Source organism: Noviherbaspirillum malthae, assembly GCF_015352985.1.
GTDB lineage: Bacteria > Pseudomonadota > Gammaproteobacteria > Burkholderiales > Burkholderiaceae_D > Noviherbaspirillum > Noviherbaspirillum malthae.
On sequence record NZ_JACYXF010000001.1, the window covers coordinates 338943 to 392045 of the forward strand.

At 62.1% G+C, this 53103-nt stretch carries 61 protein-coding genes and 1 tRNA gene (2 of these 62 running past the window's edge); 27 read left to right on the top strand and 35 right to left on the bottom strand.

Going from position 1 to position 53103, the window contains the following annotated elements; genetic code table 11:
- Positions 1 to 451, top strand: partial view of a protein kinase domain-containing protein gene (locus IGW03_RS01640; RefSeq protein WP_194720753.1) — the 3' end only. Its footprint begins 851 nt before the window's first position; 451 of the gene's 1302 nt are visible here — the last part of the coding sequence; the start codon falls outside the window, past its left edge; the stop codon is at positions 449 to 451.
- Between the two features lie 23 nt (positions 452 to 474).
- On the opposite strand, the gene IGW03_RS01645 is transcribed toward IGW03_RS01640, so the two are convergent.
- From IGW03_RS01645 to bcsR, 7 genes are read right to left on the bottom strand one after another with little or no spacing between them, the layout of a single operon-like run.
- The gene (locus tag IGW03_RS01645) at positions 475 to 873 is read right to left on the bottom strand and encodes a hypothetical protein (protein WP_194720754.1); all 399 of its coding nucleotides are present in this window, start codon (positions 871 to 873) and stop codon (positions 475 to 477) included.
- Between the two features lie 2 nt (positions 874 to 875).
- Complete coding sequence (locus IGW03_RS01650) at positions 876 to 4982, bottom strand: cellulose synthase subunit BcsC-related outer membrane protein (RefSeq protein WP_194720755.1); 4107 nt, start codon at positions 4980 to 4982, stop codon at positions 876 to 878.
- A complete protein-coding gene (gene bcsZ, locus IGW03_RS01655) occupies positions 4967 to 6139 on the bottom strand; it encodes a cellulose synthase complex periplasmic endoglucanase BcsZ (RefSeq protein ID WP_194720756.1) in 1173 nt (390 codons plus the stop codon). Before bcsZ ends, IGW03_RS01650 begins: the two co-directional genes overlap by 16 nt.
- The gene (bcsB, locus tag IGW03_RS01660) at positions 6136 to 8526 is read right to left on the bottom strand and encodes a cellulose biosynthesis cyclic di-GMP-binding regulatory protein BcsB (RefSeq protein WP_194720757.1); all 2391 of its coding nucleotides are present in this window, start codon (positions 8524 to 8526) and stop codon (positions 6136 to 6138) included. Before bcsB (IGW03_RS01660) ends, bcsZ begins: the two co-directional genes overlap by 4 nt.
- Positions 8523 to 11207 (bottom strand): UDP-forming cellulose synthase catalytic subunit, encoded by a 2685-nt coding sequence (gene bcsA / locus IGW03_RS01665; protein ID WP_194720758.1) that lies wholly within the window; start codon positions 11205 to 11207, stop codon positions 8523 to 8525. The genes bcsB (IGW03_RS01660) and bcsA overlap by 4 nt, the downstream gene beginning before the upstream one ends.
- Entirely contained in the window at positions 11207 to 11971 is a 765-nt protein-coding gene (gene bcsQ, locus IGW03_RS01670; RefSeq protein WP_194720759.1) for a cellulose biosynthesis protein BcsQ, read from the bottom strand. Before bcsQ ends, bcsA begins: the two co-directional genes overlap by 1 nt.
- 2 nt (positions 11972 to 11973) lie before the next feature.
- Entirely contained in the window at positions 11974 to 12201 is a 228-nt protein-coding gene (gene bcsR / locus IGW03_RS01675; RefSeq protein ID WP_194720760.1) for a BcsR/BcsP family cellulose biosynthesis protein, read from the bottom strand.
- 217 nt (positions 12202 to 12418) lie between these two features.
- Here bcsR and bcsE point away from each other — a divergent pair, with 217 nt between their 5' ends.
- The 3 genes from bcsE to bcsG are packed head-to-tail and all read left to right on the top strand — an operon-like array spanning position 12419 to position 15941.
- On the top strand, positions 12419 to 14113 hold the full coding sequence (bcsE, locus tag IGW03_RS01680) for a cellulose biosynthesis protein BcsE (protein WP_228534895.1): 1695 nt from the start codon (positions 12419 to 12421) through the stop codon (positions 14111 to 14113).
- A complete protein-coding gene (locus tag IGW03_RS01685) occupies positions 14110 to 14289 on the top strand; it encodes a hypothetical protein (RefSeq protein ID WP_194720762.1) in 180 nt (59 codons plus the stop codon). The genes bcsE and IGW03_RS01685 overlap by 4 nt, the downstream gene beginning before the upstream one ends.
- The gene (gene bcsG / locus IGW03_RS01690; protein WP_194720763.1) at positions 14286 to 15941 is read left to right on the top strand and encodes a cellulose biosynthesis protein BcsG; all 1656 of its coding nucleotides are present in this window, start codon (positions 14286 to 14288) and stop codon (positions 15939 to 15941) included. The genes IGW03_RS01685 and bcsG overlap by 4 nt, the downstream gene beginning before the upstream one ends.
- Positions 15942 to 15964: 23 nt before the next feature.
- On the opposite strand, the gene galU is transcribed toward bcsG, so the two are convergent.
- Entirely contained in the window at positions 15965 to 16828 is an 864-nt protein-coding gene (gene galU, locus IGW03_RS01695) for a UTP--glucose-1-phosphate uridylyltransferase GalU (RefSeq protein WP_194720764.1), read from the bottom strand.
- Positions 16829 to 16996: 168 nt separating this feature from the next.
- Between galU and IGW03_RS01700 the strand changes: the two genes are divergently transcribed.
- Positions 16997 to 17434, top strand: a complete 438-nt coding sequence (locus IGW03_RS01700; protein ID WP_194720765.1) for a surface-adhesin E family protein — start codon at positions 16997 to 16999, stop codon at positions 17432 to 17434.
- Positions 17435 to 17507: 73 nt separating this feature from the next.
- Positions 17508 to 19805 (top strand): cellulose biosynthesis cyclic di-GMP-binding regulatory protein BcsB, encoded by a 2298-nt coding sequence (gene bcsB / locus IGW03_RS01705; protein ID WP_194720766.1) that lies wholly within the window; start codon positions 17508 to 17510, stop codon positions 19803 to 19805.
- 190 nt (positions 19806 to 19995) lie between these two features.
- On the opposite strand, the gene IGW03_RS01710 is transcribed toward bcsB (IGW03_RS01705), so the two are convergent.
- From IGW03_RS01710 to IGW03_RS01735, 6 genes are all read right to left on the bottom strand, one after another.
- Positions 19996 to 21315: a TolC family outer membrane protein gene (locus IGW03_RS01710; RefSeq protein WP_194720767.1), complete on the bottom strand. Its 1320-nt coding sequence runs from the start codon at positions 21313 to 21315 to the stop codon at positions 19996 to 19998.
- Between the two features lie 194 nt (positions 21316 to 21509).
- Complete coding sequence (locus tag IGW03_RS01715; RefSeq protein ID WP_194720768.1) at positions 21510 to 21833, bottom strand: rhodanese-like domain-containing protein; 324 nt, start codon at positions 21831 to 21833, stop codon at positions 21510 to 21512.
- 37 nt (positions 21834 to 21870) lie between these two features.
- A complete protein-coding gene (locus IGW03_RS01720) occupies positions 21871 to 22521 on the bottom strand; it encodes a protein-L-isoaspartate O-methyltransferase family protein (protein WP_194720769.1) in 651 nt (216 codons plus the stop codon).
- Between the two features lie 49 nt (positions 22522 to 22570).
- On the bottom strand, positions 22571 to 25792 hold the full coding sequence (locus IGW03_RS01725; RefSeq protein ID WP_194720770.1) for an efflux RND transporter permease subunit: 3222 nt from the start codon (positions 25790 to 25792) through the stop codon (positions 22571 to 22573).
- A gap of 67 nt (positions 25793 to 25859) precedes the next feature.
- The gene (locus IGW03_RS01730) at positions 25860 to 27068 is read right to left on the bottom strand and encodes an efflux RND transporter periplasmic adaptor subunit (protein ID WP_228534897.1); all 1209 of its coding nucleotides are present in this window, start codon (positions 27066 to 27068) and stop codon (positions 25860 to 25862) included.
- A 10-nt stretch (positions 27069 to 27078) separates the two neighbouring features.
- A complete protein-coding gene (locus tag IGW03_RS01735) occupies positions 27079 to 27735 on the bottom strand; it encodes a TetR/AcrR family transcriptional regulator (RefSeq protein ID WP_194720771.1) in 657 nt (218 codons plus the stop codon).
- Positions 27736 to 28075: 340 nt separating this feature from the next.
- Between IGW03_RS01735 and IGW03_RS01740 the strand changes: the two genes are divergently transcribed.
- From IGW03_RS01740 to IGW03_RS01760, 5 genes are all read left to right on the top strand, one after another.
- Positions 28076 to 28345, top strand: a complete 270-nt coding sequence (locus tag IGW03_RS01740) for a YkgJ family cysteine cluster protein (protein ID WP_228534974.1) — start codon at positions 28076 to 28078, stop codon at positions 28343 to 28345.
- A 10-nt stretch (positions 28346 to 28355) separates the two neighbouring features.
- Entirely contained in the window at positions 28356 to 28907 is a 552-nt protein-coding gene (locus tag IGW03_RS01745) for a DUF1439 domain-containing protein (RefSeq protein WP_194720773.1), read from the top strand.
- Between the two features lie 95 nt (positions 28908 to 29002).
- A complete protein-coding gene (locus IGW03_RS01750) occupies positions 29003 to 29836 on the top strand; it encodes an undecaprenyl-diphosphate phosphatase (RefSeq protein WP_194720774.1) in 834 nt (277 codons plus the stop codon).
- Positions 29837 to 29911: 75 nt separating this feature from the next.
- Positions 29912 to 31735 (top strand): DNA helicase RecQ, encoded by a 1824-nt coding sequence (gene recQ, locus IGW03_RS01755; RefSeq protein ID WP_194720775.1) that lies wholly within the window; start codon positions 29912 to 29914, stop codon positions 31733 to 31735.
- Between the two features lie 105 nt (positions 31736 to 31840).
- The gene (locus tag IGW03_RS01760) at positions 31841 to 32386 is read left to right on the top strand and encodes a gluconokinase (protein ID WP_228534899.1); all 546 of its coding nucleotides are present in this window, start codon (positions 31841 to 31843) and stop codon (positions 32384 to 32386) included.
- A 106-nt stretch (positions 32387 to 32492) separates the two neighbouring features.
- On the opposite strand, the gene trmB is transcribed toward IGW03_RS01760, so the two are convergent.
- The 18 genes from trmB to IGW03_RS01850 form a co-directional block, all read right to left on the bottom strand.
- Complete coding sequence (trmB, locus tag IGW03_RS01765; RefSeq protein WP_228534976.1) at positions 32493 to 33173, bottom strand: tRNA (guanosine(46)-N7)-methyltransferase TrmB; 681 nt, start codon at positions 33171 to 33173, stop codon at positions 32493 to 32495.
- Between the two features lie 148 nt (positions 33174 to 33321).
- Positions 33322 to 33395 (bottom strand) — tRNA-Gly (locus IGW03_RS01770).
- An 88-nt stretch (positions 33396 to 33483) separates the two neighbouring features.
- Entirely contained in the window at positions 33484 to 34512 is a 1029-nt protein-coding gene (locus IGW03_RS01775) for a tyrosine-type recombinase/integrase (protein ID WP_194720777.1), read from the bottom strand.
- Positions 34493 to 34711 (bottom strand): DUF4224 domain-containing protein, encoded by a 219-nt coding sequence (locus IGW03_RS01780; RefSeq protein WP_194720778.1) that lies wholly within the window; start codon positions 34709 to 34711, stop codon positions 34493 to 34495. The genes IGW03_RS01775 and IGW03_RS01780 overlap by 20 nt, the downstream gene beginning before the upstream one ends.
- Before the next feature lie 18 nt (positions 34712 to 34729).
- Positions 34730 to 35155: a hypothetical protein gene (locus IGW03_RS01785; RefSeq protein WP_194720779.1), complete on the bottom strand. Its 426-nt coding sequence runs from the start codon at positions 35153 to 35155 to the stop codon at positions 34730 to 34732.
- 2 nt (positions 35156 to 35157) lie between these two features.
- Positions 35158 to 35580 carry a hypothetical protein gene (locus IGW03_RS01790; RefSeq protein ID WP_194720780.1) on the bottom strand — a complete coding sequence of 141 codons (423 nt, stop codon included), beginning with the start codon at positions 35578 to 35580 and terminating at the stop codon, positions 35158 to 35160.
- Positions 35577 to 36215 (bottom strand): hypothetical protein, encoded by a 639-nt coding sequence (locus IGW03_RS01795; protein ID WP_194720781.1) that lies wholly within the window; start codon positions 36213 to 36215, stop codon positions 35577 to 35579. Before IGW03_RS01795 ends, IGW03_RS01790 begins: the two co-directional genes overlap by 4 nt.
- A 1-nt stretch (position 36216) precedes the next feature.
- Positions 36217 to 36465, bottom strand: a complete 249-nt coding sequence (locus tag IGW03_RS01800; protein WP_194720782.1) for a hypothetical protein — start codon at positions 36463 to 36465, stop codon at positions 36217 to 36219.
- Entirely contained in the window at positions 36446 to 37111 is a 666-nt protein-coding gene (locus IGW03_RS01805) for an HNH endonuclease signature motif containing protein (protein ID WP_194720783.1), read from the bottom strand. Before IGW03_RS01805 ends, IGW03_RS01800 begins: the two co-directional genes overlap by 20 nt.
- Positions 37104 to 37652 (bottom strand): DUF551 domain-containing protein, encoded by a 549-nt coding sequence (locus IGW03_RS01810; RefSeq protein WP_194720784.1) that lies wholly within the window; start codon positions 37650 to 37652, stop codon positions 37104 to 37106. Before IGW03_RS01810 ends, IGW03_RS01805 begins: the two co-directional genes overlap by 8 nt.
- Positions 37652 to 38440 carry a hypothetical protein gene (locus IGW03_RS01815; protein WP_194720785.1) on the bottom strand — a complete coding sequence of 263 codons (789 nt, stop codon included), beginning with the start codon at positions 38438 to 38440 and terminating at the stop codon, positions 37652 to 37654. Before IGW03_RS01815 ends, IGW03_RS01810 begins: the two co-directional genes overlap by 1 nt.
- Before the next feature lie 77 nt (positions 38441 to 38517).
- Complete coding sequence (locus IGW03_RS01820; RefSeq protein ID WP_194720786.1) at positions 38518 to 39027, bottom strand: hypothetical protein; 510 nt, start codon at positions 39025 to 39027, stop codon at positions 38518 to 38520.
- A gap of 16 nt (positions 39028 to 39043) precedes the next feature.
- Positions 39044 to 39514: an HNH endonuclease signature motif containing protein gene (locus IGW03_RS01825; RefSeq protein ID WP_194720787.1), complete on the bottom strand. Its 471-nt coding sequence runs from the start codon at positions 39512 to 39514 to the stop codon at positions 39044 to 39046.
- Between the two features lie 22 nt (positions 39515 to 39536).
- Positions 39537 to 41279, bottom strand: coding sequence for a YqaJ viral recombinase family protein (locus IGW03_RS01830; RefSeq protein ID WP_194720788.1), 1743 nt, complete (start codon positions 41277 to 41279; stop codon positions 39537 to 39539).
- Positions 41276 to 42208, bottom strand: a complete 933-nt coding sequence (locus tag IGW03_RS01835; RefSeq protein WP_228534901.1) for a hypothetical protein — start codon at positions 42206 to 42208, stop codon at positions 41276 to 41278. Before IGW03_RS01835 ends, IGW03_RS01830 begins: the two co-directional genes overlap by 4 nt.
- A gap of 162 nt (positions 42209 to 42370) precedes the next feature.
- Entirely contained in the window at positions 42371 to 42676 is a 306-nt protein-coding gene (locus IGW03_RS01840; protein WP_194720790.1) for a hypothetical protein, read from the bottom strand.
- Positions 42677 to 42770: 94 nt separating this feature from the next.
- The gene (locus IGW03_RS01845) at positions 42771 to 43124 is read right to left on the bottom strand and encodes a hypothetical protein (RefSeq protein ID WP_194720791.1); all 354 of its coding nucleotides are present in this window, start codon (positions 43122 to 43124) and stop codon (positions 42771 to 42773) included.
- Positions 43121 to 43315 (bottom strand): hypothetical protein, encoded by a 195-nt coding sequence (locus tag IGW03_RS01850; protein WP_194720792.1) that lies wholly within the window; start codon positions 43313 to 43315, stop codon positions 43121 to 43123. Before IGW03_RS01850 ends, IGW03_RS01845 begins: the two co-directional genes overlap by 4 nt.
- A 327-nt stretch (positions 43316 to 43642) precedes the next feature.
- Here IGW03_RS01850 and IGW03_RS01855 point away from each other — a divergent pair, with 327 nt between their 5' ends.
- On the top strand, positions 43643 to 43957 hold the full coding sequence (locus IGW03_RS01855) for a hypothetical protein (protein ID WP_194720793.1): 315 nt from the start codon (positions 43643 to 43645) through the stop codon (positions 43955 to 43957).
- A gap of 203 nt (positions 43958 to 44160) precedes the next feature.
- On the opposite strand, the gene IGW03_RS01860 is transcribed toward IGW03_RS01855, so the two are convergent.
- Together IGW03_RS01860 and IGW03_RS01865 are read right to left on the bottom strand one after the other, a co-directional pair.
- A complete protein-coding gene (locus IGW03_RS01860; RefSeq protein ID WP_194720794.1) occupies positions 44161 to 44544 on the bottom strand; it encodes a hypothetical protein in 384 nt (127 codons plus the stop codon).
- 4 nt (positions 44545 to 44548) lie between these two features.
- Positions 44549 to 45328, bottom strand: coding sequence for an XRE family transcriptional regulator (locus IGW03_RS01865; RefSeq protein ID WP_194720795.1), 780 nt, complete (start codon positions 45326 to 45328; stop codon positions 44549 to 44551).
- A gap of 117 nt (positions 45329 to 45445) precedes the next feature.
- On the opposite strand from IGW03_RS01865, the gene IGW03_RS01870 reads away from it, so the two are divergent.
- Positions 45446 to 45733, top strand: a complete 288-nt coding sequence (locus tag IGW03_RS01870) for a helix-turn-helix domain-containing protein (protein WP_194720796.1) — start codon at positions 45446 to 45448, stop codon at positions 45731 to 45733.
- A 63-nt stretch (positions 45734 to 45796) separates the two neighbouring features.
- On the opposite strand, the gene IGW03_RS01875 is transcribed toward IGW03_RS01870, so the two are convergent.
- Positions 45797 to 46021, bottom strand: a complete 225-nt coding sequence (locus IGW03_RS01875; protein WP_194720797.1) for a hypothetical protein — start codon at positions 46019 to 46021, stop codon at positions 45797 to 45799.
- A 146-nt stretch (positions 46022 to 46167) separates the two neighbouring features.
- On the opposite strand from IGW03_RS01875, the gene IGW03_RS01880 reads away from it, so the two are divergent.
- From IGW03_RS01880 to IGW03_RS01945, 14 genes are all read left to right on the top strand, one after another.
- Entirely contained in the window at positions 46168 to 46611 is a 444-nt protein-coding gene (locus tag IGW03_RS01880; protein ID WP_194720798.1) for a phage regulatory CII family protein, read from the top strand.
- Complete coding sequence (locus IGW03_RS01885; protein ID WP_194720799.1) at positions 46608 to 46808, top strand: hypothetical protein; 201 nt, start codon at positions 46608 to 46610, stop codon at positions 46806 to 46808. The genes IGW03_RS01880 and IGW03_RS01885 overlap by 4 nt, the downstream gene beginning before the upstream one ends.
- A 40-nt stretch (positions 46809 to 46848) precedes the next feature.
- Positions 46849 to 47358, top strand: coding sequence for a DUF1367 family protein (locus IGW03_RS01890; protein WP_228534903.1), 510 nt, complete (start codon positions 46849 to 46851; stop codon positions 47356 to 47358).
- Entirely contained in the window at positions 47355 to 47642 is a 288-nt protein-coding gene (locus tag IGW03_RS01895) for a Ref family recombination enhancement nuclease (protein WP_194720801.1), read from the top strand. The genes IGW03_RS01890 and IGW03_RS01895 overlap by 4 nt, the downstream gene beginning before the upstream one ends.
- Positions 47642 to 48064, top strand: coding sequence for a GIY-YIG nuclease family protein (locus IGW03_RS01900; protein ID WP_194720802.1), 423 nt, complete (start codon positions 47642 to 47644; stop codon positions 48062 to 48064). Before IGW03_RS01895 ends, IGW03_RS01900 begins: the two co-directional genes overlap by 1 nt.
- Complete coding sequence (locus IGW03_RS01905; protein ID WP_194720803.1) at positions 48057 to 49004, top strand: hypothetical protein; 948 nt, start codon at positions 48057 to 48059, stop codon at positions 49002 to 49004. The genes IGW03_RS01900 and IGW03_RS01905 overlap by 8 nt, the downstream gene beginning before the upstream one ends.
- Positions 49004 to 49783, top strand: a complete 780-nt coding sequence (locus IGW03_RS01910) for a hypothetical protein (RefSeq protein ID WP_194720804.1) — start codon at positions 49004 to 49006, stop codon at positions 49781 to 49783. The genes IGW03_RS01905 and IGW03_RS01910 overlap by 1 nt, the downstream gene beginning before the upstream one ends.
- Complete coding sequence (locus tag IGW03_RS01915; RefSeq protein ID WP_194720805.1) at positions 49780 to 50238, top strand: RusA family crossover junction endodeoxyribonuclease; 459 nt, start codon at positions 49780 to 49782, stop codon at positions 50236 to 50238. The genes IGW03_RS01910 and IGW03_RS01915 overlap by 4 nt, the downstream gene beginning before the upstream one ends.
- Positions 50238 to 50696: a hypothetical protein gene (locus IGW03_RS01920; RefSeq protein ID WP_194720806.1), complete on the top strand. Its 459-nt coding sequence runs from the start codon at positions 50238 to 50240 to the stop codon at positions 50694 to 50696. The genes IGW03_RS01915 and IGW03_RS01920 overlap by 1 nt, the downstream gene beginning before the upstream one ends.
- Positions 50693 to 50890: a hypothetical protein gene (locus IGW03_RS01925; protein ID WP_194720807.1), complete on the top strand. Its 198-nt coding sequence runs from the start codon at positions 50693 to 50695 to the stop codon at positions 50888 to 50890. The genes IGW03_RS01920 and IGW03_RS01925 overlap by 4 nt, the downstream gene beginning before the upstream one ends.
- Positions 50887 to 51513 carry a hypothetical protein gene (locus IGW03_RS01930; RefSeq protein ID WP_194720808.1) on the top strand — a complete coding sequence of 209 codons (627 nt, stop codon included), beginning with the start codon at positions 50887 to 50889 and terminating at the stop codon, positions 51511 to 51513. The genes IGW03_RS01925 and IGW03_RS01930 overlap by 4 nt, the downstream gene beginning before the upstream one ends.
- A 507-nt stretch (positions 51514 to 52020) precedes the next feature.
- Positions 52021 to 52359, top strand: coding sequence for an HNH endonuclease signature motif containing protein (locus tag IGW03_RS01935; protein WP_194720809.1), 339 nt, complete (start codon positions 52021 to 52023; stop codon positions 52357 to 52359).
- Positions 52356 to 52601, top strand: coding sequence for a hypothetical protein (locus tag IGW03_RS01940; RefSeq protein ID WP_194720810.1), 246 nt, complete (start codon positions 52356 to 52358; stop codon positions 52599 to 52601). Before IGW03_RS01935 ends, IGW03_RS01940 begins: the two co-directional genes overlap by 4 nt.
- A gap of 224 nt (positions 52602 to 52825) precedes the next feature.
- Positions 52826 to 53103, top strand: partial view of a hypothetical protein gene (locus IGW03_RS01945; RefSeq protein ID WP_194720811.1) — the 5' portion only. It continues 40 nt past the right edge of the window; 278 of the gene's 318 nt are visible here — the first part of the coding sequence; its start codon is at positions 52826 to 52828; the stop codon falls past the right edge of the window.

Below are 53103 nucleotides of genomic sequence, written 5' to 3' on the forward strand. Positions count from 1 at the left end.
GATCGAGGCGCTAAGCAGCATGCACGCGGCGGGAGTCAAGCATCGCGACTTCAAGCCGGCAAACCTGCTGATGTCAAAACGCGGGCATGTCGTCGTCTCGGACTTCGGCTTGGCAACCAGCGAGGAAAAAGTTCGTGTCCCCGTCGGCACGCGTGAAATCTGGCCTCCCGAAGCCTATGACCACCAGCGGCGGGGGAACGCCAACAACGTTGATTTTGACAAATATGCGCTGGGCTTCACGTTGCAGTTATTTGCACAATGCCTGCAGGAGCCGGCTGTATCGCCGCTGGCCGATATTGCGCAAGCGCTGATGGCAGACGATCCTTCCAATCGTCCCGATCTGAGTCGGATTCTTGAGCGTGAGTACTTCAATGAAACAACGTATCCGGAAGGCCAACTGATCGAGATGATCGACGGTGAGCGCAGGCGCGAACGCGGAGAGGAAACCTGACGAATGCCATCGGCCGGGACCGATCACTGGCCTGGCTTCCTCCATATCGGCGCGACAGGCAATTGCTCCATGCTGGAATCTTGTTTCGCCAGCGTGGCCGGGGCATCGGATTCAGACTTCTCCTGCGCTAGGGAAGTATCGACCGCCGCGGTATCCAAAAATGGCTTCTCGTCCCGCTGCGCACGCAGCATGTCGAGATTGCGCCGGATGCGCGCATCGTGCGGCGCGAGCAGGTTCGCGCGCTCCAGCAGGATCAGCGCGGAACGAACATCGCCGTCGCGGACTTTTTGCAAGGCGAATTCGTTGAGCACCACCGGATTGAAATGGTCGTAGCGCATCGCCGGCGCGGCGGTGTCGGCTGCGTGGACCGCATTCGAAGCGCAGGCGAAGAGGAGGCCGAGTGAAAGCAGGAAGGAACGCATGATCAGTATTGCGAAGTCGGGCTGATGGGTTCGGGCAGGAAGGACACCGGCTTGGCGGAGCTGCCGTCGAGCGCATAGCGCAAGTAAAAGACGAAACGGTTGGGCGAATAGTCGGGCGAGCGGTCGAGCTCGATGCGGCCGCCGAGGAACATGCGCGGATCGGCCTGGTATTCCCACGACAGCGCCAGCGAGCGGCCGACGCCTCGTCCGCGTCCGCCGGTATAGAAGGGCGTCACGCCGTTGGCCCCGGCAAGGCTTTCGGCCTGCGACTGCAGCAGTGAATCGGTCGGGAAATACGGCGCATCCTTGGTATTGGAGCGCGATGCCGAAATCGAGCCGCGGATCGCATACGAGAAGCGCGAGTAACGCTGCCCGAAGGTCACCGGGAAGGACAGCGACTTGTACATGCCGGGGCTGTAGTAGCCGCCGTGGCCCAGCGTGTATTCGCCGGCGTTTTCCGACATGCGCCAATACATCCCGGTAATGCCGAACTGCAGCAGGCGGTCGTCTTCATTGATGACGCGCCACTGGCCGCCGGCCATCAGCTGCATCCGGTTGTTGTCCTTGACGTTCCTGCCGGTCAGCCGGTGCAGGCCGAGCGAGGACCAGCCGCCGAAGCGTCCGCCCTCATCGAGGCTCAGGCCGAAGCGCACGCCGGTGGCCAGCACGCCGCCCCAGGTCTGTTTGGTGTACGGGTCGCGGGTGCCGGCGTACGACAGCACGCTGCCGGTCAGCGGGCGGCGCGAGACATCGACCGAGAGACCGAACGGACCCAGGTCGCCCTTGGTCAGGATGCCGCCGACGACGTTCTGCACCGGAAAGCCGAGCGGCGTGGTGCCGATGTCGTAGCGGGTGCCGTTTCTTTCCAGTGCCGCATTCAGGGCCACGCCGCTGGCGCGCTGGGCGCGGATGCCGGTGCCGCAGTCGGATGCGCCGGGCTGGCAGAACAGGGCGGCGCCGAAGGTTTCGGCCGAGCCGGTATCGGACAGGTCGAGGCCGCCGGCATTGAGCCGGACGAGGTCGGCGCGATAGGTCCAGCGTCCGCCGGGCCCGGTGGCCTGCTTCAGCTCCAGCGGGATCTCGGTGGCGTCGTATTGCGAGGTGCCGGCCGAGCCGCTGCGGGTGCGCTTGTCGACGGCGCCCGACAGCCAGGTGGTTTTCTGGTCGAGCAGTTCGGCCATGCGGCGGTAGCCGCTTGCGGCGGCGGCTTCGGTGCCGAGCGACTCGGCCGGCGCCGGCACGATGTCCAGCGCGGGCGGCGTCGAGCCGTCGGGCATCGGCGTCTGCCGCAGGCTCGACAGCACCGGCGCGCCGGCGGCTTCGCGCTGCGACATTTCGCTGGCATAGGAGCGGCGCAGGTAATCGAGCGCATCGTCGATCCTGCCTTCGCGCTGCGAGAGTTCGGAGGCATAGGAGAGCGAGCGCGGATTGTCGGGTGTGCTGCTCAACGCCGACTCGACCAGCATGCGCGCGCGTTCCCAGTCCTTCAGTTCGATCAGGATGCCGACCAGATCGGCCACCTGATCAGGCGTCGCACCTTCCAGGCTGGCCAATTGCAGGTCGGTGCGCTGCCTTGCTTCCGCTGTATGAGTTGGCTGGCGGGTTTCCACCAGCATTTCGATCAGGGCGATCTCGGCATCGCGGTTGTCCGGACGCAGCCGCAGCAGTTCCCGGTAATTGCGCTCGGCCGCATCGGACCGGCCCGCATTGCGCAGGAACCGCGCCTCGGTCGACAGCAGGCGCTCGCTTGCGGGCTGCTCAGTGCGCAGCGGCGCCAGCAGGGCGAGGGCCTCGTCCAGCCGGTTGCCGCGCCGCAGGTCTTCCGCGCGGCGCAGCGCCAGCGTGGTGCGGATGTCGGTCATCGCAGCCGTCTGCTCGGGAGTCAATGCCTTGCCGGCGAGGCGGTCGAGCAGGGGCGGCACTGCATCGTCGGCGCCGGCGCTGGCAGTGAGGCGCGCATGCCGCAGGCTCCAGTCGACGGAGGGCGCTTCCATGGCCGCCAGGCTGCCCAGCGCAGCCTTGGCGCCGAGCATGTCGCCGGCGTCGATGCGGGCATCGGCCAGGTCGAGCAGCAGCTCGCTGTCGTCGCCGACTGCGCGGGCGGCATCGTCGATGAGCGTACGCGCGGCGACGCCGCGGCCGTTCTTCGCCAGTTCCAGCGACCGCTGGATCGCCACGCGCACCCACAGCCGGCGCTGCAGGCTAGTCATGTTTTCATTGCGGTTCTGGGCGGCGATCCGTTCCAGCGTGCTCAGCGCCACCACGTCCCTTTCCTGGTTGGACAGGAACAGCGCATACGCATAGTGGGCGGCGGCATCCTGAGGCTGGCGCTGCACGAGTTCGGTGAACAGCGCATTGCCCTTGTCCGCTTCGCCGCGGGCCGCATACATGCGCGCCATGTCGAAGCGCAGCCAGGGGTCGGCGCGGTCGAATTCGGCAGCACGCTCCAGCATCGCCAGCGCTTCGTCGCTCCTGCCTGCGTCCAGCAGGGACTGCGCCTTTTCCTTGAACAGCGTGGCGCGGACCGCGGCAACGGTCTCGGCGAACTCCTTCTTCTGCGCGCCGCTCAGCCTCGACAGCAGCATTTCCGCATCCTGCTCGCGGCCGGTACGCAGGTAGAGCGTAACCAGACCTTGAAGCGCATTCGCGTTCGCCGGTTCCAGCACCAGCGCTTCGCGGAAGGCTTTTTCGGAATCGGCCGCGCGCCCCTGCGCCGCATAGGTGCGGCCGAGGCCGACGATGGCGGCGGGCTCGCGCGTGTCGAGCGTGCGCGCTTCCCTGTACTTGAATTCCGCCAGGCCGAATTCCTCGGCATCGGCGGCATCCGAGGCTTCCCGCATCAGTCCCCAGTAGCGCGCCACGCGCACCATGGTCTTCCAGCGGTCGCTGCCGGGATCCTGCCGCTGCGCTTCCAGGAAATACGCCTGGGCCTCGGCATGGTGGCCCTGGCGCATGCGGATCGTGCCCAGCGCGCCGAGCACGTTCGGGTCCCTGGGCCGTCCGGCGATGGACTGGCTCAGCTTGTCCTCGGCCGGCTCCAGCCTGCCGCTTTCCAGCATCGCCAGGCCGTCGAGGCCGGCACGGTAATAGGGGTCTGCCATCAGGCGGCGCTGTTCTTCGATGGCCATCTTGAGCTTGTCGAGATGTTCCTTGACGGCCGAGTCTTCCACCTTTTCCCGCGCCAGGTACTGTTCGATCAGCCCGACGCTTGCGGGCACCGGTCCGAGGCGCAGCATGGCGCGGCGCCAGGCCGCGCGCGCCTGCTTTTCATACTGCGGCAGCTCGGCGAGTTCGCGGATGGTTTTCAATGCCGCCGGATCGGCCGGCCTGCGCACCGTGATGTGTTCGGCCAGCGCCAGCCGGTAACGGTAGTTTTCCGGGTATTCGCCCACCAGCCGGGTCAGGCCGATCAGCGCGCGCTCCCAGCCGCCGGTGGTGTCGCCGATGATCAGCCAGTACTCCAGCGTCAGGTCGCCGGTGGGCGGCCCTCCCGGGTAGAGCTGGCGCAGGATCTTGAGCGCCTCTTCCGGGCGCCCGGTCTTGGCCAGCATGCGCGCCTGGCGCAGGCGGTCCTTGTCGCCTTCCTCGAGGCGCATCAGGTTTTCCAGGCGCAGCAGCTCGAGATGATCGGGATGGGTCCGGCGCAGCTGTTCCAGATACTGCCTGGCCTTGTCCTTCTGGCCGACGCGCAGGTAGATGTAGGCCAGGCGCGCCAGTCCGACCGGATGGTCGGGCGCGCTGCGCAGCAGCTTGTTCAGCGTTTCGATGGCCAGGTCGTCGCGGTTGCGCGATTCCCACAGCCGAGCCTGGCTGAGCAGGGCGGCATGGGCGGGATCTTCCATCGGGGTGGATGCCGACGTGCGGATCAGCTGCGCCACCGGTGCGGAGGGAGGCAGTCTTGCGATCGTATCCTCGATGCGCAGCGCCAGCGGCGCGCGGCGCGGCGCCGGTGCACGCTGGCGCCGCGGCTGCGTGGTCAGGGTATGGGACAGCTTGAGCGCGAGGCGCGGCTCCGTGGGGGCGGACGAGTCGACATCCGCCGCCAGCGCGCCTTTTGCGCAGGCGCCCAGGCCGATGCCGATGGCCAGGGAAATCAGTTTGCGCTGCATGTCCAGCGTGCGGTCAGGGAGCCGTCGCGGCTGAAGCGATAGCGGCCGTCCATGGCACCGAGGCCGAACAGGGTCAGCACCTGTTCGTAGTAGTTGTCCTTGCGCTCCAGCGGCGCCTTGGCATCGACCCGCAGGCGCTGCTGCCTGGCTGCATCCGGCAGGCGCGAGGCGGCGAGGAAGGGCAGCATCGCGGCGGAGAAGCCGGCGGGGCCGGCGCCGCTGACGATGCCGTCGCGGGTATTGACCTCCAGCGGCGGCGTGCCCGTCTTGACCACATGCTGCGCGGCGGGCGCCAGCGCCTTGAGCAGCACCGGCCGCACCGGATCGTCCTCGGCCATTACGCCGGCCCAGAGATAGACGCGGATGGCGTTGTAGCTGCCGACCGCCTTGGTGTCGGCATCGGGCAGGAAGCCGCCGTTGGCCCTGACCAGAACCCAGTCGGGCGCGAAGCCGCGCGGCGACGAGCGCACGATGGTGTCGACGGACGTGGTGACCAGCTGCTTCCATTCGGGCTTCGGATAGAGCCCGGCCAGCCTGCGCATCACCGGAATCGGCACGTAGCTGGGATTGAGACGGTACACGCCGGGCTGCGGCTGGAAGCCGCGCGGTCCCGGCAGCAGCGTGCGGCCGAGGCCGGCGATGTCTGCGGTTTCCTCGCGCACGATGCGGTCGGCCAGCAGCTGCGCCAGCGCGGTGTATTTCTGCACCTTCCACAGGCGGCCGGCTTCGGCCAGCGCATAGGCGATCCACAGGTCGGAATCCGATGCGGCATTGTCGTCCATCACGCCCCAGCTGCCGTCGGGCTTCTTGCCCCATTGCCAGGCGGGCAGGCGCGCGGTGAGATCGCCGCCGGCGAGGTTGTCCTCGGTCCAGCGCAGGATGCGCGCGAAGCCCTCGCGGTCATTGGCCACCAGCGCGAAGAACAGGCCGTAGGACTGTCCCTCCGAGGTGGTCTGGCTTTCCGCGGTAGAGGTGTCGACCACGCGCCCGCCCTCATTGACGTAGCGGCTCTTGAATGCGGTCCATTCCGGCCAGTTGTCGCAGCTTGCCGGTGCCGAAGCTGCCGCCATGGCCACCGGTGCCGCCAGCGAACCGGCAGCCAGGGCCAGGGCTAGCCCAGCGCGGCGCAGTGCTTTCAGGGCATGTCGCTTCATCATTCCTCACCTTTCGGGCGGCGGGTGGTCAGCAGCTTGAGCAGTTTCCAGAATCCGAATACGGAGGCCACCAGAGCCGCCAGCATCAGCGCCATCATCAGGATCGGCCGCTGGGTGATCGGATACCAGATGACGGTCCAGAACGGCAGGGTGCCGATGGTATAGGTGTCGCCGGCCAGCACGCTTTCGGCCTTGTCGCCGCGCACGAAGGTCGCGCTGCCGTGCATGGATCTGGCGATGCCGTCGTTTTCGAGCACGTCCAGCACGCGCGTCAGGTCCCGCGATTCCACGGCGGTCACGGCCACCACGCTGCGGCCGGATGACAGCGGCGACTCGAAACCGAGCAGCGCGGCCAGCGGTCCGTCGCCCTGGATATGCTCCTGGGTGGCGACATCGGGGTTGGGCCTGGTGCCGAAGCCGAGCCAGTCATAGAGGAAGTTGACCGAACGCTCAGGCTGGCTGATGCGGCGGTTCGGACCGGAAATGATGGCAGGCAGTTTTTCGCCCCACTTGGCGAGCAGGCCCTGGCCGGGCGCGGTGCCGATCAGCAGCAGGTCCTTGTCCTTGAGCGCGCCTTCGTCCTTCGGGCCGGTTACGGTAAGGCGGGTCGCCGGATAGCCTGTGGACTCGCCCATGCGGCCCAGCAGCGTGAGCATGACCTCGATATCCTGGGCGCCGGCGTTTTCCGGCATTACGACCGCGGTCTGCGCGAGGTCGGCGTACTTGGTGAACGGGAAGCCGGCCGTCGAGAAGTAACCGAGGTTGGGCATCTCCGCATAATGCGGGAAGCCCGAGAAATCGATCGTCGAATCGGAGTCGACCATGGCTCGCACGTTCTCGACCTGGGTATCGCGGCAGGCGCCTTCCTTGTGATAGGTGAAGGAGAACGCATACTGCAGCTGGTTGCGGCTGCCCAGCTTGAACGGCGGAATCAGCATGTCCTTCTGCTCGCCCAGCATGCCGCCGTCGAGCAGCGGCAGCGGCACGCGGATGAAGCCGTCGTTCTGGCCGGCCGAGCGCAGGTTGACCGCCTGCACCAGTTCTTCATTGATGCCCATGCTCATGCGCGATTCGCTGGCGCGGATCGGCGGGGTGTAGCGGTACTTCAGGTCGACCGGAATGCCGCGGCTCTTCCAGGTGAACAGGTCGGGCGGCATGCGCAGGTCGATGCGGATGGGATCGGGCACATGGCCGAACACCTGCAGCTGCTGCTGGTATTCGATCAGCTCGCCGAATTTCATGGGCCGGTCGAGGCGGACCCAGTTGGGCGCGTCGTAGGCCTTGCGCGGCGCTTCCTCGCGCGACTGCTTGACTGCGACATGGGTGCCGGACACTGCGGCATTGCCGAGCACCAGCGAGGTGGCGGCCGTCTTGAGATCGTTGCCGTCGCGGCCGCTGATGAGCAGCAGCTTGGAAAAGCCGTCGCCGGGATTGGTGATCACGCTGATGCCGGGGGCGGTGAAGGGTTCCAGCCTGCTCAGGAAGCCCGGGCGCTCGGTGTTGGTGGCGAAGACGACCGCATGTCCCTTGGGCGCCGTGTCGAGATGGGCAGGAAAGCGCGCGCCGCGCCACCTGGCCAGCTTGCCGAACCAGGACGAGGTGATGCCGGCCGCGCGCAGCGTCTCGTAAGACGGCTTCGCGGCGAAGACATAGGACAGGCGCAGGCGCGCATTGTCGCGGCCGTCGAAGAAAGGTTCGGGCAGGGTCGCCAGGTCGCTCTTGAGCACCACCGGGCGCACCGTCAGCTGCAGTTCGCTGCTGCCGCTGACATCGGCCCACAGGCTGGTATGCAGCGGGTCTTCGCACTCGTTGGCGTAATGGCCGACGAAGACCAGGGTCAGGTTGTTGCTGGAAGTGATGAAGCGGGGATCGAGCTCGACATCCTGCACCAGCGGCTTGCCCGCGTCTTCCTTGGTGATCGGCAGGGTCTTGATCACTTCGTCGTTGAGCACCACCTTCAGGTGCGACTGGCTGGCGATCAGGGCCGGCGAATAGCTGTAGCGCAGGCGCAGCGTCGCCTTGGTCACCAGCTCGTCGGCGCGCAGGCCGAAATTGATCACGGCCCGGCCTTCGGTGGTGCGCAGCTTGAATACATTGGTGTTGGTCAGCTTGCCCAGCGTCACCTTGCGCACATCGACCGGCAGGCTGGCGGGATCGATCACCGGCAGCGGCGCGTCGGCCGGTGCCGCCGCAGGCACGCCGTCGTCGGCAGGCTTTGCAGGGGCCGCGCCGACGTTGCCGACGGAAGGCAGCAGCGCGGTCGCCAGCGAGAACGCGATCATCTTGCGGGCAAAAGGCACCCGGGACATGAGAGGCTCGCCGTTTTCGCCGCGCGGGCGGGATGGTGGATGGCCGTGCGGCTGCGCCATCGGACAGGAAGTGTTCTTCATGGATGTGTGCTGTTCTTGACGGGGCGCGGCGGACGCGGCAGCAGGCTTGCGATCCAGTTCAGCGCGGAAGTCGTTTTTCGTGCCAGGGGCATCGTGGAAGGAAGTGCATGCTCGGCCACCCGGCGGTAGCCTTCGACGCCGGTCGTCAGCACCTTGCGCAGGCCCAGCAGGGGCTTGTCGCGGTGGCGGCCTTCGGCCCAGGAGACCCAGGCGTCGGCGCGGGCGAAGGTGCATTGCACCAGTGTCATCTGCTGTTCGGTGGTGGTCAGCTCCCAGCGCAGCCGCAGCCGCGTGCTGGAATGGCCCACGACGCGCGCGGGGAAGGTGAATTCCTCGTCGCCGCGCCACAGCGCAACCATGACCAGTTCTTCGGCCGGCAGCTCCGGCACCTGTTCCATCTGCAGCGCGGCGCCGCCCTCGGAGAAGTCCTCGGTTTCGCAGCGCACCAGCTGGCCTCCGGGCAGGTGCAGCACGGCCGGCAGGCGCATGTTGACGCGATGCGAGCGGCGCACCTGCTTGGTTTCCGAGGCGACCGAAATCGCCGCGCCCAGCAGCAGCACGTTGTAGCCGGTCCAGAACAGGTTCAGCAGGGTGGTCGGAATCTCGTCGGCGGGCCCGAAGATGATGCGGCCGATGCCGACGATGAAACCCAGGAGATTCAGGCCGACGATGACCAGGTAGGGCAGGGAGATGGTCCAGTCGAAATAATTCTTTTCCACCAGGCCGCCCTTGGCGGTGACGTTGAACTTGCCCTTGTGCGGATCGAGCAGCGCTACCGTGGTCGGGCGCACGATGTACCAGGCCAGTACCGTCTCGTACACTTCCGCCCAGAAGGAATGGCGGTGGCTGCCCTGGATGCGCGAGTTCGTGATATTGGCATGCACCATATGCGGCAGCACGTAGAGGATGACGGAAATCGCCGGAGTATAAATGACGTAGGCGTGGAACAGCAGGAAGGCCAGCGGCGCGGTCAGGAAGATCAGGCGGGGTCCGCCGTTGAGGAAGTGCAGCATCGCATTGCCGTAGCAGATGCGCTGCGCCCAGTTCAGGCCCTTGCCCAGGAAGGGATTGTCGAGCCGGAAGATCTGCGCCATGCCGCGCGCCCAGCGGATGCGCTGGCCGATGTGGGCCGACAGGCTTTCCGTCGCCAGGCCAGCCGCCTGCGGCAGGTTGATGTAGGCCGAGCGGTAGCCCAGGCGCTGCAGCTTGAGCGCGGTATGCGCGTCTTCCGTCACGGTCTCCACCGCGATGCCGCCGACCTGCTCCAGCGGACCGCGCTTGATGACCGCGCAGGAGCCGCAGAAGAAGGTCGCGTTCCACAAATCGTTGCCGTCCTGGATCACGCCGTAGAACAGCTCGCCTTCGTTGGGCATGCTGCGGAACAGGCCGAGGTTGCGCTCGAAGGGATCGGGCGAGAAGAAGTGGTGCGGCGTCTGCAGCAGCGCCAGCTTCGGGTCGCGCACGAACCAGCCCATGGTCGCCTGCAGGAAGGAGCGGGTCGGGATGTGGTCGCAGTCGAAGATGGCGATGTATTCGCCATTGGTCTTGGTCAGCGCGTGATTGAGGTTGCCCGCCTTCGCATGGAAGTTGTTGGGGCGGATGATGTAGCCGATGCCGGCTTCTGCCGCGAAGCGCCTGAATTCGTCGCGCCTGCCGTCGTCGAGCAGGTAGATGTTGATCTTGTCGCGCGGCCAGTCGATGCCGAGCGCGGCATACACCGTCGGCATCACGACCTTCAGCGGTTCGTTATAGGTCGGAATGAAGACATCGACCGTGGGCCACACGCGGTCGTTCTCGGGCAGCGGGGTGGGACCGCGGCGCAGCGGCCAGGAGGTCTGCACATAGCCCAGCACCAGGATCACCCAGGTATAGATTTCGGCAAACAGCAGCAATACGCCCCAGAAGAAATCGAAGGTCTCGTCCCAGTTGAGCGTGAAGGCCACGCGCCACCACAAATAGCGGGTGGATGCTGTGACGGAAAGAACAATCAGCAGCAGCGTGGCCACCGGCCCGGGAATGCGGCGGATCAGCATCGCGATGATCCACAGCAGGGTCACGAAGATCAGCTGCGCCAGCGTGCTGAAAGGGGTGGTGATGCAGAGCAGGGCCAGCGTCGCGGCGCAGGCATAGGCGACGTAGCGCACGGTCGGATGGTCCCAGATGCCGTGCTGCGCGAATTCCTCGGCCTTCGCTTCCATCGCATTGACGTCGGACGAGGCGCGGTTGACGCGCTGGCTCAGGCGCGACGCGGCACTGCGCAGCGAAGTCGGCATGGCTGCCACGACAAGCGCCAGAAGCCGGTCCAGGGTTGACTCGAAGCGGCTCTTCCATGAACGGGACGCCGGCAGCGGCTTGATCCTGACGACGAGGAGCCACGCCAGCTGCAGCGGAATGCGGATCATGTCGGCCGCGCGCAGGCGGCGGAAATCGACATGCGGAAAGCAGGTGGCGAACAGTCCGCGCCAGGTGCCGGCCTGCGTCAGCGGACCGTCGCGGAATACCAGGCACAGCAGCACGGTTTGCCACGGCTGTTGCGGATCGATGCCAGCCGCGAGCAGGAGCCGTTCGAACGGAGAGCGCAGCAGGGCGGAAACGCCGGCATCTGCTGGTGATGCAGCAGATGCAGCAGATGCAGCAGATGCAGCGGGTGAATCGGATGAATCGGATAACACGGAGGACATCAGGCATGCACCTCTTCTTGTCCCAGGCGTGCCAGGGTCCAGGTAGCCAATGCCGAAAAGTCATAGGCGGCCTGGCTGGACGGCGCGAAGTCGAACACCGTCTGCTTGCAGGCCAGCGCCTCGCGCAGCGATTCGTCGCGGTGCACGACCACCGGGGACAAGGCGGCCTTGTGCTGGGTGCGCAGCAGCACGGAGATGTCGCGGTCAAGCCTGCGCGAAGAATCGAATCCGTTGAGCACGATCATGGTCGAGGGGCCGTGCGCCATTCTTACTTCGGCCGCGATGCGCGTTGCCGAAGCGTAGGAAACGGTATCGGGACTGCAGACCAGCAGGATCAGGTCGGCCGCAGTCAGAACCTGTTCGCGCAGGGCGGCAGGCATGCGGGGGCAGTCGCAGATGGTGATGGTGTCATGCGGCGCCTGGATGGCGGAGAGCTGGTTCCTGAACCAGCCCGGATGTTCCTTCAGCCATCCGGTCAGCCTGTCCAGCGACTCCTCGCTCGTCAGTTGTCCGAACGGCACGAAATCGACGCCGGTGGCGCTGCGGTAGGCCGACTTGTGCCAGTCGCGTCCCTGCAGCAGATCGGCGGCGAATCCTCCGTTGTCATTCCACGACATGCCGAAGTGCAGGCGCAGCAGGTTCTCGGTGCAGAAATCGAAGGCCAGCGTCTGGCGCTTCTGCAGGTGGAGCGCCGTGGCCAGATGCGCGGCGATCGTCGTCGCGCCCGCACCGCCGATTGCGCTGAGTACGGCAACCACCTTCATTGTTATTTCGCCGTGGCGGCGGCAGGGATCGTGGCGATGGCTGGATCGGCGCCGATGCCTTCGATCTCGGCCAGCAAGGGCCAGCGGCATGCAGCATTGATGGCGGCATCCTGCCGGACGACTTCATGATAGGTGGCCCGTTTGGAGTAATCGCCGAAATGCGAGAAAAGACTGGTGACGTCGTTTCCCGCTACGTATGGTGTCTGTTGTTTAGGGGCGTGTTGCGCCATAGGTCCGGTCCACTATCAAGAGTATTGCATTAGAGCAATTGGCGTCCCATTAGAGAGGGGACTTTGATAAACGTTCCTTCCGGCATTTTTTAGGCTAGACACGGAACCAAAGTTGGTTAGGGGAAATCCGACACGTTCCTCCCATGCATATGGTAAATTCATTTCCGTGCCGTTACAAATGGTAACGGTAAATATGTTTCAGAATTGAATCAAATTCATGACTTCCGACAACAATGTTCCCTCATTCGATTGCAAATTGCAGGTGAAAGATTTATCACCGGCAACACAATTGCTTTCAGGGAATATTTATGCGGTTGCAGAAGAAGATAATCGCCTTTCTGCCGCGCTTATTTGGGGCACGATTGCCGAACATTGCGGCAACGGCAATGCAGCTTGTGTGGTGTCCGTTTCCGCTCCGGAAAAGACATTGGCAGGGAGTGCACTGGAAGACCTGATCCTGCCCTTTTTCGAGAACCGCAAGCTGGCGGTGCTGGAAACTGGCGACGGCCTGGAAAAGCTGTCGGGCAAGGCAAGGCTGCGACGCTTTGTGGATGACCTTCGACACTGGAAGCGTTCGAAGCGGCAGCTGATCATCGTCGATGGCGCCGATGTCGTTTTCGCCGACCTGGACATTTCACTATTGCGCGAGCTGCGCGACTGGGCGGAAGAGCAGAACAACATTCTGGTGCTGGTGTTTCGCCAAAGCGGACACAACGCCGGCGAGTCGCTGGACGCCATCGTGCGCCTGTCGCAGGCATTCGCGGGCATGGCGCGATTGAAGAGCCGCTATGGCGTCGCTTCGTGGGAAATTTTCCATTGGTTCAATCCCGGCGGTCTCGTTTCCAACAAGACATTCCCGCTGCGCTGCGGAGCCGATGGTCTGCTGGAAGTCTATGAAGAAGTCGAGTCGGACCAGCAGGCGGCGGATCCCGCCGTGGACGAAACCCAGATCATCGCGGTGAAAACCGTATTCCTGCCGAAGGAAACCGTTCCTGCCGATTGGCGGATCGTCGAGGACGATCTGGAGGCCATGCCGGCACTGGCCTCCGGCGCGGTAGCCGCGACCGTGGTGCTTTCCTTCACGCCGTCCACCAACTTCAACCTGATTGCACGCTGCGTGTTCGATCTGCGCAAGCAGTGCGGCGCGCGCCTGAAGATCGTCATCCGCGAAGTCAATTCGCGTCTGCGCTACAGCCAGGAAACCCTTGCAGTGCGACTCGGCGCGAACCTGATCGTGCCCGCCGAAATCAGCTATGTGCGCTTTCTCAGCCTGACCTCCATGGTGCAGGGCCAAGTGTTTCCTCACAACCTGCCCGCAAGCTACGACAAGGCGCTGGCCGATGCCATGCCCGAGCAGGAGCAGGGCTATCTCGCACCCCAGGATTTCACCCGCTCGGTGCAGACCATCCTGGAGCGCAGCCGCGTGCTCAACGTGCAGAACGCCATGGTGCGGCTGCCGCTGGCCTACGGCCTGCAGCCTTTCGATGCGCTGCGCTACTGCACGATCAAGCGCGACGGCGACCTTTGCACATCCGACGAGGCCAATGTCTACGTCTTCCTGTATGCCTGCCGCGAATCGGATATCGACAAGACGCTCGACCGCCTGTTCGGCCTTCCGGTCAGCGAACTGTTTTCCACCGAGGAGCGCTACCTGACCGCGCGCGGCATCGAAGAGGGAATACAGGAATTCGAAGACCGCCGCAGGACAGGCAATTTCCCGGACCTAACGGCCGAACTCGCCGGCGTTGCGGAATCCACCGTCCGTCCCGAGCGCACCGAAGCCCCCGTCGCGGCAGTCGAGCAGAAGGGGCCGGCAACGGTTCGCTATTCGGCTCCGCCGCCCGCGGTGCGGCGTCCGCTGCCCCTGCGCGGCACGCCCACCCTGACTGACGTATCGGTATCAAGCTCATGACCTTCACTGTCGCATTCCTCATCCTCGCCGCCGGCATCGCAATCGGCTACCGCCTGCCCGGCCCGCTCGCAAGGCTCAGGGAGTTCTATCGGCGGAAAACCTACAAGCCGGTCATGCTGAACAGATACGATCACCGCAAGGATGCTGCGGACACGCTTCGCCGGGACGCGCAATGAAACTCGACGACATGAAACCGGCTGCGCAGGAGGCGCCGGCGCAATCTTCGCCGGCGCCTGAAACTGCCGCGCAGCCGTCCATCCGCTTGGGCGCATGGAGCTTCTACTTTCTGGCCAAGATTCTCTTGTACTGGCGCGAGCTGATCGGATTCCATCCGCTGGAAAACATCGCCTTCGCCGCATTCCTGCTGATGCCGGTGCGTTCCCGCACCTGGCGCCTGGCGCGCAATGCGGTGGCCGTGCCGCTGGCCTTGGCGCTGCTGTACTACGACTCCTGGCTGCCGCCGATCGAACGCGCGCTGTCGCAGGCGACGCTGCTGTCGAACTTCAGCTTCGGCTACCTGGTCGAGCTGACGGGCCGCTTCATCAGCTGGCCGGTGGTGGCGATGCTGGTCATCGGCTGGGTGGGTTACCGCATCGCGTCGCGCTACCTGCGTACCGGCGTTGCGGTCATGGTCGCCTTGCTGGCGCTGGCGGTATCGGCCTCGAAGAACGAGCAGGCGAGCATCGCCGCCGCGCCGTCCGGCCGCGAAGAGCTGGCCAGAAAAGCCGCCGGCACGGATACGGCCAATCTCGATGCCGCGGTGCAGGAGTTCTATGCCAATGAGGCGCAGCGCAATGTGCGCTTTGCCAAGGCCGACCACGGCGCGCCGTTCGACATCATCTTCCTGCATGTGTGCTCGCTGTCCTGGGACGATCTGCAGTCGATCGGACTGGACAAGCATCCCATCTGGAACAATTTCGATTTCATGTTCCGCAAGTTTAACTCCGCCGCCTCCTACAGCGGTCCGGCGGCGATCCGCATCAACCGCGCGACCTGCGGACAGACCCCGCACAAGGCGCTGTATGCGCCGGCGGCTGACAGCTGCTACCTGATGCCGAGCCTGAAGCAGGCCGGCTTCGAGACCAATATCGCGTTCAATCACGACGGCCATTTCGACGACTTCCTGACCGAGATCCGCAAGCAGGGCGTGTCGGCGCCGCTGATGCCATTGAACGGCGTGTCGATTCCCCAGCGCGGCTTCGACAACTCGCCGATCTATGACGATTTCGGCGTGCTGTCGCGCTGGTTCGAAAACCGCCAGAAAGCCGGCGATGCGCGGGTTGCGCTGTTCTACAACACCATCAGCCTTCACGACGGCAACAGGATCGTGTCGGGCCCCGATGCGAAGCTGAGCAGCCACGACAGCTACAAGCCGCGCGTGGAAAAGCTGCTCAACGATATCAATGGCTTCATGGATCAGATCGGCAAGAGCGGCCGCCGCGCGGTAGTGGTCGTGGTGCCGGAGCATGGTGCCGCGCTGCGTGGCGACAAGTTCCAGATCGCCGGCCTGCGCGAGATTCCGACGCCGCTCGTGACCACCGTGCCGGTCGGCGTCAAGGTCATCGGGCCGGATGTCTCGCGCAGCGGCGGCAGCGCGCAGATCGCTGAGCCGACCAGCTATGTGGGCCTGTCGCAACTGATCGCCCAGCTGATCGACAAGCCGCCGTACGGCGAGCCGGGATTCTCGCCGGCCGACTATACCGAAGGCATTTCCGCCACCGACTACGTGGCGGAGAATGAAGGCATGGTGATGGTGGGACGGGACAACCGCTTCTACCTCAAGCAGGGCAGTGACGGCTGGAAGGAGTATGTGAACCCGACGCGCTGATCCGAGCGCGCCGGACAGAAGAATTACTGGTTGTCGAGCCAGCGGCTGAATTCCGCGCCCACTTCGAGATGCTTGCGGCCGAGGTCGACGGTGGCCTGGAGATAGCCCAGCTTGGAGCCGCAGTCGTAGCGCGTGCCCTCGTAGCGGCAGGCGACGACGGCTTCTTCGGCGATCAGCGAGGCGATGCCGTCGGTCAGCTGGATCTCGTTGCCGCTGCCGCGCCCGATCCGCTCAAGGTGATGGAAGATGCGGGGCGACAGCACATAGCGGCCGACGACGGCGAGCGTCGAAGGTGCGGCGTCGGGATGCGGTTTCTCGACGATGTGCTCGACCCGCTCGATGCGTTCCGACAGCGTATGGCCGCGCACGATGCCGTAGCTTCCGGTCTCGTGGCGCGGCACGTTCTGCACGCCGAGCACGGAGGCGTTGTGTTCTGCGGCCACATTCATCAGCTGACCGAGCACGGGCTTGTCGCTGTCGATCAGGTCGTCGGCGAGCACGACGGCGAAAGGCTCGTCGCCGATCACGTTCTTGGCGCACAGGACCGCGTGACCCAGGCCGAGCGCGCGAGACTGGCGGATGTAGACGCAGCGTATCTCCGGCGGCAGCATGTCGCGCACCAGTGCGAGCAGCTTGTCGTTGTTGCGTGCGGTGAGTTCGGCTTCGAGTTCGTAGGCCGTATCGAAATGGTCTTCGATCGCCCGCTTGCTGCGGCCCGTGATGAAGACCATGTCGGTGATGCCCGAGCGGATGGCTTCCTCGACGGCGAACTGGATGAGAGGCTTGTCGACGATGGGCAGCATTTCCTTCGGATTGGCTTTTGTCGCAGGAAGGAATCGGGTTCCAAGGCCCGCGACCGGGAAAACGGCTTTTCGAATTTTCTGCATGGAAGTTGTGTGCTAGGCTGCTTGGCGATTGAAAAAGCGAATGAACATGCCGGCAGGAGCGGGGGCGGCGGCGTAAATTGCGATTGAATTTAACACTATTGAAATAGCCTGTGTAGGCTTTTGCGGTGCATCTACCGGTCCACGGCGGTTCTGCAACAGGTTTGTAAAATGGGAAAAACACATATTTGCGCAGCCATGCTGCTGCTGTCCGCGGCAGCGGTGAGCGAGGCAAGGAGCAACTGGATACGCCTCGGTGAAGATGCACGCGCGGAAATCTTCATCGACTCCGCCAGCATTGAAAGGCCGCCGGGTTATGTGAAGGCCTGGACCATGCTGTCGTTCAAGGGCAGGCAGCGCGGCGGCTGGCGTTCGGAGCGGCGCATGTTCATGTTTTCCTGCAAGGACCGCACGCTCGAATGGCAGCAGTCGATGTACATGGCCGAGCCGATGGGTGAGGGCGAATTCGTCCACGCGCGTTCCCTGAACCGCTACGGCGTCGGCGATCTGCGCCTGGTGGAACTGGACCCGAGCACCAAGGACAAGAGCGTGTACAAGGAGGCAGTGCCGGAGTCGGAATTCCTGTCCGTTTTCAAGGATCTGTGTTGAGCCGTGCAAATTTTTCCATGCGCTGCGGCAGGCGCCCGGGCCGGCCTGCCGTTTTCTCCATCAACGTAATGAGATGAGCTCCCTTCGACTCCTTGGCACATTGCTGTCCCTGCTTGGCCTGCTTGGCGCATCGCCGGCGATGACATTTGCCGCGCCTTCCGCAGGTTCGGCAAATGCAGCAAATTCAGCATCGGCCGCACCTGCCGCAGCCAGCGCCGCGCCGCTGCCGGTCAGCAAGCGCAGCTTCAGCTTTCCCGCGCTCGACGGACGGCCGCAGATGCGTCTGGTGCCTACCGACGGTCCGCCTGCGATCGGTTTCGGGCTGCGTGCGGATGAGAAGCCGGTCAAGGCGGTCTTCAGGATCAGGAATACCTTTTCGCCGGCGCTGATTCCGGAACAGTCGCACATCCGCGTACTGCTCAACCAGGAAGTGATCGGCATCGTGCAGATGAGCCGGCAGACCGCCGGCAAGCAGACCAGCAAGGAATTCGAACTCGATCCGGCCCTGCTGCGCCACTACAACAACCTGACGCTGGAGTTCGTCGGCCATTACACGAATGAATGCGAAGACCCGCTGCACAGCAACCTGTGGACCGACATCGCCAAGGGCAGCGAAGTCGAGCTGACGGTGCGGCGCGTGCAAATCGAAGACGACCTCGCGCTGCTTCCCGAGCCCTTCTTCGACAAGCAGGAACTGGTGCGCTTCAGGTTGCCGTACGTGTTCGCCGCGAAGCCTTCCTATGCGACGCTGAAGGCGGCCGGCATCACCGCATCCTGGTTCGGCAAGCTGGCCGGATGGCGCAACTCGCGCTTTCCGGCGCATCTCGATGCCTTGCCAGCGGGGCATGCCGTCGTGTTCGCGACCAACGACGAACGTCCGGCGTTCCTCGCCGCAGAGCCGCCATTTTCCGGCCCGTCGCTGCGCGTCATGACCAATCCCGCCGACGGCATCTCCAAGCTGCTCGTCATTACCGGCGCCGATGCCAGGGATCTGGCAGTGGCGGCGCGTTCGCTGGTGCTGGGCAATGCCGCGCTGTCCGGCAAGCGCGCCGATATCCGCGACAGCACGATCGCCGCGCGGCGCAAGCCCTACGACGCGCCCAACTGGGTACGCGTCGACCGGCCGATGAAGTTCGGCGAGCTGATCGAATCGCCGCAGCAGCTGCAGGTCTACGGCCATGTGCCGGAGCCGGTGAAGGTCAGCCTGCGCATTCCCCCCGATCTGTTCACCTGGCGCAGCCGCGGCGTGCCGGTGGACCTGAAGTTTCGCTATACGCCGCCTGTGCGCACCATCGATTCGATGCTCGGCATGAGCATCAACGGCGAACTGGTGCAATCGGTCAACCTGCGCTCCTCGGGCCAAGGCGGCGAATCCGCGCGCGTCATTCTTCCGCTGCTCGATGCCGGCCTGCTTGGCGACAGCCGCGAACTGCTGATTCCTGCATTCAAGCTGGGCAGCCGCAATGAACTGCAGTACGCGTTCAATTTCAGCTATCACAGCGCCGGCAACTGCCGTGATACGCAGATCGAAAACATCCGCGCGATGATCGATTCCGATTCCAGGATCGATTTCTCCGGCTATCCGCATTATGCGGAAATGCCGCACCTCGGCTATTTCTCGACGGCGGGTTATCCGTTCACCAAGTATGCGGACCTGTCGGAGACAGTGGTCGTGATGCCGGAAGCCGTATCGGCCTCGGACATTGAAGTGATGCTTTCCCTGATGGGCCGCATGGGTGAGTCCACCGGACATCCGGCGACCCATGTGCAGGTGACCGGGCCGAAGGATGAGGCGCAGTTCGCCAACCGTGACCTGCTGGTGATCGGCGCCGAGCGGCAGCAGGCGTTTCTCGGCAAATGGCGCAGCCGCGTGCCCGCGGTCATCTCCGGGCCGCAGCAGAAAGTGCTTCGCTCCGAAAATACGCTGAGCTGGTTTTCCGGGCTGATCGACAATGCGGTCAAGGACAGGAGTGCGGCGGCAAACCAGAAGCATCTGCGGGGCGACGGCCCGCTGGCCGCGATGCTCGGATTCGAATCGCCTTATACGGCCGGCCGCAGCGTCGTCGCGGTGACATCGGCGGAAACGGGCGACATCGCGCAGGCACTGGACACGCTGGAGAATGAACAGATCGTCAAGACCCTGCACGGCAGCGTGGTGCTGATGCATGGCGGCGTGGTCGAAAGCCTTTTCGCCGGCAAGACCTACGCGGTCGGCAAGCTGCCGGTCTGGACCGCGATCTGGTTCCCGCTGTCGGACCAGCCGGTGCTGCTGGCGATCATGTCGGTCATCGCGGTTCTGGTGTTTGCCTTCGCGCTGTGGCGTACGCTGCGGGCAGTGGCGGCGCGGCGCCTGCGGGAGACGGGAGAGTAATGCCAATCCGTGCCCTGGGATTGGCATAAGCGCACGCCGCGCGTTTCATTCGAGGGCGCGACTTCGGCGGGCCGCATCGCGCTCACAAGCCCCGGCGGCGACAGCGGCTGCGCGCTGTTCCGCAGGCCGCGCGCGGCTGTCGGTGAATTGCCGCGGATTGACAGGACTTTGCCGTCAGCCTGCCAGGACGTCAGCGCTGCAGCAGGCCGTTCACCTGCACCAGATCGTCTTCCTTGAGAATGCCGGCCGTCGATTTCAGGCGCAGGCTGTTGACGATTGCATCGTAACGCGCACGCGCCAGATCGCGGCGTGTCGAATACAGCTGCTGCTGCGCATTGAGCACGTCGATGTTGATGCGCACGCCCACCTGGTAACCGAGGCGGTTGGATTCCAGCGCCGATTGGCTCGAGACTTCCGCGGCTTCCAGCGCGCGCACCTGGGCCAGCCCGGAATTGACGCCGAGGAAAGCCTGGCGCGCGCCCTGCGCGGCGGCGCGGCGGGCATTTTCCAGGTCGGAGCGGGTGCGCTCTTCCAGCGCGATCGCCTCGCGCACCCGGCTGTCCACGGCGAAGCCGGAGAAGATCGGGATGTTCCATTGCACGCCGATCGCATTGCTGTCCGAGGAGGCGCCGGTGGGGGAGGTGAGGCTGCCTGTCTGGTTGCTGTGGCTGCGGCTGGCGACCAGGTCGACGGTCGGATAGTGGCCGGCGCGGTTGAGCTTGATCTGGCGGCGCGCGATTTCCAGCGCCAGCTGCTGGCCGACTACGCCGAAGTTCTGCTGCTCGGCGCTTTGCACCCAGCTGTCGAGATTGGCCGGTTCCGGCGCGCCGATCTGCACGCCGGGACGCAGCGTAGCCAGTTCGCCGCTCGGCTTGCCGATGATCTGCTGCAGCGCGCTGCGCTTGATCTCGAGATCGTTGATACCCGCGAATTCCTGAGCGATCACAAGGTCGTAGCGCGCCTGCGCTTCATGGGTATCGGTGATGGTGGAAGTGCCGACCTCGAAATTGCGCTTGGCCGATGCCAGCTGTTCGGTAATCGCGGTCTTCTGGGCCTGCACCGAGGCCAGCGCATCCTGCGAGGCCAGCACATCGAAATAGGCCTGCGCGACGCGCACGATCAGGTCCTGCTGCGCCTGGGCGAAGGTCGCCTCGCTGGCGGCGACCGACAGCTTGCCCTGCTGGTACTGCTCCCAGTTGGCCACGCGGAACAGCGGCTGCGACAGCGTGACCGAATAGCCGCGGGAGGTGAAATTCCTTCCGACTTCAATGCCGGCGGCGCTGACATCGGCATTGGTGCGGTTGACGCTGCCGCCGACGCCGATCTGCGGCAGCAGTCCGGCGCGGCCCTGTATCTCGCGTTCCTGGCCAGCCGTCAGCGTGGAGCGCGCGCTGGCATACACGGCGTCGTTCGCCAGTGCTTCCCGGTACACCTGCAGCAGATCGATGGCATGCGCATTGAGCGACAAGAAGCTGCCGGCAATCAGGGTGGCGAGTACGGTCTTCCGCATTACAGGTTCTCCCGGGGAGTCAGTGAAATTGTTATTAGAGTGCTTTCGGTTTGACTGGACTTGGCGAGGCTGAGGTGATTTGCCAGCGGAACGAGGCGTGGCGACGCGACATGGCGGGGCCATGGCAAGGAGCCACAACGCTGTGCCGCTGGCAAATCGCCCAGGACCGACAGTATAGTCAAGCCGAAAGCGCTCTAGTAGGTAGGCATGGAACTGTCGACCTGCAGCGCCCAGGCATGAACGCCGCCGGTCAGGTTGATCACTTGCGAAAACCCGTTGCGCTCGAGGAAGGCGGCCACCGACATGCTGCGCGCGCCATGATGGCAGATGCAGACGATGGGCGTTTCGTCGTCGAGTTCCTGCATGCGGGCCGGAATCGAATTCATCGGGATCGGCACCGAGCCCTCGATGCGGCAGGTCTGGAATTCCCAGGGTTCGCGCACGTCGAGCAGCACCGGTTTTTCGCGGGAGGGATCCGCAAGCCAGGCGGCCAGTTCGGGAGCGGTCAGTGTTTGCATGGCATTGGTCTCGGTTGTTCCGGATGCTCCGGATGCTTCAGAAGGTAAAGGCCGGCGGCAGCACGGCTTCGCGCAGCGGCTTGACATCGGTCTCGAAGACCTTGACGGTGTCATAGGCGCTGTCGGACTTGCGCGTGGTGACCTGCGCGCTCATGACCGGGGGAACGCCGACGATGGAGAACAGGCGGCCGCCCACCTTGAGCTGCTGCAGGAATTTTTCCGGCAGCACCGGCAGCGAGCCGGAAATCACGATTACATCGTACTGCGCGTCGCCCCAGCCCTGGGCGCCGTTGCCCTGGACCACTTCCACATTGGCCACGCCATAGGCGGACAGGTTCTTTTCCGCCATGGCCTTGAGCTCGGGATTGATTTCCACCGTGGTCACGTGGCGCGCCTTGTGGGCCAGCAGCGCTGCCATGTAGCCGGAGCCGGCGCCGATTTCCAGCACGCTCTCATGCTTCTTGACGGCCAGTTCTTCCATGATGCGCGCTTCGACCTTCGGCGCGAACATGGATTCGCCGCCCGGCAGCGGGATGTCGGTATCGACGAAGGCCAGGCTCTTGTAGGCGTCGGGCACGAATTCTTCGCGCTTGACCACCACCAGCATGTCGAGGACGTCCAGGGACAGCACATCCCACGGGCGGATTTGCTGTTCGATCATGTTGAAACGGGCTTTTTCGATGTTCATGTCAGGACCAGTGAGTCAGAAAGGAATGGGAAACAAACTCGCTATTTTATCAAACGGCATCGTTGTTTTTGCTTTGAAGCACCGGTGTTGCGGGCTTGCCATGATGCGCATCCGCCGTATCGCCGTGCCATTTGCGTCTTGCCCATGCTGCAAAATCGTCAAGATAAGTGTAGATCACCGGCACCACCACCAGGGTCAGCAGTGACGAAGTGATAATGCCGCCAATTACCGCCTGCCCCATGGGCGCGCGCTGCTCGGAGCCTTCGCCCAGGCCGAAGGCCAGCGGCACCATGCCGAACACCATCGCCAGCGTCGTCATCAGGATGGGGCGCAGGCGCACGTGCGCGGCTTCGAGCAGGGCGGAGGTGCGGTCGGCGCCGGCCTTGCGCGCCTGGTTGGCGAAGTCGACCAGCAGGATCGCATTCTTGGTCACCAGGCCCATCAGCATGATGAAGCCGATAATGGAAAACATGTTCAGCGTCGAGCGGAAGAACATCAGCGCCAGGAACACGCCGATCAGCGTCATCGGCAGCGCCGACATGATGGCCACCGGCTGCAGGAAGCTGGCGAACTGCGAGGCCAGGATCATGTAGATGAAGATGATCGCCAACAACAGCGCCGACAGCGCATAGCCGAAGGATTCCTGCATGCTCTTGGTGGAGCCGCCCATCTGGTAGCGGTAGCCCGGCTGCCAGTGCATGGCGTCGAGCACCTGGCGCACCTGCGCGCTGACCTCGCCGGGCGAGCGGCCGACCACGTTGGCCGACAGTTCGACCTCGCGGCTGAGATCGCGCCGGTTGATCTGGTTGGCGCCGGTGGACGGCGTGATGGTCGCCACCTGGCGCAGCGGCACCATGCGCGGCGTGCCGTCGGCATTGGTCTGCGTGCTGGCCAGCATCAGGCGCGACAGGTCGGCGGCATTGTCGCGGTCGGACGGGGCGAGACGTACCTTGACGTTGTAGTTCTCGTCATCCGGCGCACGCCAGGTGGTGGTTTCGTCGCCGGCCAGCAGCGGACGCAGCGCATTGCCGATCTGGGCCACGCCGACACCGAGGTCGGCGCCGATGTCGCGCTTGGGTTCGACCGCGATCGTCGGCTTTTCCGCCTTCAGGCTGGAATCGAGATCGACTACGCCGGGAATGGCGCGGATCTTGTCCATCGCCTCGTCGGTGAGCCGCGCCAGCTGCTTCAGGTCGGTGCCTTGCAGGCTCAGGCGCAGCTGCTTGTTGTCGCCGCCGACGCCGTCGAGCGAGCCGACATGGGTGACGGTAATGCCGGCCACCTGCAGCAGGCGCTGGCGCATGGGATTGGCGAGCTGGCCGGTGCTGCGTTCGCGCTCGCTGCGCGGCGCCAGCCGGATGAAGGTGGTCGCATAGTTCTTGCCCTGCGCCGAACCCGTATTGACGGTGGTGTAGAAGTCGCGCACTTCCGGGAATTCCCGCAGCACGCTCTCCACCTGGCGGGTTTTCGATTCGGTGAATTCCAGCGAGGAGCCGACCGGCGTGTAATAGGTCACGCCCATTTCCGAATAGTCGCCCTGCGGCACGAATTCGGTGCCGATCAGGCCGGACGCGGGAATGGCGAAGCCGGCGAAGAAGGTGGCAATCGCGATCAGCAGCGTCGCCATGCGGCGCCTGAGCGACCAGGCGAGCAGGCGCTGGTAGGTGCGCGACATCCATTGCACCAGGCCGTCGAACCAGGCGAGCACGCGGCCGATGGTGCGGCCGTACAAACTCTTGTCCTCATGCGTGCCGTGTGCCGCCGGGTCCTTCCAGACCGAGGACAGCATCGGGTCCAATGTGAACGACACGAACATCGAGATCAGCACCGCCGCCACGACGGTAATGCCGAACTGGTGGAAGAAGCGGCCGATGATGCCGCCCATGAAGCCCACCGGCAGGAACACGGCGACGATGGAGAAGGTCGTGGCCAGCACCGCCAGCCCGATCTCGGCGGTGCCTTCGAGCGAGGCGGTGCGGTGGTCCTTATAGCGGCCGTTCACCTTCATGCCGGCATGGCGCACGATGTTTTCCCGCACCACGATCGCATCGTCGATCAGCAGGCCCACGCACAGCGACAGCGCCATCAGCGTGATCATGTTGATGGTGAAGCCGAAGATGTACATGAACAGGAAGGTGCCGATGATGGCCACCGGCAAAGTCAGGCCGGTAATCACCGTCGAGCGCCAGGAGTTCAGGAACAGGAAGACGATGAGAATGGTCAGCACCGCGCCTTCGATCATGGTGCGCCGCACGTTGTCGACGCCGGTGCGGATTTGGCGCGAGCTGTCCTTGATGACCTCGATCTTCACGCCGGGGTAGAGCGCCTGCAGGCGCGGCTCCAGGTCGCGGATCGCTTCCTTCATGCCGTCGGCGACATCGATGGTGTTCTGGCCCTGTGCCTTGAGGATGGATACCGCCAGCGTGCGCTTGCCGTTGTAGAGCGCCAGGCTTTCCTGCTCTTCCTGGCCGTCGACCACGGTGGCGATCTGGGACAGCGTCACCGGCTGGCCGCCGCGCCGCGCGATGACGATGCGGTTGAAGTCCTGCGGGTTCTTCACCTTGCCTTGGATTTGCACCACCTTTTCGTCGGCGGACGAGCGGATGGCGCCGGTCGGCAATTCCTGGTTCTCGTTGCGCAGCGCATTCATCACCTGGTCGATGCCGATGCCCAGCGCTTCCATCTCGCCGGGGCGCACATAGATCTGGATCTCGCGCTTGACGCCGCCCACCAGCGTGACCGAACCCACGCCGCGCACGTTCTCCAGGCGCTTCTTCACCACCTGGTCGGCGATGGTGGTGAGTTCGCGCATGTCGCGCTGGCGCACCGAGGGGTCGCTGGTGACGGCGATCGACATGATGGGCTGGTCGGCCGGATCGAAGCGCATCACGCGCGGTTCCTTCACCTCGCGCCGGAACAGCGTCTTCACCAGGGCAACCTTCTCGCGCACGTCCTGTGCCGCCTGGGCCGGATCGATGGTCAGGTCGAACTCGATGATGACCACCGAGCTGCCTTCGTAGGAGCGGGAATACAGGTTCTTGATGCCGTTGATGGTGTTGACCGTTTCCTCGACCTTGCGGGTGATGTCGGACTCGATGGTCTCCGGCGAAGCGCCGGGATAATCGGTCTGCACCACGACGACGGGAAAGGTGATGTCGGGGAACTGGTCGACCCGCAGGCGCTGGTAGGAAAACAGCCCGAGCACGACCAGCACCATCATCATCATGGTGGCGAGGACCGGATTGCCGATGCTAATGCGGGTGAACCACATGGTGTGCCTTCGTTCAGCGTGCGGCGCAGCGTTTGTGATGCCGCTGCGCGCCGTATTCGTTCAATGTTTACTGAGTCGTTGCCGTGGCCGTGCTGGCGACCGGCGCGGGATTGGCATTGGGGCCGTTGACGTTGGGCCCCGCCTGAGTGCCGGCGCCGACCAGCCTGACCGCCGTTCCGGTGCGCAGCACGCCCAGGTTGGTCCTGACGATCTGCATGCCGGCATCGAGCCCGCCGGCAATTTCGACGGCTTCGATGCCGCCGCTGTCGCCGTTCTCTCCAAGCGTCACCGCGCGGCGCGTCAGCTTGCCGGCTTCGATCGCATACACGTAAGGCTCGCCGCCGTCGCGCTGGATCGCGGTGCGCGGCACCGTCAGCACGCCGCTTTTCTTCGCCAGCACCAGCTGCGCCTCGCCGAACATGCCCACGCGCAGTGCATTGTCGGGATTGGGGATCTGCACATAGACCAGGATGGAGCGCGAGCCCGACTGCGTCGCCGGATTGATGCGGGCCACCTTGCCGGGGAAGGGTTTCGACAGGCCTTCGATTTTTACTTCCACTTCCTGGCCGAGCGCCACGCTGCCGATTTCGGAAGCGGGCACGGCGGCCTCCATTTCCATCTGGCCAAGATCCACCACATCCAGCAGGCGGTTGTCGGCAGAGACTTTTTCGCCCGGCTGCACCGAGCGCATGCTGACCAGCCCGGCCATCGGCGACTTGATCACCGTGTCGCCCAGCGCCTTCTGCGCCACGTCGAGCGCGCCGCGCGCCGACTCCACGTTGGCGCGGGCGATGTCGTACTGGCTGGCGGCGTTGTCGAACGCATTCCTGGAAATGAAGCCCTTGTCGAGCAGCGCGCGGTTGTTGTCGCGCGACTTGGTAGCGATGTCGAGCTGTCCGCGCGCGGCAGCCAGCGCGCCCTGCGCCTGGCCGACGCGCGCCTGGTAATCGGCGGCGTCCATGCGTACCAGCACCTGGCCCTGTTTTACCGCCTCGCCTTCGCGCACCAGCACTTCGCGCACGTCGCCCGGCACGCGCGCTTTCACGCTCACCTGGTTGAGCGCGCGCAGCGAACCCGACAGCGGCATCAGCCGGCGCAGCTCGGCGGCCTGCACCTGCATCACGTCGGTCGGCAGGAATTCCATCACGGCCGGCGCTGCTGCGGCCGCGGCTTGCGGCGTCTTGCCGGCGGCGGGTTTTTTCAGCATGGCTGCGGCGATGCCGGCCACCAGCAGGCAGACGGCAAGAATGATCCAGAATGAACGGCGTTTCAGCATGATGTTTTCATCAGGAGGACGGCATGGCTGCAGGCTTGAGCACCCCGTGCAGGAGAAGGTCGATGAAACTGTTGAGGTACTTTTCCGGCGACATCGCGGCTTCGCCATGGCCCAGCGCGCCGAAGGAATGCTTCCATAGCAGCAGCATGATCATCGGCGCGCACACCACGTTCATTGCCTGCTTGATATCGATGTTGCGGAACTCGCCGCGCTCGATGCCGCGCTCGAGCATGCGCGCGATCATGGCATTGCCGCGCGAGATCACTTCATCGTGGTAGAACCTGGCCACTTCGGGGAAGTTGTTCGATTCGGCGACCATCAGCTTGGTAATGCCGGACAGCTTCGTCGTGCCCATGCGCTCCCACCAGCCGTGGGCGATATGGTGGAACAGGTCTGCGGTAGGGCCCTGGAAGCTGTCGACGATTTCTTCCGCTTCGCCCAGCACCGGCACCACGTTCTCGCGGACCACCGCCTTGAACAATTCTTCCTTGTTGGTGAAATACAGGTAGAGCGTTCCCTTGGACACGCCGGCCTGCGCCGCCACGTCATCGAGGCGGGTGGCTGCATAGCCGCGTTCGACGAACAGATCCAGCGCGGCGGCGAGCAGTTCCTGCGGGCGTGCTTCCTTGCGTCGGGTCCAGCGGGGCTTCTTGAAAGGGCAATTCATGTGGGAAATAAAATTGTGCAAATAACTTACTTACGAGTCAGTAATATAAGGTTGGGTATCCGCAGCGTCAAGGCGTTTATCCCACATTATTTGTACCGGCCATGCGATGTGCCGATGTACTTCTGTCTGACAAAGCTGTCAGGTAGTCGAAGCCGATACCCAGTAGAATCGCAGCATCTTCGAACCGCCCGCAGCGATCGGCGCGCACAGAAAGAACAGCGCCACGTTCTGACTCAATGTCCATGAATCTTATCGAAACAGAACAGCCGACTGTTCCTGCCCGTCATCCTGACCCCGGGCTCGGGCCTGCCGCCCGTTCGGGTGCCGCACCATGAGCAAGATGGCATGCCGGGCAGGGTGCGGCGCCTGCTGCATCGCGCCCTCGATTTCATCGGCGATTCCCGGCATGCCCGACGGCAAGCCGGCCGGCGTGCGCTGCATCCAGCTCGACGAGTTGAACCAATGCATGATTTTCGGCAAACCCGAACGGCCGGCTGTATGCGAAAGTCTGCAGGCGACGCGGGAGATGTGCGGCGAATCGAGCGGGCAGGCGATGCATTTCCTGGCGCAGCTGGAACGGCTTACCGCAGCCGATCCGGTAGATGGCTGATGGAGGGTCAATGAAATTCCGGTTGGGCTGGGTTTGCCAATGCATCCTGCTGGTGCTGCTGTGTTCCTGCGCCTCGCTGATGGGGCCGCAGACCCGTGAAATTCCGCTGGCAAGGCTGCAGGACGCGATTTCGCAGCGCTTTCCGTTCAATAACCGCTTCCTGCAGCTGCTCGACATTCGCGTGACCAATCCGCGCGTGTCGCTGCAGCCTGAAGGCAACCGCCTGCTGACCGGCATGGACATCTCGATTGCCCCTCCGCTGATCAACAGATCCTGGACCGGCAATCTTGCCATTTCGGGCAGGCCGCAGGTCGACATGGCGCGCTATGCGGTGGTATTGGCCGATCCGCGTGTCGAAGGCATGAACATCAACGGACTGGATCCGGCCTATGCCAGCCAGGTGACGCGCATCGGCAGCTTCCTCGCCGAACAGCTGCTGATGGACATGCCCCTGTACACCTTCCGGCCCGAGGACCTGAGGTTTGCCGGAACGAGCTTCAACCCGACTGCCATTGCGATGAGGCAAGACGCTGTCGTGATAACCTTCGAGCCGGTGAAATAATCCGCCGGCTTTTTCACCCGACCCGCGCGGCGCTGGTTCCCGCGGGTTTTTTATTGACCCGAATTTTCAACTCTTGAACTGAAACCCGTCTGCTTATGGATCTTACGCTTGCGCTCAAGGCGCTCATCATGGGTATCGTCGAAGGCCTGACCGAATTCCTGCCGATCTCCTCCACGGGCCACCTCATCCTCGCGGGCAGCCTGCTCAATTTCACCGGAGAGAAGGTCAAGGTATTCGAAATCGTGATCCAGGCCGGCGCAATGCTTGCAGTGTGCTGGGAATACCGGAAACGCATCGCCAGCGTGCTGACCGGCCTCGGCAGCGACCGCAAGGCGCAGCGCTTCGCGATGAATGTGATCATTGCCTTCATCCCCGCCGCCGCGCTCGGTTTCCTGTTCAACAAGGCCATCAAGGCGCATCTGTTCGCCCCGGTCCCGGTGGCGGCCGCCTTCATCGTCGGCGGCCTGGTCATCCTGTGGGTGGAGCGCCGCAACCGCAATTCGCCGAAGGCGGTTCGCATCGACTCGGTGGACGACATGACGGCGCTCGACGCGCTCAAGGTGGGACTGGCGCAATCCTTCGCGCTGATTCCGGGCACCAGCCGTTCCGGCGCGACCATCATCGGCGGCATGCTGTTCGGCCTGTCGCGCAAGGCAGCCACCGAGTTCTCCTTCTTTCTTGCGATTCCGACACTGTTCGCCGCGACCATCTATTCGCTCTACAAGTCGCGCGACCTACTGGAAATGTCCGACCTGCCCTGGTTCAGCGTCGGCGCGGCGGCGGCATTCGTGTCGGCCTTCCTGTGCGTGCGCTGGCTGCTGCGCTACATCAGCTCGCACGACTTCACGGTCTTCGCCTGGTACCGGATCGTGTTCGGTTTCATTGTCATTGCGTCAGCCTACGGCGGCTGGGTGGTGTGGGCGGATTGATACTGTCGCGCTGTGCCGTGCGGTGAAGTCGCCGCAACGGCGCAGCGCCGAGTCTGCATGCTCTAAAATAGCGGCATGTCTGAAATCGCTAGCAACGACCGTGCATTGCATATCCTCCAAACGGTCTTCGGTTATCCCTCGTTTCGCGGCCAGCAGGCCGATATCGTGAACCACGTCGCCCGTGGCGGCGACGCATTGGTGCTCATGCCCACCGGCGGCGGCAAGTCCCTCTGCTACCAGATCCCGGCGCTCATGCGCGACGGCGTCGGGGTGGTGGTGTCGCCGCTGATCGCGCTGATGCAGGACCAGGTCGATGCGCTCGCCGAAGTCGGCGTCCGCGCCGCCTTTCTCAATTCCACCCAGACTTTCGACGAAGCGATGCGTACCGAACGCATGGTGCGCAACGGCGAACTCGACCTGATCTACGTCGCGCCCGAGCGCCTGATGACGCCGCGCTGCCTCGACCTGCTGGAAGCGTCGAATATCGCCCTGTTCGCCATCGACGAAGCCCACTGCGTATCGCAATGGGGCCATGATTTCCGCCCGGAATATATCCGCCTGTCGGTGCTGCACGAGCGCTTCCCGCAGGTGCCGCGCATCGCGCTGACCGCCACCGCCGATCCGCAGACCCGCGCCGAGATCGCGCACCGGCTGCAGCTCGACGACGCGATGCAGTTCGTCTCTTCCTTTGACCGGCCCAACATCCGCTACCAGATCGTCGAAAAGACCAATGCCCGCAAGCAGGTACTCGACTTCATCAACGAGGAGCATCCGGGCGAGGCCGGCGTCGTGTATTGCCTGTCGCGCAAGAAGGTGGAGGAAACCGCCGAGTTCCTGCAGTCGCAGGGCATCAATGCCTTGCCGTATCACGCCGGCATGGACATGCCGGTGCGCACCGCCAACCAGGCGCGCTTCCTGCGCGAGGAAGCGATCGTGATGGTCGCTACCATCGCCTTCGGCATGGGCATCGACAAGCCGGACGTGCGCTTCGTCGCCCACCTCGACCTGCCGAAAAGCATAGAAGGCTATTACCAGGAAACCGGCCGCGCAGGCCGCGATGGCGCCCCGGCCGACGCCTGGATGGCCTACGGCCTGCAGGACGTGGTGCAGCAGCGCCGCATGATCGACGAATCCGAAGCCGACGACAATTTCAAGCGCGTGCAGTCCGCCAAGCTCGATGCCATGCTCGGCCTGTGCGAAACCCTCAACTGCCGGCGCGTGCGGCTGCTCGATTACTTCGGCCAGCCGTCCACGCCCTGCGGCAACTGCGACATCTGCCTCAACCCGCCGGTTTCCTTCGACGGCACGGTACCGATGCAGAAGCTGCTGTCGACCATCTATCGCGTCGACCAGCGCTTCGGCGCCGGCCATGTGATCGACGTGTTGCGCGGCATCGATTCCGACAAGGTCAGGCAGTGGCGGCATGACAAGCTGTCCACCTTCGGCATCGGCAGCGAGGTCAGCGAAGCGGAGTGGCGCGCCATCCTGCGCCAGGCCATCGCACTCGGCCTGGTGACGGTCGATCATGACGCCTATGGTTCGCTCAAGCTGACCGACGAGGCGCGTCCGGTGCTGAAAAGTGAACGCAGGATACAGCTGCGGCAATACCAGAAGCCGGTCAAGAAGCGGCGCGAAGCGGGCAGGTCGAAGGGCTATGTCGAGGCCGACCTGTCGAGCGCCGAGCAGGCGGTATTCGAAAAGCTGCGCTGGTGGCGCGTCGAAACCGCGCGCAAGCACAACGTACCGGCCTATGTGATTTTCCACGACGCGACCATGCGCGAGATCGCGAAGAACCGCCCCACGTCGCTGGAAGATCTGCGGCATGTATCCGGCGTAGGGGAGAAGAAGCTGCAGACCTACGGCGAGGAGATCGTGGCGCTGATTGCGGAACTGGAGTAGGCGCTGCGCCTCTGATCGTTCGTGTTCTCCGCCGCCGTGCGCCGGCCAGAACCGCCGGGGAAACGCCGGAACTCCTTGCAATCACCGTCGTGAAAGGGAACAGGGATGCTGAACAACGATCGGGCGCCGCAGGCCCTGCGCTGTGTTGTCATGGGTGTGAGCGGCTGCGGCAAGAGCAGCGTCGGCAAGGCGCTGGCAGAGCGCATCGGCATCGATTACGCGGAAGGCGATGACGACCATCCGCCTGCCAACATCGCCAAGATGTCATCCGGCATCCCGCTCGACGATGCTGACCGCCATGGCTGGCTGCTCCTGCTGCAGCAGCGTCTGCGCGCCGCGGCATCTTCCGGGAGCGGGCTGGTCCTGTCTTGTTCGGCGCTCAAGCGCAGTTACCGGGACCTGCTGCGCGAAGGCGATCCCCAGCTGTTTTTCCTGCACCTGGACGGCGACCGCGAGCTGATTGCCGAGCGCATGCAGGCAAGAGCCAACCACTTCATGCCCATGACGCTCCTCGACAGCCAGTTCCGCGACCTGGAGCCGCTGCAGCCCGACGAATTCGGCCTGCGCGTGGATATCCGCAACCCGCCTGATGCTCTGGTCGAAGAGGCGCTGCGTCACCTGCGGCAGCATTCGTTCACGGGGAAGCCGTGAGCTGCCCTGATTGGCATTCAAGGCAGTCCGATGCTTCCTGACGTTCATCCGCAATCAGGTTCCGTCTCGCTCATTGATCTGACCGAGACCGTGACAGTCCTTCAGTTCAACGCTTGACGAACACCAGATCCCAGACGCCGTGGCCGAGCTTGAGGCCGCGGTTCTCGAACTTGGTCACCGGCCGATAGTCCGGCCGCGGTGCGTAGCCGTCGGCGGTGTTTTTCAGTGTCGGCTCGTCGCCCAGCACCTGCAGCATCTGCTCCGCATATTCCTGCCAGTCGGTCGCGCAATGCAGGTAGCCGCCCGGCGCGAGGCGCGAGGCGAGCAGCTGCACGAAGGGCGGCTGGATCAGGCGGCGCTTGTTGTGGCGCGCCTTGTGCCAGGGATCGGGAAAGAACACATGCACGCCCGCCAGGGAATCCGGCTTTACCATGTGCGTGACGACTTCGAAGGCATCATGCTGGATCAAGCGCAGGTTCTGCAGGTTCTCTTCGCCGATCAGCTTGAGCAGGCTGCCCACGCCCGGCGTATGCACTTCCACGCCGACGAAATTCTTTTCCGGCATGCCTGCGGCGATCTTTGCCGTGGTATCGCCCATGCCGAAACCGATTTCGAGTATCGTCGGCGCGCCGCGTCCGAAGGCCTGGTCGAAATCGAAGGCCTGCTTCACATAGGGAATGCAGAACTGCGGTCCCAGCGTGTCGATGGCGCGAGCCTGCGCAGTCGACAGGCGCCCGGCGCGGGTGACGAAACTGCGGATGCGGTGCTCGGTCGGGTCGTACAGCATCTGGCGCGCGCTGCCGGTGTCGGCATCGTGATCTTCCCGAGAGCCCTGGTTGTCTTGGCCGTCATGGCTGGATGGTTTGTCGGACATGCTTGAATTGGAAAATTGCAAATAAAAATGGCACCCGCCGGTGCCATGCGTCTTGGTAAGCTGGAGCGGGTGAAGGGAATCGAACCCTCGTCGTAAGCTTGGGAAGCTTCTGCTCTACCATTGAGCTACACCCGCCAAGCCCTTATTTTAAGCCATTCCTTCCGACTTCTGGCCTCGTCCGCTCCGCAATTCTAAAAACCCGCTCCGCAAAACCGCGAATTTCTCACTTCGTCGGCTCCACAATCTTGCCGCGCCGCAGGTAATGGCGCTGGGTCGTTTTCACGTTGTCATGCCCCAGAAGATCGGCCGCCGCCTGCTGTCCGCGCTGGTCTGAGGTGTCGTCTGCCGCCTTCGCTCGAAGGTCGCGAAACTTGAAATTCTCGATCTGGTCAGCAAGCTCCGGATACTTCTTCTTTGCTGCAATCCTTGCCCGGTCGAAATGGCTGCGCAGCGCCGGCTGAGTGAATGGCTTGCCGTCGCTGTTCATGAGCAGCTGGTCATGGTTGATCTTGTGCTGGGCCTTGCGCACGGCAATCCTTCCCAGCAGCTCGGCCAGCGCGCCGGTGATCGAGATCCGCAGCCGCTTTTTGGTCTTGCCCTGGCTGACCTCGAGGAAACCGTTGGCGATGTCGCGGCCGCGCATCTTGAGCGTGTCGGCCGGTCGCTGGGCGGTGTAATAGGCAAGGTCGAGGGCGTCCCGCAGCGCCTCGCTGGCGCATTCCCGCACCGCGGCGAAAACCGTATCGGAAACGTAGGCGGTCTTCTTCTCGATCGAGTGCCCCATGATACCGGCGCATGGGTTCGGCAGATCGGTGTAACCCCATCCCCGGGCCGTATTCCACAGGACCGAGAACAGGCGCTTGCACCGGTTTGCCGTCGTCGGCTTGTCGCGGTGGTCATCGAGGAACGCCTGGATGTGCATCGGGCGGATCTGGTCGATAGGCGCGCTGCTGAAAGAAAACTTCAGGTGCTTCATGTCGCTGGTGTGCGTCTTGATCGTGTTGCGCGCCAAGGTCGGCAGCACGTCCCGCTCGTATCGCTCGATGACGGCGCCGAACGTCGCCGCCGGCGTCTCGGCATTCTTCCGCAGCTCCGCATACTTCTGAAGCGCGATCAGGTAATCATCCCCGAGGGGAATCTCCCGCCGCGGCTTTTCCCCTGTGTCAAAGTAGTAATAAACCTTGCCGCTGCGCTGCGCCCGTTTGCGCATGTGCTGCGGCATGTTGAGGTTCTTACTTGGCTTTCTTCCCATGACGCGGCATCTCCCACTTCGGCTGATGTTGTATCTGCTCTTTTTTGCCTTCGATTGCCGACCTGGTAACGACCGGCTTCCCCACAGCATTCACGAAGAATGCAATGCCCATCTTGCGGAGGGCTTCTATCTGCTTGGACTTGAACTTGCGGCCGGTAAATTCGGCCAGTTCGTTTTCGTCCAGGAAGGTAGCACTCATGATTTACCTCTCTTTCTCCTAAGCGGGTTCGAATAGATCGCGGTTCATCAGGCGATTACGCCGCGTCTGTCGTGCGTTCTCAGCGTGGTGCTGGGCGTCGTGCCGCAGATGGCAGCGCTGGCACCAGGCGCGAAGGTTGGTCGGGTCGCAGTTCTCGGGAATGTGGTCGAGGTGGGCGATCGTGAGAACGACGTCGATCCACTTGCCTGTTCCTTCGTAGTCGGCATGCCGAACGCGACCGAGCTGGGCGCCGTTGTCGGCGTCAAAGACATAGCCATCCATGTCCATGAATGTGCCGACGTTTTCACCGGCGCCGCGCGTGATCCGCGCACGGTTCGGCACCCGGCATGCTTCGCAGCAGTTGCCGGCGCGTTCAAGAATCGCGGCCCGAATCTGCTTCCAGTTCTCCGGATGGCGATGCTTGTTCTCTGGCTTAATCGGCATGATCAGCGATCTTTCTCGATGCGGGCGTCAATGATGATGTTCTCCGCGTCAGCGAACGACTCGAAGCTGGCCGGCGGCGTTTTGGATGCCTCACACCACCGGACATAGGCGGTATATCGGTACTTGACCAGAGCCCGCCAGCGCTCCGCATCTTTGTCTCGCTGCTCTGGCACCTGCTCATCGAACGGCACCCAGTCGTAATTGCTCAAGGCATGCGGAGCGGCCCGGTAACTGGTGGCGCGCTCTGGCGTCACGGCCGGTGCCGGCTTGCGCTTCAAAATCGCATCCAGCATGCGGCGCTCGATGCCATGATTCACTGACTCGGTGCAGTTTTCCGGATAGACGCCGAATGCCTTGAAAACAGCAAGACGCTGCTCTGCGTTCAGATCCCTGAAAAAGCGAAAACGGATGTCGTCGTCAGTCATGCCGCCATCCTCAGCGCCTCGACGCGCTTGAACTCCACCACCCAGACCCATGGATTTGCTTCCCAGCTGCCGGCGCCGTTGATCGACTCCCAGAGGGATCGGTAGCTGTGCCGGGCATTGGTGAAGTCGTTGTAGCCGTAGTCGAGGTAATCGCACCAGTTGCACTCGCCACTGCGCTCAATGCCCTCGGCGATCGCATCTGCCTCACTGCAGTCGGTCAGCCGCTCGATGCGCACACCGGTGATTTCCAAGTCAATGCGGCTTGCCGCGCGTGGCATGTGAATGGAAGGACGCCAGGCCGTATGCCGTTTCTGATCTTCTCCGTCGGCGCGGTAGACGAAGTCCCGGTCTAGCTCTACGCTGCGCCCGTCTATCACGTCGTAGTCGATGAACTGGGCGAAGGTCTCGCGCACCCAAAGCCGGTCGCCTGTCTGGCCGAACTTGCAGCGGAAAACAGTTCCCTCCGGCTTCGGATCTCGGGTCATCAGGCCGACCCACTGCTTACCGGCGGCTTCACCTTCCATTGGGAGTACATCCAGCGGCTGCACGAGGAGAGCGCGCCGCGTCTGAGTCTTGGTCCCGTCGAGGATGGCGCGCACCATCGGCGCGCTGAAAAGGATAGGGCGTTCTTTCATATCAACCTGCCAGCCGGTGGACGGTTACGCCGGTGATGCCCTTTGGGAGCTCTGACTGCTTTTCCAAGAATCCGCTACCGTTCTGGCCCGTCACCTTAGCATGCTCTACCTCGACTTTCGCCGTGTTCACCATGACTTGGGCGAGGTCGGAAATTGTCTTGGCACGATCGATATCCATCTTGCCCTCCTTGACTGCGTCGATCGTGTCGAACAGGACGCTGCGCAGGTCCTCAATGGTTTTCTTGCTCATGTGCTTTGCTCCGCTTGTTGATGTGGCGGGTGAGGACAGCGCGCAGCTGAATCACCTCGTTAATTTCAGGAGGCAGGTTGTGCCTGGTATTTCGCTTCATCCATTCCACTTTGCTGACAAGCTCAAGATTCGAAGGGGTGAAGTTGAATCGATCGCCGTCTCGGAAGGAGATCATGTGACCATTTGGGATTGGGCATCCGGAGATCTGCTGCCACAGTACGTGGTGCTTTGGGCGCCAAGCATCAGGCCAGCCGCCATCGGCCACCTTCAGCCATACATAACCCATGTGCATCTTCTCGCTGCCGACGTCCATGTAGTTGACCGGGCGCTGCCCCTTCTTGAACTGGGTTGCAGGGCTAAGACTCAAGCCCTTCTTCCCCTGCGTCCACGGCACGTTACCTTTGGCGAAGCGCGAGGATGCGCCGCGGGCCCCATCAGTGCGGCCTGAGAGTGCAGGGTCTGCAAAGAACGCTTCCGACTTTTTCAGTCCTAGTTTTTTCGCCCTGGCATAGACGATGTGAACCTTCATCCCTAGCGCGGCAGCAAGGTCGGCAGCTTTCTCATTCGGGTAGCGACGGGAAAGCTCGGCATCGAGCTCAGCAGTCCAGATGATCCGAGGCGGCAAAATCCCGCGCGACTTAGTCATTTTTGGGCCCCTCCGGCATCTCAGCCCAGTGCGTCGGATTTGCCGGCATGCCGTCTGCGAATTTCCATGCCTCGCCATCGTGATACCCCGGCCAGACCGGCTCGTCCGAGGTTGGATCGAACAGCATGACGGTCATGTCGCTGTCCGGCATCCGCTCGGACACCATCGTCCATGTGAGGGTGTTAGCGCTGGAGCCACATGTCGGTGTGGCGGCAAGGCCATCTTCAACCGCAGCGTTCCACCCACCAGTGAAGCCGGAATGCATAGCGGCATAGATGTGGTCAGGGATTGCGCCGGCGGGCACGAAACCGCATACCGCCCAATGCTGGGCGAGAGCATCTTGGAACCGCTGCACATAGTCCGGATTTGCTTCTGGTGCAGCTTCCAGCACTTCGGCGAGGTGAGTTGAGATGCTCTCCTTCATGCAGAAGCATCGGTCGAATTCCCCGCCATCGTTGTGGAGGAAGCAGTTGACGCCGTGGGGCGTTTTCTCGATGTGCTCGAGCGCATGCTTCAGCGCATTGATGAGTGTGTCGCTCATTATTGGCCCCCATCGATAAATCGTGGGATTGCGGTTTTGAGGGCAGCTCTGGCTTTCTCTGCATCGCCCAATGTCTTTACCATTGCGCGACCGCCGAAGTAGTGCCAATCCATCGTTGGCACGCCTTCACGCCGGCAAGCTTCCGTTACGATGCCCTCCATTGCCAGCTTGCCGCCGTCCATGATGGCGACAACGGTGCCGTTTTCGTGAATTTCTTTATCGCATGGGGGTGGCGTGTCATCGGTAGATGCCGCGTCATCTACCTGGGGAGCGGCGGCAAGCATAGCGGCGTAGCAGAGGCGAGCCTTGTGCGCAGCCTGTTGGCAGCCCGTCATCTGCTCAAATGCTTCCCAGTCTTCCGGCTTGCTGAAGAATCGATCCGGCCATGATTCGAAGCCCGCAACGACCATACTTTCGGTCGGCTCTACCGGCACAACCGCATAACCCTGTTTTGCTTCAGGTACGGCAGGCTGCAACATGGCGCATTTGCTGCGCAGCGTCTCGATTTCCTTGCGCATGATATCGGCGCGGTGCTTACCAAGTGAGTCAAGTGGGAAGGTGCTCAGTTGCTCCTGTACCCAGTCGGTCTTATAGCTCCATTCCTGCCAAGCGATCTTGTATTTATCGCGCTCGGCTCGCAGCGCTTCAATCTCAGCCTGCGCGACCCGGAGAATGGCGCGGCCAAAGGAAACGACATCCTGTTCCAGAAAGCCTACCCAGACACCATCAGCGGGATGGCCGTTCGAATTTGCGATTTCTTTAATCTGATCGTCAGTGAGTGTGGTCATGCTGCTTCCTATGGGAGAGCCGGCCGCTGCTACTTCACCTGATGGTGGACATTTCGCGGCGCCGGCTCGGTGAGTCGTTACGCTGCTTCCTGCAGATCGTCCTGGTCGCCGATCTCGGAGATGAGGCTGACGTGCACCTCGCTGGAGATCATGGTCAGCAGCTTGGCCGCGTCGGTCTCAGTCGGGCGGACCTGCACGCGGAAGCTGACGACGACGGTGCCGCCTTCTTGGCAGGTGAACTTGAAGTGATCGACCTTCGATTCCGAGAAGACGATGTCGTCTTCGTCGCGCACGCCGTGGTGCACGCGGAATTGCATGTGCTCGAAGGTGTCGTCCCACTTGAGGGCGCCGAGCTTCGGGTTGCGCAGGTTGGGCGCGTGGGTCTTGTCGTCGACCAGATCACCCTGGACAGACTCGTCCTTGAAATAGATGGCGTTCTTCAAGGTCGACGAGAACATGGACAGGACGTCGTTCGGCATGCGTGCATCAATGGAGAGGTCGCAGGCGAGGACGTTATCGTCCCCATGTTTTTCTGCCCTCGCATTTACATTGGTTAACTTCACTAGGGTGTGGTCGAGATCAAACATTGATGATTCCTTGGTTTTAGTTTTGGTTGAAGAGGTGAGTCCAGATACGGCGGTTTTTGATGTCAGAGACGATGGCTGCCGAGATCCCGTAGCTGCTGGCGATTGCCCGGTAGGTCCGTGGATCGATGTCGATTGCTCTGACTGCTTCTTCCGTGAGCTTTGCGAAATGGTTCGCTACGCCCTTGGCCGGACGCCTGCGGCCCTTGGCGTCCATGTCGGCGATGTTGTCCTTCTGAGTGCCCAAGAAGAGATGGTCAGGGTTCACGCATGCAGGTGTATCGCAGCGATGCAGAACCCTCATTCCTGCGGCAATGGGGCCGACGTAAAGAGCGTAGGAAACCGCATGAGCTCCGAAGTCTTTGCTGTTGATCGTCATGGCTCCATAGCCCCAAGAATTCTTTGCGCCTGCCCAGAGCCAACATCCGGGCGTGATCCGCACCTTGGCGTCGAAGCGCTTTTTGACTATGGCGTGGTCAATCCCGAACATTGGATTCCTCTCTATCCTTTAGTTAAGCGGCGAGCTGTTCCATGAACTGGTGACCGGCGGCCATCGCGTGGCGCGAGATCGCGGCGCAGATCTTGGGGAAGTCAGCGTTGTGATAGAGCTTGGCGTTCTTGTCCGTCGCCGCCGGTGGGATGCCGAGGCTTGACAGGAAATCGGCAGTCACGTTGAATCCGAGCATGTCGTTGATCTGGCCGAGGCGCAGGGTCGGCGTGCGTGATGCCATGGGGACGACCTGTGCGGGCGCTGCCAGCGGCTGCTCGGCTGCGGTAGCCTCCTCGACGCGGCGGGTCTGCGCGGCTTCGAGCATTGCCTGTTGGCGCGCGGCAGCGACTTCAACTTCGTGCCGACGGCGCAGTGCGGCCGCTTCCTTCTCGAAAGCCGCATTTACTGCCTCTTCGGCTTTCTTGCGTTCTTCTGCAGCGATACGCTCGCGCTCATCCGCAAGGCGCTTTTCTTCGGCCGCTTTGTGCTCGGCGATGCGGGCGGTGATCACGGCCTGGCAGTCGTCCGGAGCCTTGAGCACCAGCTGGCCAGCGTCAGCGAACAGGAAGGCATGGTCCTTGGCCTGCTCGCGCAGCGCGGTCAGGTTTTTCTGGATGCGGTCAGCGGCGGCATTCGCTTCGATCTTGGCGTTGGCCAGCGTGGTGGAAACCGCGTCGCGCAGGCTGGTGACGGTCTTCTTACCCTTCATGGCACCGGCGAAGTCAGCCGCAACCGTTGGCATGTATGGCTTGCCGAGTCGTTCGTTGAGCGATGCGATGTGGTCCCGCAGCGCGTTCACGCCATCGATCCTGATCTCCTCACGGACTTGTTCCTTGCGGGCCTTGACCAGCTTGTCGAGCTCCAAGCGCGTTGCGCGTGCTTGGGCTTTGATCTCTTCGATCGTGCGGAAAAGGGTATCGATACTCTCGGTCTGGCTTAGCGCATGCTGCTTTGCTGCGTCCAGGCGGTCCTCGACGTCGCCGCACCATTTGACTGTCTTCTCGGCGTCGGCGAAGTCCTGATCCGTCTTCAGGTCGCGGTTGATGTTGCCAAAGACAGCCAGCGCATGATCGCGGAAAGTGCCGAGGTTGCTGGCGGTGACCAGGCCGGTGACCTCGATGCGCAGCGCGGGCAAGGATTCCGGTGTGCGGCCGACGGCTTCCACCTTGGCCTCTGGCGCCACGTAGGCTTCCAGATCGATCTCGAACTGCTTCCAGCCCTCAACTATCTTCACTGCGAGATCCAGATTGGCTTCGTACCAGCAATGACGCTCTTCAACCAGCTGGTCGCCGTTCCATGTAGACGCCATGAAGAGGATCTTGCTGGCGCCGGAAACCATGCACTGCTGTTCCATCTGCACCTGGTAATGCATCGGCAGGTCGGCGCCAGTGCAGCCGTTCACCATGACCGCGCGTAGATCGTCATTTAGAGACTTGTGCTCGAAGCCGACGTCCTCGGCCATGGTCAGGCCGTCAAAGGAGGCGGACAGCCTGCCCTTGGAGCCGACCACCGGATAGATGTCCTGCCCGATGATCTGCTCGGCCAGCGGGCGGGCGAGGGCTTCAAAGCGGTGGCCATCGTCGAAGCGACGCTGAGTCATGGCGTCGACTTCTTGAGCGACGCCTGTATGCATCTCGCGCAGCAGCTCGGAACGGGACTTATATGGCGAGCAACCCATCATTGCTGGCGCGTCGCTGGCGTTGAAATGGTTGGCGCGATATGCCTTCCATTCGGGTGATCCTTGGACCAGATCATGGATGATCATTGCTTGCCCTCCTCAGCAGTTGCCCAGGATGCGATCTCCATCTTCTGTTCATCAGAGAGCAGTTCCTTGGTCTGGATGAATGCGATCAGGTCATTGACCGACTTCTTGCCGGATTCGACGATACCCTTCCAGCCAGCCTTTTTCTTTTCGAAGTCTTCCGCGGTGCAGGTTGGCAGCTGCTTCTTGCCTGCGTCGGCGCTGCTGGTGCCACTCTGCTCGGCCTTGTTCTCCATGACCGCCTTCCAAGTAGTCTCGCCCTCGCTGATTGCTGCCCACAGGCCAGTGAGGTCGACCAGCTCAGCAGGTGAGCAGCTGTCGAGGTCGTGTCCAAGATAGGCAACCAGGTCAACGGCCTTCACCCCGATGCGGCCGAACTCGTCGACGATGCGCTTGCGCTTTGCGTCGGGATCGCGCGCAGCATCGTCCTCCCGCACCTTCTTGATCAGCTCAATCGCTTCGTCTTGGATGTCGCCGGGGATCATCCGAAGCCCCAGCGTACGCACAGCTTTCGAAATCAAGGCGCCGCGCTTGTTCAGCAGATCATCGTCCGTGGCCAAGACCGTGTAGACCGGCTTGTTGTAGCTGTTCATCCGCATGGAGATATACGTGCCGTCGTCCATCGGTTTCGAGCGTTCGACGGTCTTGGAGACCTTCACATCCAGCTCGTAGGTAGTGTTGGACTCCAGATCAGTAACCCGAACACGGATGATTTCCTTGATCTGGTCTTCGTAAATGGTCGGCTGCTCGACCAAGATGTTCCGCATATGGCGGATGGACACTTCGGTGAAGCGAATGCCCAAGCCCTCAATACCTTTGCCGACGGGCTTGCGGTAATAGGCGCTGGGATTGTTGGCGAAGGAAGGGCGACGGCATTCCTTCAGGATGTCTTGCCGCACCTGGTCCCAGTTGCGGGGGCGCTGCAGGGCCATGATGTAGCGAGCCTCAACCATTGCCTTGGCCTGAGCTGCAACGGCTGCGGTCGCAGTTTCCTGTATGGCCAAGGTGGTATTGGTGCCACCAAATTCCTGGCGAACGGCCAGTGCGTTACTCGATACATCAGTCATGCAGGTCTCCAGATGAGCAGGGTGGAATTACTTCGAGGCGATCTGAGTCGGCGCGCTGCAGGCAAGCAGGGTCGGCTCGGTGTGGAAAGCGTTGACGTAGACGACCAGCGCGGCCAGGGAGGCGGCGATCGTGCCGTAGAGGATGCCGACGCTGTGATCCGGGGCGCGGCGCTCGACCGGCGGACGCGGTACCGGCCAGCCGATCAGGTGGTCGCTCTGCACATGCGGCCGGTTCAGGCGGGCACGTTCGGCGATGCGGTCCTTGGCATTGCGGATAACGTTATCTGCGCGGCGCAACATCAGCGCAATCTGGATGCGGTCAACAAAGGTCATGCGATCCTCACGAATTGAAGAATGACGCCGGCGATAGCGTCGCTGTGGAAGTACAGCGCCCAGAAGAACGCTGCGAAGAAGGAAAGGAGTGCGATCACAGAGCCACCTCGGCGGCGGCTTCAGCTGCCTTGAGCGCTTCTTCTTCGAGCAGGTCGCGCGCGGATGTCGGCAACCAGTCGCGGATGTTGGCGCCAGCGGACAGCATCATGGCGATGCCGTCGTTGTCGAGTTCGATCGGCTCCAGGGCGATGACGCGGCCGATGCTGACGTAGGGCGGAAAGCCTTCTTGGCTGGCGTCCGGATCAGCGCAGAGGATGGCGGGCTGGCCGGGATGAGCGCTGAACTCGACCTCCACGCGGGCCGGCTTGGTCTGGACGACCTTGGAGAGTGCGACGGCGCCGGCGAAGACAGTTAGCTTCAGCTCGTCGATCTGGGTCACGAGCTTCATACGGCGCCTGCCTTTTCCAGCGCAGCGCGTGCGATGTCGGAGATACGGCCGAGAGTGGTGCGACGGTGCTCATTGCTGCCGAGCGCAAAGGAGTCGTCTGCCTGCTGGATGATCTGTTCAAGTGCTTTCGTCAGACCTTCCGTCGTGCTCGCGGATTTCGCCGGTGGGCGTGGTTTGTGGGTCGCCTGCATTACTTCTCCCAAAGAAACTAGGTTGAAACTGAGCGTGCGCTGGAGTGGCAAATCACTTTGCCGCACCTCGGTTCGATGGGATAATAATAGTACGACTATTTTAGAAAATCAATAGTCCTACTATTTTATGATGCGCTGTCTTGGAGCTAATGTAGAAAAAGCCCCGGTGGGCTTGGCGATATTGGGAGGAATATGGATGCGAATGGAATGCTTGACGCGCTCAGTCACGCGGCGATCGGGGCTGTTGTCTGGGGCCTAGCGATATCAGTTATAGAGAAATTCAAACGGGCGAAGAGGCGTGAGCCCATAGCGCAATCAGGAGAGGGAATGCGAAAGAAAAAGCGAGGGGGCGCAGGAGCGCCGTGGGTATTTGACGGGCCTTATGACCCGTACCGGCAGCTGCTCTACTGTATGAGCAAGCTAAAGTTTTGTTTGAGAGAGGCGCAGAAGGAATCGCCTACAGCCACAGCTCATCAATACGACATCGAGCTTTCGATTATCGAGTTGAAGCTACGCGACGTCTGGCGAGCAATGCTCAAATGCCCGGAAATTGCTGACGAATTCAACAAGCTGAGTAGGCAGTATCCCTTCGAGCGTTTGGATAAAAAGACGCCAGAAGTAGGAGGATCAGATGCCAGCTAAGCGCAAAAAATATGACCCGGACGTGGCGCTCTGGGTTTTGGATGGGCCTTACGACCCGATCAGGCACATGATGGATACGGTGAGGACGTTGGAATTTTCAATCGCGGAAGGGCGAAAGGAAGCAGTTGGGGCGCACGAAAGCACAATCGACGCTATCTTTTACTGCATTGAGAGGCGGCTGAAGCACTATAAGGCAGCCGTTCTCAGCCACCCGGCAATTGCCGCTGAAGTAGCTCAAGTCGATCCGAAATATCCCTACCGACGTCTCGTAGAAGGAGCGACCAGCGGGAATGAATTGGATGAGAGTTAGCTCTCAGTCGATGCAATTCCGCATTTGCTTTACGGAGCGGCGGCTGGAAGTACATCCGCTCCCATTCCGTCTGCGGTAGTCGGTTATCCTCAACCTTCCCGCGATCGGCGGATTCCTTAATGTCTCGCTTCAGCTCCGTCAGTAGATGCTGGCAGCGCTGCACCTCATAGTCGCCCAAGCTAGTCTTGCCTGCGATCAGGGAGACAATCTCGATAATGCGGGCTTCGTAGGAGCGGAGGGCGTCAGCCACCCGTTTCACCTCGTCGATAATCGCCATTCTTCTACGTCCTTGTCTTGATCTTTCGTGCCGGCACAGGATGGGCAACGTAGTACATCCAAACGATTTTCTCTGGCGGGGCTGAAATGATTTGGTTGTTGTTTAGGCTTCCCAATCGCACTGCACCGCGGCGGCCTAGCAGTTGCTTAATTAATGTTTCGCCCGTTCCAAGGCGAACGAGAACAAAATCCTCTATTTCAGGCTCCGTGTTTGGCTCGACCAAGGCGTATTCCCCAGGGTAGAACCGAGGAATCATCGAGTCGCCCTCCACAGGTACAAGGAACGCATTGGGGTCGGAGGATGCGACCTCTGCGTATTCGGCAGAAAAGCCAGGGGGATAGCCCCCATCATCGTCCCAAGCCCGCTCAGGGAACCCTCCCATCGCCTTACCGAATACCGGGATGCGCCGGAATTTCCCATTGGGTATCGGAAACGACCCGGGCGGCATATCGTGGCTAGGCATTGTTGTCTTCGCCTCGATAAAGGTGACCGATCCGTCGTCGCCAAGAATAGCCGCATCAACTATTTTCATCTGGCTCGCTAATGACGGCGAGACCTCTTCCGGGCGGAAGTTGAGCGCCTTTGCAAATTTCAACAATGCAGATAGGTTGAGCGGTATTTTCCCCCTCAGATACTGGGAGACAGTGCCTTGCGTTTTCCAGCCGCAATCATGAGCGAGACTTTCTTGAGTAAGCGCTGAATTTTTCGCCTTCCTCTCCTCGAATAGGAGGCTCAGGCGCTCTGCGTCTTTCTTCTGTTCTTCATTAAGCGGTTTTGCTGGCATGCGGAAACATTAATAGTATTACTCTTAGACCGCAAACAGTCAGACTATTGATATTTTCAAATAGTAGGACTATTATTCTGGTGTCGGCGCAGTCATGCGCGTTCACCAGGAATAAAAATGCATCTCGATGATTATTTGCAGGCCGAGGGAATATCGCAGGGCGACTTTGGAAAAAAACTGATCCCGCCCGCATCCCAGGGGTTGGTCAGTCAATGGATTCGCGGTATTACCCGCATCACCCTCGATTACGCATTGCAGATCCAAGGTGCGACAGATAACAAAGTTGCGCCTCAGGATTGTGCTGACATGTATAGCAATCCAGCAAAGCGGGTTTCGGTTTCCACTTCGAGCGAAAAGCCGAAGCATCCTAACCGTCGCCACGACGACCCGAAGGTGGCCGCGTGAGTGATGAACTGACCCAGCAAGCCGAGCCAGTCGATTTCCACGTCGAAGTAACGACGTATTCGCTTATGGCTGGCCCTTCAACACGATTTGAAGTAAGTCGATTGCCCGCTGAGCAGCATCCTTCTGCGTCTGTGCAACTGTCCTGTCTGATTTCGACGGAATTGACACCGTCACAGACACAGTCTCTTGCGCGCCTTCTGCATTCGTCTGCACAACAAATTCTACAAGTTGCTTCTGACCCAGCGACGTAACGGTTACTGAGTTGGCCGTGAAATGACTCATGGTCATAGGAGGTTCCTTTCAAGTTAAACAAAGTTGGGGAACTGAAATTTAGCACGTCTGGAACCTCCTTCCTTTTAAGCAATGTTGATCAAGTGAAACGAAGCTTAATCAACATCAATAGCAAAAACACCATCAGATTTTCAGGAAAACGTATGAATCTCCTCGACGCCTTCTTCAACACCGTTCATGACTATCCAGGCGGCGCTGAGTCGCTTGCTCCTCGCATGGGGATGTCTGCCGCGATCCTGCGCAACAAGGCCGACCAGACCAAAGAGCACAACAAGCCGCTGCTGGTCGACGCCGACAAGATCATGGGTCTGACTGGTGACTACCGAATCCTTGACGCGCTGGCCCAGAACCATGGGTTTGTCCTGCACCGCAAAGAGGACGGGATGATTGCTTCGGACATGTCGGTTGTCGAGGTCGTCGGGATGATCTGGAAAGCCGAAGGTGAAGTCGGCGCGCAGGTCAGCCAGACGCTCGCAGACGGCAAGGTCGAGCAGTCCGAGGTGGAGAAGGTCAAGGAAGCGGTTTATCACCTGGAGCAGATGCTGGGCATGCTGACCAAGCGTCTGGAAGGGATGGCCGAGAAATGAGCGAGCTGCTGCGCATTGATGAATTGAAGGCCGACGCCGAGCGCGCTGCCAATGAGGGAAAGAGCCTCAACGCGAACCCGCACGCTGCAGACCCGCGCCGCGGCCCTCTCTGGAAGCATTACTTTTTAGTCCAGCAAACACGGAACGAGACTTCCCACTCGTCGCATTGTTCCGCTGTCGCGGGCAACCACGCTTGAGCGAACTCAACCAGTAACGAGGTCTCAATTGAGCGAAATCATGCTGGCCAAGATGTCCGACGCGGAGCTGACCCAAGAGCAGCGGCAGCTCATGCGCGCCGTGCTGTTCGAGATGGTCGACGGTATCTCCGAGGCGGACAAGAAGACATGGCGCCGCTTCTGGAACTGGATCATGAAGTCCGGTTCCGGCGAGATCTTCTCGATCGAGACCTGGACACCTCGTAACGGCCGCTTCCACCGCCTGCACATGAAGATCGAGACATCGGTCTTCGCATCCCAAGAGCGCATTCAAAACTTCGAACAGTTTCGCACCTGGCTGAAGATCGGTGCCGGCTTCGTTGACTGGATGGCCGGTCCAAAAGGGGGTGTCGTACCGGTACCGCGCTCTATCTCCTACAAGAAGTGTGACGAAGACACCATGCGCCGGTTTCATGCCGACGCGATTGCGTTCCTGAGATCCGGGTATGCACAGAAATATCTCTGGCCACATCTGGCAGCCGTGAAGGCACAGGAGATGATCGAGGGCATTCTGGTGAGGTTCGAGGAATGACTAGCGCAGCAGAAAAGCGCCACTTAGACCGCGTGGGCTCCCTCGGCTGCGCTCTATGCCGTCGGATCGGATACGGCGAGACCCCGGCAGAAGTTCATCACATCAGGGAAGGGCAGGGAGCGGCCCAGCGCGCGCAGAACTGGCTGACGATCCCGCTCTGCCCAACACACCACCGCGGCGACCACGGCATCCATGGCGACCGCAAATCATTCAGGAACGCCGCCGTCGACGAGCTCGACCTGCTTTCCGACACGATCGCACTCATTTACGGGAGCAAGAAATAATGGCCTATGGCTTTGTTTACATCCTTGGGAATGCCTCCATGCCTGGCATTTACAAGATCGGCCAGACAGGGCGCCACCCGAAGGAACGCATGGAAGACCTGTCCCGCGCGACGGCCTGCCCGACCCCGTTCACTCTGCTGGCGTACTTTGGATGCCGTGACCACGAGCTGGTGGAGCGTGAGATTCACGACGACCTCGCCGGATACCGTGTCAGCGCGGCGCGAGAATTTTTCAGGGTGAGCGCTTTGACTCTCCTGGAATGCATCCGCTCTTACTGCAATACGTATGAAGACGCTCTGTTTGTCGATGGGCTAGACACCGAAGTTTTCGTCGAAGAGCATCTGCTGGCACAGGAGTGGAAGAGGCAGTACTTCTTTGAGCAGAGCGCGGACCTTGTCTACTGGGGAGTCCCAAATGCGTGACTATGGGAAGGTCTACACCGCTTTCTGGACCAGTGAAGATATCCGTGAGCTCTCAGAGGATGCGCGCACCTTGGCGCTCTACTTGCTGACCTGCCCGCACGGCAACATGCTCGGCTGCTTTCGCCTTACCAATGCATACGCTGCGGATGATCTGAAATGGGAAGTCGAAAGGGTATCGAAAGGGTTTGAGGAACTGTTTCGAAAGGGTTTCGCATACCGTTGCGAAAGGACGTTTTGGGTCTTTATTCGGCAGTATTTGAAGTGGAACCAGTTCGACAATCCGAACGTCGGTAAGGCGGCGGCCAAACTCTTTGACACGATCTCAGCGCCGACGCCTGTGAAAGCCTTGCTGGTAAAGGCTTTGCGGGAATTCAGTACGCTTTTCCCGGCCGCGAAATTGGCTGAATTTGAGGCAAAAGCGGAACCCTTTCAAAACCCTTTCGAAACCCTATCGAAAACAGTAGTAGTAGCAGTAGTAGGAACAGGAACAGTAGTAGGAGCTAAAAGCGATGTCGAGCAAACCCCGCTCGACCCGCCTGTCTCCGAGTTAGTCGTTCCTACCGAACCAGACCCGATCGTAACCATCTTCGCCTACTGGCAGAAGGTGATGAATTCCCCGAAGTCTGTTCTCGACAGCAAGCGGAAGCAGATCATCCGGACAGCCCTCAAGGCCTACTCGCCTGCAGACATCTGCAAGGCTATCCGCGGCTGTGCAAAGTCGCCGTTCAACATGGGCGAGAACGACCGGAAGACCAGGTACAACGGCCTGAACCTCATCCTGCGTGATGCGGAGCACATTGACCACTTCATCGCCCTCGACAACGCCAACGCCAAGCCTGCGAAGGAATCGCTGGAGGACATGAACGCCCGAATCGCTGCTGAATTTCTGAGTGACGGTCAGCCGACCGACGACAACGTAATCGACATGGAGCCCGCGTGATGGAAGTCCAAGAAAAACCCCAATTCGTTGAACTGCTCAAGCGCACCATGGGCGCGTATAGCAAGCCGTTGCCTGAGTCGACCATGCTGGTTGTCTGGTGGGATCTGCTGAAGGGCTATCCGCTGAGCGCGGTGGCTGCCGCCATGGCAACGTACATCGACCAGAACGGTGAGTTCGAACCCAAGCCGGCAGGAATCGCCAAGCTTTGCAAGCTGATGGACGGCCGGCCTGGTGTGGATGAGGCGTGGGCGATTGCCCTGACCAGCCGGAACGAGGCCGACACTGTGGTCTGGACTCGGGAAACTGCCGAGGCATTCGCAGCCTGCATGCCGGTGTTGTCCACCGGCGATGAGGTTGGCGCCCGGATGGCGTTCAAGGATGCCTACAACCGCTTAGTCTCGGAAGCACGCCTGGCAGGGAAGCCCGCATCGTGGACGGTTTCCCTCGGCTGGGACAAGCAGAAGCGTGAGGCCGCGCTCGAGCACGCGCAGGCTGCCGGACTGCTTCCGGCACCCGCGGTACAGGCGCTGCTCCCCGCACCGGCCAAGGAAGAGGTCGACCACAACGGACTGGCGCGATTGAAGGAAGAGCTGAAGAAGCTGATCCCGGCCGGCGAGAAGATGGCCCAGCGCCGTGCAGCCGAGCGTCAGGCTGAGCGCGATGACTTGGCAGCTCGAAAAGCCGATATCCAGAAGCGGATTAAGTCGTATCAGTCGGAAACGAAGCCGTCCAAGCCGGCGCCGAAAGCGAGCAACCGTGTCAGGGAGTGCCACGCATGAGAACGATCACCCTGACCCTTCCGTATCCGATCTCGGCAAACCGCTACTGGAATTCCTTCCCGCTAGGGAAACGCATCATGACTGCGCCGTCGGCTGAGGCAAAGCGTTACAAGCGCGACGTTGCTCTGCTGGCCAAGGCGGCCGGCGTGCGCGAGCCGATCAAAGGTCGTGTCCAGATTGATATCAAGCTGTACCCGAGCCGGCCGCTGGACTGGAAGAAGCGCATGGCGAAGGACCCGCTGGCATGGGATGACACTGTCCAGTGCCTGGATCTCGATAACGCCCGCAAGGTGCTGTACGACTCGCTCAAGGGAGTCGCCATCGAGGACGACAAATGGGTCCGCCGCGACACCGGCGAGCGCATGGAGCCGGACGGTGAGGCTCGGGTGGTGGTCACCATTACCCAGTTGGTGACCGAAAAGCCGCAGGCGGCGCTGTTCGAGGAGGCTGCGTAATGTCCGCCACCAAGAAGCGTACCAAGCGCTACGTCCCACGCATCCCGCAGATTCCCGGCCTGTTGCAGGTGCAGATGACGCGCGAAGCCCGTCCCGATCTGGCGTTGCGCCTGCATTTGGCCGTCATCAACCTGATCGAGGCGCCAACTGTCCCGGCCTGCAACCAGCTGTCCATGCAGCTGACATGCATCGCGGGCGGCATGTCCCACGCGAGCAAAGGGCAGCCCATCCTTGGACGGACTGACGCCGCCAGCATTGCAATCAAGTCGGCCATCATGACTATTGAGAGCATCGTCGACCGGCACGACCGCACCGGTGCGCTGGTGGTCAAGGATGAGGACGCCATGTCGCTTCGAGCCGCTGTCGGGAACCTCGATGCCGTTCTCGGTCAGATCCCGCTGCCGTACTACACCAGAGCAGTGAAGGAAGTCGAGGCCTTTACGGGCGTGCGCGTATGACCTTGCCGGCGGCGGATTACCGCGACCCGCTCGAGGTGCTGATCAGGCGTGAAGAAAAGACGTGCAAGGGATGCGACCACGAGAAGAAGTATCTGGCCTTCGGGAAGACGATCTGGATCTGCACCACCACAGACCACAAGGGACTCAGAAGAAATCACGGAAAGCGCTGCAAAGCGTACAGGGAGAAAAAGTGAACGACGAACCGATCTTTACCTCTACCGGACAGGCGCTGGCCGTGGCCTTTCTCGTCATGGCGCATGAGCCGCGCCAAGGCAGCCCGTTCCGGAAAGCCATCCTGCAGATCATGGAATCCTTGGAAACCATGACGAAAAGCCAGCAGGCGTGGTTTGACCAGCTCCAGGGTGTCCGGTCTGCTTCCAGCACAATCAACTTCGGCGGCCTGACCAGCGACGAGATCCGGGCCCAGTGCTCGATGATCACACAGACCGTCTATGACCACCTGCCGGATCCGGAGCGTTTCGCTGTCCTCGCTCGCTTTGCCTACCAGGTGGAGAAGGCACAGGGCGTCGCCGGGCTGGCTGAGTACGTCCGCCCATCGATCCGCATCACTGATCAGATTGCCATCCGCGCGCTGGTGTACGGGCACACCACGCCAAAGCAGCGGGAGAAGGGGCTCTCTTATACAGAGATCTCACGGGAGCGGGGCATTCCGGTGATTACATTGCGCCGGACCGCCGCCGTAATCGCCAAGACGACGCGCCTCTTGGAAGACATGGCCATCGAGCGGCTGACCCCGATGTTTGCTCGTGACGGGGTGGTGCCTAAGCAGGAGGAACCTTGCGCCGAAACAACTTGATTGACTGAGCGCAATGTTCTAAGATTTCTCTATTCTCGCAGCAATACCGATTAAGCCCGCCTCTGTGCGGGCTTTTTGCTTTTCTGCGGGTTCATCTGAGAGGCCGGGCTTACCGCGGATGTGGCCAAGAGGCAGCGGGTAGCGTGGAGGGTGGCGCCTCCTTAGTCGGGTCAGTGAGCCATACATCCAAGGTGACAATCAAGACATCAGCCGTCAAGCACAACGGCCGCCGGACGCTGTAACCGGCACGAATGCACAGAGTCTCCTCCACCTTTCTAATACCCATTGGGGTGGATTTAACCCGCACTCGACCAGAGTCCTTCGTTTGCGGGTCTTTCTATTCGACGGAGCCGCCAGCGCTGGTCTATTGGCGGTATCAGTAAAGCCAGCAGCCGCAGACGTGCAAAGGCCACTTGGGCACAGGCGTGAGAGATCGCGCGCTGCCTCCACCGCAGTGCACCGCGGCGCTCCACTTGGCGCGGGCTGCGGCATTGACGTATCAATCAGATGGCCAAGCTGCAAACACTCAAGCCGCGCCTCCAGTCCATCGGCAGCCGTCTCACTATCGTTGAGCCTGGCTCATGGCGTAGTGACAAGCAGACCAGCACCCAGCGTGGCTATGGTTACAAGTGGCAGAAGGCGCGAGAGCGCTACCTTCGGGAGCATCCGCTCTGTGTCTACTGTGAGCGTGACGGTCGCGTCACTGCTGCCTCCATCGTCGACCACCGCATTCCGCACCGTGGCGACATGACGCTGTTCTGGGATGAGAGCAACTGGCAATCGCTTTGCGCCACCCATCACAGCAGCACCAAGCAGCGCGAGGAAGCGCAAGCAGGAAGCAAATGAACAAGACTCAGCACCCTTCAAACAATGCCGTGCTCGGCGCTCCAGCTGGTTGGGACCAGAAGCAGCTGCCCTGCAGCGCCTTGCCAGTGACCCGCACCGATTGGGATGGTGTCCCTGCCGTCCTGTCGTTCTGGAAGCCCACCGCCGAGGAGCTGGCTGCTCTGAATGCTGGTGGCTCCGTGGTTCTCTGGGTGGCTGGACAGACGATGCCGCCCGTCGCTCTCACCGTTGACGCGACCTGAGAGGGGCGATGCACCGGAAAGGGGCGAAGGGGGTAGGGGCATGGAAATGTTTGCAAGCCCTTCAGACCTAGACCGCTCGCCATCCCACGCAGAGGTTTTTTTTCGATCCGCTGAAATTTCAGGCCGGATCTGAGTTTTTGAACAATTTCCAGAAAATGGCACGACCACCCTTCAAACCCACTGCAGCCATGCGCCGTAAGGTCGCCGTTGCGGCCGGAGGTGGCATGTCGCACGAAGAAATAGCTCTGGCGCTGGGCATTTCCCGCAATACGCTGACCAAGCATTTCGATGCTGAGCTGTCTTCCGGCGCCTGCGCAAAACGGATGGAAACCCTGAACGCCATGTTCGCTGCCGCCAAGAAGGGTAACGTCACGGCACAGAAGGCGTACATCGCAACGGTGCCGAAGATCAGCGCGCCGGCGCCGGAGCAGACGAAGCCGGCCAAGACTGGAAAGAAAGAGCAGGCTCAAGCCGACGCCACTACCGCGCAGGTTGGCAGTGA

Excerpts from the sequence above, each read along its gene's own strand:
- IGW03_RS01645 (WP_194720754.1), bottom strand. The coding sequence starts at position 873 with ATGCGTTCCTTCCTGCTTTCACTCGGCCTCCTCTTCGCCTGCGCTTCG.
- IGW03_RS01650 (WP_194720755.1), bottom strand. The coding sequence starts at position 4,982 with ATGCAGCGCAAACTGATTTCCCTGGCCATCGGCATCGGCCTGGGCGCC.
- bcsZ (WP_194720756.1), bottom strand. The coding sequence starts at position 6,139 with ATGATGAAGCGACATGCCCTGAAAGCACTGCGCCGCGCTGGGCTAGCC.
- bcsB (WP_194720757.1), bottom strand. The coding sequence starts at position 8,526 with ATGAAGAACACTTCCTGTCCGATGGCGCAGCCGCACGGCCATCCACCA.
- bcsA (WP_194720758.1), bottom strand. The coding sequence starts at position 11,207 with ATGTCCTCCGTGTTATCCGATTCATCCGATTCACCCGCTGCATCTGCT.
- bcsQ (WP_194720759.1), bottom strand. The coding sequence starts at position 11,971 with ATGAAGGTGGTTGCCGTACTCAGCGCAATCGGCGGTGCGGGCGCGACG.
- bcsR (WP_194720760.1), bottom strand. The coding sequence starts at position 12,201 with ATGGCGCAACACGCCCCTAAACAACAGACACCATACGTAGCGGGAAAC.
- bcsE (WP_228534895.1), top strand. The coding sequence starts at position 12,419 with ATGACTTCCGACAACAATGTTCCCTCATTCGATTGCAAATTGCAGGTG.
- IGW03_RS01685 (WP_194720762.1), top strand. The coding sequence starts at position 14,110 with ATGACCTTCACTGTCGCATTCCTCATCCTCGCCGCCGGCATCGCAATC.
- bcsG (WP_194720763.1), top strand. The coding sequence starts at position 14,286 with ATGAAACTCGACGACATGAAACCGGCTGCGCAGGAGGCGCCGGCGCAA.
- galU (WP_194720764.1), bottom strand. The coding sequence starts at position 16,828 with ATGCAGAAAATTCGAAAAGCCGTTTTCCCGGTCGCGGGCCTTGGAACC.
- IGW03_RS01700 (WP_194720765.1), top strand. The coding sequence starts at position 16,997 with ATGGGAAAAACACATATTTGCGCAGCCATGCTGCTGCTGTCCGCGGCA.
- bcsB (WP_194720766.1), top strand. The coding sequence starts at position 17,508 with ATGAGCTCCCTTCGACTCCTTGGCACATTGCTGTCCCTGCTTGGCCTG.
- IGW03_RS01710 (WP_194720767.1), bottom strand. The coding sequence starts at position 21,315 with ATGCGGAAGACCGTACTCGCCACCCTGATTGCCGGCAGCTTCTTGTCG.
- IGW03_RS01715 (WP_194720768.1), bottom strand. The coding sequence starts at position 21,833 with ATGCAAACACTGACCGCTCCCGAACTGGCCGCCTGGCTTGCGGATCCC.
- IGW03_RS01720 (WP_194720769.1), bottom strand. The coding sequence starts at position 22,521 with ATGAACATCGAAAAAGCCCGTTTCAACATGATCGAACAGCAAATCCGC.
- IGW03_RS01725 (WP_194720770.1), bottom strand. The coding sequence starts at position 25,792 with ATGTGGTTCACCCGCATTAGCATCGGCAATCCGGTCCTCGCCACCATG.
- IGW03_RS01730 (WP_228534897.1), bottom strand. The coding sequence starts at position 27,068 with ATGCTGAAACGCCGTTCATTCTGGATCATTCTTGCCGTCTGCCTGCTG.
- IGW03_RS01735 (WP_194720771.1), bottom strand. The coding sequence starts at position 27,735 with ATGAATTGCCCTTTCAAGAAGCCCCGCTGGACCCGACGCAAGGAAGCA.
- IGW03_RS01740 (WP_228534974.1), top strand. The coding sequence starts at position 28,076 with ATGGCATGCCGGGCAGGGTGCGGCGCCTGCTGCATCGCGCCCTCGATT.
- IGW03_RS01745 (WP_194720773.1), top strand. The coding sequence starts at position 28,356 with ATGAAATTCCGGTTGGGCTGGGTTTGCCAATGCATCCTGCTGGTGCTG.
- IGW03_RS01750 (WP_194720774.1), top strand. The coding sequence starts at position 29,003 with ATGGATCTTACGCTTGCGCTCAAGGCGCTCATCATGGGTATCGTCGAA.
- recQ (WP_194720775.1), top strand. The coding sequence starts at position 29,912 with ATGTCTGAAATCGCTAGCAACGACCGTGCATTGCATATCCTCCAAACG.
- IGW03_RS01760 (WP_228534899.1), top strand. The coding sequence starts at position 31,841 with ATGCTGAACAACGATCGGGCGCCGCAGGCCCTGCGCTGTGTTGTCATG.
- trmB (WP_228534976.1), bottom strand. The coding sequence starts at position 33,173 with ATGCTGTACGACCCGACCGAGCACCGCATCCGCAGTTTCGTCACCCGC.
- IGW03_RS01775 (WP_194720777.1), bottom strand. The coding sequence starts at position 34,512 with ATGGGAAGAAAGCCAAGTAAGAACCTCAACATGCCGCAGCACATGCGC.
- IGW03_RS01780 (WP_194720778.1), bottom strand. The coding sequence starts at position 34,711 with ATGAGTGCTACCTTCCTGGACGAAAACGAACTGGCCGAATTTACCGGC.
- IGW03_RS01785 (WP_194720779.1), bottom strand. The coding sequence starts at position 35,155 with ATGCCGATTAAGCCAGAGAACAAGCATCGCCATCCGGAGAACTGGAAG.
- IGW03_RS01790 (WP_194720780.1), bottom strand. The coding sequence starts at position 35,580 with ATGACTGACGACGACATCCGTTTTCGCTTTTTCAGGGATCTGAACGCA.
- IGW03_RS01795 (WP_194720781.1), bottom strand. The coding sequence starts at position 36,215 with ATGAAAGAACGCCCTATCCTTTTCAGCGCGCCGATGGTGCGCGCCATC.
- IGW03_RS01800 (WP_194720782.1), bottom strand. The coding sequence starts at position 36,465 with ATGAGCAAGAAAACCATTGAGGACCTGCGCAGCGTCCTGTTCGACACG.
- IGW03_RS01805 (WP_194720783.1), bottom strand. The coding sequence starts at position 37,111 with ATGACTAAGTCGCGCGGGATTTTGCCGCCTCGGATCATCTGGACTGCT.
- IGW03_RS01810 (WP_194720784.1), bottom strand. The coding sequence starts at position 37,652 with ATGAGCGACACACTCATCAATGCGCTGAAGCATGCGCTCGAGCACATC.
- IGW03_RS01815 (WP_194720785.1), bottom strand. The coding sequence starts at position 38,440 with ATGACCACACTCACTGACGATCAGATTAAAGAAATCGCAAATTCGAAC.
- IGW03_RS01820 (WP_194720786.1), bottom strand. The coding sequence starts at position 39,027 with ATGTTTGATCTCGACCACACCCTAGTGAAGTTAACCAATGTAAATGCG.
- IGW03_RS01825 (WP_194720787.1), bottom strand. The coding sequence starts at position 39,514 with ATGTTCGGGATTGACCACGCCATAGTCAAAAAGCGCTTCGACGCCAAG.
- IGW03_RS01830 (WP_194720788.1), bottom strand. The coding sequence starts at position 41,279 with ATGATCATCCATGATCTGGTCCAAGGATCACCCGAATGGAAGGCATAT.
- IGW03_RS01835 (WP_228534901.1), bottom strand. The coding sequence starts at position 42,208 with ATGGCCCTGCAGCGCCCCCGCAACTGGGACCAGGTGCGGCAAGACATC.
- IGW03_RS01840 (WP_194720790.1), bottom strand. The coding sequence starts at position 42,676 with ATGACCTTTGTTGACCGCATCCAGATTGCGCTGATGTTGCGCCGCGCA.
- IGW03_RS01845 (WP_194720791.1), bottom strand. The coding sequence starts at position 43,124 with ATGAAGCTCGTGACCCAGATCGACGAGCTGAAGCTAACTGTCTTCGCC.
- IGW03_RS01850 (WP_194720792.1), bottom strand. The coding sequence starts at position 43,315 with ATGCAGGCGACCCACAAACCACGCCCACCGGCGAAATCCGCGAGCACG.
- IGW03_RS01855 (WP_194720793.1), top strand. The coding sequence starts at position 43,643 with ATGCGAAAGAAAAAGCGAGGGGGCGCAGGAGCGCCGTGGGTATTTGAC.
- IGW03_RS01860 (WP_194720794.1), bottom strand. The coding sequence starts at position 44,544 with ATGGCGATTATCGACGAGGTGAAACGGGTGGCTGACGCCCTCCGCTCC.
- IGW03_RS01865 (WP_194720795.1), bottom strand. The coding sequence starts at position 45,328 with ATGCCAGCAAAACCGCTTAATGAAGAACAGAAGAAAGACGCAGAGCGC.
- IGW03_RS01870 (WP_194720796.1), top strand. The coding sequence starts at position 45,446 with ATGCATCTCGATGATTATTTGCAGGCCGAGGGAATATCGCAGGGCGAC.
- IGW03_RS01875 (WP_194720797.1), bottom strand. The coding sequence starts at position 46,021 with ATGACCATGAGTCATTTCACGGCCAACTCAGTAACCGTTACGTCGCTG.
- IGW03_RS01880 (WP_194720798.1), top strand. The coding sequence starts at position 46,168 with ATGAATCTCCTCGACGCCTTCTTCAACACCGTTCATGACTATCCAGGC.
- IGW03_RS01885 (WP_194720799.1), top strand. The coding sequence starts at position 46,608 with ATGAGCGAGCTGCTGCGCATTGATGAATTGAAGGCCGACGCCGAGCGC.
- IGW03_RS01890 (WP_228534903.1), top strand. The coding sequence starts at position 46,849 with ATGCTGGCCAAGATGTCCGACGCGGAGCTGACCCAAGAGCAGCGGCAG.
- IGW03_RS01895 (WP_194720801.1), top strand. The coding sequence starts at position 47,355 with ATGACTAGCGCAGCAGAAAAGCGCCACTTAGACCGCGTGGGCTCCCTC.
- IGW03_RS01900 (WP_194720802.1), top strand. The coding sequence starts at position 47,642 with ATGGCCTATGGCTTTGTTTACATCCTTGGGAATGCCTCCATGCCTGGC.
- IGW03_RS01905 (WP_194720803.1), top strand. The coding sequence starts at position 48,057 with ATGCGTGACTATGGGAAGGTCTACACCGCTTTCTGGACCAGTGAAGAT.
- IGW03_RS01910 (WP_194720804.1), top strand. The coding sequence starts at position 49,004 with ATGGAAGTCCAAGAAAAACCCCAATTCGTTGAACTGCTCAAGCGCACC.
- IGW03_RS01915 (WP_194720805.1), top strand. The coding sequence starts at position 49,780 with ATGAGAACGATCACCCTGACCCTTCCGTATCCGATCTCGGCAAACCGC.
- IGW03_RS01920 (WP_194720806.1), top strand. The coding sequence starts at position 50,238 with ATGTCCGCCACCAAGAAGCGTACCAAGCGCTACGTCCCACGCATCCCG.
- IGW03_RS01925 (WP_194720807.1), top strand. The coding sequence starts at position 50,693 with ATGACCTTGCCGGCGGCGGATTACCGCGACCCGCTCGAGGTGCTGATC.
- IGW03_RS01935 (WP_194720809.1), top strand. The coding sequence starts at position 52,021 with ATGGCCAAGCTGCAAACACTCAAGCCGCGCCTCCAGTCCATCGGCAGC.
- IGW03_RS01940 (WP_194720810.1), top strand. The coding sequence starts at position 52,356 with ATGAACAAGACTCAGCACCCTTCAAACAATGCCGTGCTCGGCGCTCCA.